The following is a 56641-nucleotide window of genomic DNA, read 5'->3' as shown; positions in this document are numbered from 1 at the left end:
TTGCGCGCCGTCACCGGCCAGATCTCATCCTCATGGACATCCAATTGCCTGAGGTATCCGGGCTCGAGGTCACAAAATGGCTTAAAGAGGATGACGAGCTGCACAGCATCCCCGTCATTGCGGTCACGGCTTTCGCGATGAAGGGGGATGAGGAGCGAATCCGCCAAGGAGGATGCGAGGCTTATATTTCCAAGCCCATCTCTGTGCAGAGCTTCATCGAGACGATAAAATCTTATCTGGGGGACGCGTGATGCACGCCCGGATTTTTTGCAGCGAGAGCAACCGAGCGCTATGACTGCCCGTATATTAGTGGTGGATGATGTTCCGGCCAATCTGCGCCTGCTGGAGGCCCGGCTCCTCGCCGAGTATTACGATGTGGTAACTGCCCGCGCGGGGCCGGATGCCATCGAGATCTGCGAATCCACCAAGATCGACGTCGTGCTGCTCGACGTCATGATGCCCGGCATGGACGGTTTCGAAGTCTGTCGGAGGCTCAAGGCGGATCCGGCCACAACCCATATCCCGGTCATCATGATCACTGCGCTGGACCAGCCATCCGATCGTGTCCGCGGGCTTGAAGCGGGAGCCGACGATTTTCTCACCAAGCCGGTCAGCGATCTGCAGCTTTTGACCCGTGTAAAGAGCCTCACGAGGCTCAAGGCGTTGACGGACGAATTGCGGCTGCGCGCGGCAACGACACGCAATATCGGCATCGAACAGCTTTTGCAGAAGAAGAGCGTCGACGATGAGGAGAAGCCTCCGGTTCTCTTGATCGATGAGGACGAAGCCGCAGGCCGCCAGCTCATCAGGATGCTGCAGGACCATTTCGTGCTCGACGTCGTGGGCGATCCGATGGAGGGCCTGGCACGCGCCGCCGACAATCCCTACGAATGCATAATTGTTTCCAGTAGCTTCGCCGATTACGATCCGTTGCGGCTTTGCTCTCAGCTGCGCGCCATGGACCGTACGCGGCTCGTACCGATCGTCCTTCTTGCGGGCGAGGGGGATGAAGCCTGCATCATCCGCGGATTGGAACTGGCGGTGAACGATTACGTCCTGCGCCCGGTGGAGCGGCAGGAATTGATCGCGCGCTTGCGCACACAGATCCGCCGCAAGCGTTACAATGACAGCCTGCGGTCCAGCGTTGCCCAAACGGTGGAGATGGCGATTACTGATCCGCTGACCGGCCTCCACAACCGGCGCTATCTCGACAGCCATTTGCAAAGCCTTTTCGATCGTGCGGTGGCGCGACGGCGGCCGCTGTCCGTCATGATCGTGGACGTTGATCGCTTCAAATCCATCAATGATACCTACGGGCACGACGGAGGCGATGAGGTGCTGCGCGAAGTAGCCGCCCGGCTTCGCCGGAACCTCCGTGGGATCGATCTTGTCTGTCGGTTCGGCGGCGAGGAATTCGTGGTCGTCATGCCGGATACCGAACTACCGCTGGCCCAGCGAGTCGGCGAGCGCATTCGTCAGCAAATCGCCGAGAAGGAGTTCTTGGTGGCAAATACGGACGAAATGATTTCGGTCACCGTGAGCATAGGGGTCGCCGGCCTTCTCCAGCCTCAGGATACGGTGGAGGCGCTGATGAAGAGGGCGGATAGGGCCCTTTACGAGGCGAAAACAGGTGGCCGCAACCGGGTGGTCGCCCCCGCAGCCTAGATCGGGCGCGATTCCGCCGACGAGCGCCGATTGCTAACCTGCGCGTGGCCGCCTCTGTTCTTTTTGGATCGAATCTCGCTTGATCCCCGGCCTTCTTGGTGCGGGCGGTTATCGCCGTTTACCCTAATTTGAAACAAATCGTGTCAAAGGTTAAGTTACTGTTGATTTTCGTTAAAAGTTGCGCAAGTGTCGCACCCACTGGTGGGCGAACGTGCGGGGGACGCACGGGAGCCGCTCCACAGATACCCCATGATGCTCAGGTCCGCCGCATCTCCTGGGTCCGTGGGGTTCGGCCGGTTGGTGCTGGTTTCGTGGCCTCCTCGTACCGCAGCCAGTTGCCGACCGGCCCCCTACCACTTTCCCGCAGCGATAATGGCAGTCGGATTGGGCTCGCCCGAATAGCGGTCGCGCCACTTCGAACGTGCACAGACGAAAACGGCGCCCGAAGGCGCCGCGTGCATGCAGGATGCGATTAAACCTACTTGATCTTCGCTTCCTTGAACTCGACGTGCTTGCGCGCGATCGGGTCGTATTTGCGCTTGGTCATCTTGTCCGTCATCGTGCGGCTGTTTTTCTTCGTCACATAGAAGAAGCCGGTATCGGCCGTCGACAGGAGCTTGATCTTGATGGTCGTGGCCTTGGCCATGTCACTTTTCCGTTTCTGATGATGAACAGCGGCCTGACGGCAAATCACGGCAGGGCGCTTCTAAAAACTCGCGGCAGACATAACGGCAGCACGCCAAAAGTCAAGTCCGCAGCAGCCGCGGCGGAAGCAAAGCGGGTCGTTTTCGCTAAAGGAGAACCCGCTCCACGCGCTTGCCGCGAACAAAATAGAAGGGAACCGGCTGACCGGGCGCAAGCTCGGGATCGATCTCCAGCCGATGCGCGAGGTCATCGAGAACCGTGCGTGTAACGGTCGGGATATCGAGCTCCATGGCAGAGCGGATCGGCACCCAGGCAATTTCCTCCAACTCGTCCGTAGGGCATTCGGCAAGCTCAACGGCCACCTGGCTGCGCCACACAGCAAAGAAGCGTGTATCAAAACGGCGTACCCGTCCGGGCGGTGTGATGGCGCGAGCGATGAAACGAAGGCTCTGGAGTGACGGGCAGACGCGGTTTGCGACGAAGCCCTGCCAATGGGGACTTCTGGAGGAGAACGGGCCTTCCCGGCCTATAAGAAGCCCAGCTTCTTCATAGGTTTCGCGAATAGCCGAAAGCGCGATTGCCTTGGCACGTGCAGCCGTCAAGCGGGGAGGGAAGCCGACGAGCTTGGACTGCTCATGGGGATGGAGATCGTTGGCCACCGCAATCCGGCTGTCAGCCGGATCGGTGCGTCCGCCGGGGAAGACAAAGCTGCCGGGCATGAATTTATGGCGTCTATGACGCCTGCCCATGAGCACAAGATGCTCGCTGCCGCTCCTGTCGACCAGAATCAAGGTTGCTGCATCGCGCGGGCGGAGGGGCCGGCTCCCAAGAGAGGACGCTCGAGCGTCTACGACGTCGAGATCGGCCCTTGTAAGATCTTCCATCCGCTGCATGCCACCCCCCGTCTAGATCTCCGGATGCGTTTCCAAAACATCCTTTTCGCCGCCGAACCCATGCATTCTAAGTGCCCACTGAAGACCGACAACCGAACCTTTGATTGGACCGATCAACACCAGACATAGCAGGATCGTGGCCGGCACCCAGATCGCGAGGTGAACCCAGGTCGGCCACATGGTCGCTGCCTCGATACCCATGAAGGCGCCGACAACGACATGACCGACGATGGCGATCACCAGATAGGCCGGCAAATCGTCGGCCCTGTGATGCATCATTTCCTCGCCGCATTCCGAGCAGCTTTCCACCGTCTTGAGAAACGAGCGGAAGAGCCGGCCCTTGCCGCAGTGAGGACATTTGCCGAGAAAACCACGGCGCATCGATTCGAAGAGCGGCCGCTGAATGGCCGTCGCACCAGCCGCACCGGTCGCGCCGAAAACCTGTTCTTCCATAATTATCTCCTCCCCCTGACCCCGGGGCGACTTGATCGTTTCTGCTTGCGGGCCAATCCGCGTCTTGACTTGTGGAAAGACTTGGACGAGCCGGGCAGGCGGGTAGGCTCACTCAGGACTTCGAAGCGCATGGCTCCCGCGAGCGGCGCAACTTCTAACAGACGAACATTCACACTGTCGCCGAGCTGAAAGCCGCACCCGCTCCGCTGACCGACAAGCGCGTGCCGCGCCTCATCGAAAATATAATAGTCATCCCCCAGAGATGAAATGGGAACGAAGCCGTCGGCGCCATATTGCGGAAGGAGAACGAACAGCCCAGCCTTGGTGACCCCGGAAATCCGGGCCGAGAATTCCTCGTTGACGCGGGACGCCAGATGCTCGGCGATCAGACGGTCCACCGTCTCCCTTTCCGCTGCCATGGCGCGACGTTCGGTCGCGGAGATAAGCGCCGAAATTTCCTCCAGCCGTTCCTCATCCTGCTGGCGCAGGCCATCCTCGCCGAATTGATGCGCGGTGATCAGCGCGCGGTGCACGATCAGGTCCGCATAGCGGCGGATCGGGGACGTGAAATGTGCATAGCGACGCAGGTTGAGGCCGAAATGGCCGACATTCTCACGCGCATAGATCGCCTGGCTTTGCGAACGCAGAACGACCTCATTGACGAGCTGCTCCTGCTCGGTGCCCGCCACCCGCGCGAGGATGCGGTTGAACTGCGCAGGCCTCAAAGCGGCGCCATGGGCGAGCGAGATTTCGAGGGAAGCAAGAAACTCGCGCAGCGATTCCTGCTTCGCAAGGGATGGGGCGTCATGAATGCGGTAGACCAATGGTTGCCGATTGGCCTCCAGCGCCTCGGCTGCAGCGACATTGGCCTGGATCATGAATTCCTCGATCAGCTTATGCGCATCGAGGCGAGGCGGAACGACGACACGGTCCACCGTTCCGTCGGGCTTCAAGATGATCTTCCGCTCCGGCAGATCCAATTCCAGCGGCTCACGGGCTTCGCGGCCGCGTTTCAGCACGGAATAAGCCTCCCAGAGAGGGCGGAGCACGGTCTCGAGCAGCGGTCCCGACTTGTCATCCGGGCGGCCATCGATCGCCGCCTGGGCCTGCTCATAGGAGAGCCGGGCGGCCGATCGCATCATGACGCGGTGAAAGCTGTGCCCGAGCTTGCGACCTTCCGCCGAAAAACGCATCCGGACGGCAAGGGCCGGTCGGGCTTCGCCCTCGCGTAACGAACAGAGGTCGTTGGAGATGCGTTCAGGCAGCATCGGCACGACCCGGTCCGGGAAATACACGGAATTCCCGCGATTGAGCGCCTCCCGATCGAGCGCTGAATCAGGGCGGACATAATAGGCGACGTCAGCGATGGCGACCGTGACGAGCACACCACCGGGGTTCTTCTCGTCCCGGTCCGGCTCCGCATAGACCGCATCGTCGTGGTCCTTGGCGTCCGGGGGGTCGATGGTGACAAGCGGCAGCTTGCGCCAGTCCTCGCGGCCTGCGAGCGTAGCGGGCTTGGCAGCTTCCGCTTCCCGCAGCACGCTTTCGGGGAAAATGTGGGGAATCTCGTGCGCATGGATGGCAATGAGGGAGACCGCCTTTTCCGTCGCGATCGATCCCACCACGTCCAGAACTTTTGCTCGCGGCAAGCCATAGCGGCCCTGCGACAAGGGCTCGACCTCCACGAGGTCGCCTTCTTTGGCATTATTGCGATACGCCTCTTCCACCACCAGTTCGGGCTGGCGACGCTCGACGGGCTCGATACGGAAAGAGCCGTCGCGGAGTTCGCGGAAGACACCGAGCACGGCCCGCCGGCGCTTCTCGAAGACCTTGACCACGCGGCCCGTATAGGCTGGGCCGGTTTCATCCTTGCTGGGGAAGACGCGGGCGAGCACACGGTCGCCTACGCCCGCCGCTGACATGCGGCGCCCCTTTTGCGTGCGGATCGAGACGAGGGGGACTGGTCCTTCCTCGTCCTCCGCCTCCGCTGGCCGAGCGAGGAGCCCACCTTCAGCGTCCCGCGAGAAGATGTCGAGAACGGCCATCGGGGGAAGGGCCCCGGGGCGGGAGAGCCGGCGGCGCTTCTGCTTCAGGAGGCCTTCGTCCTGCATCTGGCGCAGCATATCTTTCAGCCAGATGCGATCGCCGCCCTTGAGGGAAAACGCCTTGGCGATTTCGCGCTTGCCGGCCTGATCGGGATTTTCGGAAATGAATCGCAGGATATCCTCTCGCGAGGGCAGATGAGGATTTACAACAGCGCCACCGTCACCTGCCGCTCTGCGATCTGATTGCCTGCGCGCCAATCCTCAGTTCCTCGCCTTGCTTCTCGCCGGCTTCTTGCCCGTTTTTCCTGCTTTGGCGGCAAGAAGCTCAAGCGCCTCCTCACGGGTCAAGGTCATCGGATCCTTGCCCTTGGGCAGTGTCGCATTCACCTTGCCGACATTGACATAGGGTCCGAAACGGCCATCCCGCACTGTAATGACGCCGCCGTCCGGATGTTCCCCAAGCTCCTTAAGAGCGGCAGGCTTGGCGCGTGCACCGTTGCCCTTCGATTGCTTCTCCGCGATGAGCGAGACGGCGCGGTTGAGGCCGACCGAAAACACATCCTCCACCGATTCGAGATTGGCGTAGGTTCCGTCATGCAGCAGGAACGGGCCGTAGCGGCCGATGCCGGCGGAGATCATCTTGCCCGTCTCGGGATGCTTGCCAACGTCACGGGGCAGGGAGAGGAGGGCCACTGCCTTTTCATGGTCGATGCTTTCCGGTGTCCAGCCCTTTGGCAGGCCAGCGCGCTTGGCATCTTTCCCTTCGCCGCGCTGGACATAGGGGCCGAACCGGCCAGAACGCAATGTGATCTCTTCGCCGGTGAAGGGATCGTTGCCCAATACCTTGTTGCCGTCCAGGCCGGCTTCGCCCTCGCCATTTTCCGACGGGTTCTCGCCCAGCTGGCGCGTATAGCCGCATTCGGGATAGTTCGAGCAGCCCACGAACGCGCCATAGCGGCCAAGTTTCAGCGAGAGCTTGCCCGTTCCGCATTTGGGGCAGATGCGCGGGTCGCCGCCATCTTCGCGCGGGGGAAAGACGAGCGGTGCGAGCTCCTCATTCAAGGCGTCCAAGACGTCGGTGACGCGCAACTCCTTGATGTCTTCGACAGCGGCCGAAAAGTCCTTCCAGAAGTCGCGGAGGACCTGCTTCCAGGAAAGCTTCCCGTCTGAAATCTCGTCGAGCTTTTCCTCAAGATCCGCCGTGAAGTCATATTCCACATAGCGGCGGAAGAAATTCTCCAGGAATGCCGTGACGATACGGCCCTTGGCCTGAGGGACGAGCTTGCGTCGCTCATTGGTGATATAATCGCGGTCTTCCAGCGTCTTCAGAATGGCCGCATAGGTGGACGGCCGGCCGATGCCGAGTTCCTCGAGCTTCTTGATAAGGGAAGCTTCCGAATAGCGCGGCGGAGGCTCCGTCGTATGCTTGGTCACGTTGATGGCGTTGCGCTTCAACGCTTCGCCATTGTTGATTTCGGGAAGACGGCGGTCGTCCTCGTCCTGGGAGTCCTCCTCCTTGACCTCGGCATAGGCTGCAAGGAAGCCGTCAAAGCGAACGACGGAGCCCACTGCCCGCAGACCGGCCACACGGCCCTGGCCCGCCCCTTCGATCTCCACTGTCGTGCGCTCGATCTCCGCTGCCTCCATCTGACTGGCGATGGCGCGCTTCCAGATCATTTCGTACAGCTTGGCCTGATCGGAATCGAGATATTTGCGCACCTGGTCCGGTGTGCGGGAAAAGTCGGTCGGCCGGATGGCTTCGTGGGCTTCCTGTGCGTTCTTCGCCTTGGTGGAATAGTGACGCGGCTTTTCCGGCAGATATCGGGCGCCGAAGGTTTCCGATACTGCGGCACGGGCGGCCTGGATCGCCTCGGGCGCCATCTGCACGCCATCCGTACGCATATAGGTGATAAGGCCTGTGGTCTCTCCACCGATATCCACGCCCTCATAGAGCCGCTGAGCCACCTGCATTGTGCGCGACGCCGAAAAGCTCAGGCGCGAGGACGCGGCCTGCTGAAGCGTGGACGTGGTGAAGGGCGGGCCGGGATTGCGGCGCGTCGGCTTTGCTTCGACCGAAAGCACGCGATAGGCCGCGCCATCGAGCAAAGCTTTGATCGCGTCGGCCTCTTCCTGGCTCTTGATGTCGAGCTTCTGCAGCTTCTTTCCGTCGAGAGCCGTTAGGCGCGCTTCAAAAGTGTCGCCGCGCGGCGTGTCGAGCAGGGCGGCGATCTGCCAGTAGTCCTCGCGGACGAAGCGCTCGATCTCGGCTTCGCGGTCGCAGACGAGGCGTAGCGCCACGGACTGGACGCGGCCAGCCGAACGGGCGCCGGGCAGCTTGCGCCACAGTACTGGAGAAAGGGTGAAGCCCACGAGATAGTCGAGCGCACGGCGGGCGAGATAAGCGTCTACCAAAGAGGCATCCACGTCGCGCGGCGCTGCCATCGCATCGAGGATCGCTTTCTTCGTGATGGCATTGAAGACGACACGGCGAACCGGCTTATCCTTGAGCGCTTTTTTCTGGCGCAGGACTTCCAGCACATGCCAGGAAATGGCCTCGCCTTCACGATCAGGGTCGGTCGCTAGGATCAGGCCATCGGCTTCCTTCACCGCCTTCGCAATATCGGCGAGCCGCTTGGCCGAGGGACTGTCGACATCCCAGGACATGGCGAAATCTTCGTCGGGACGGACGGAGCCGTCCTTGGCCGGCAGGTCCCGCACATGGCCGAACGAGGCCAGGACTTTATAGTCCTTTCCGAGATACTTATTGATTGTTTTGGCCTTTGCAGGCGATTCGACGACGACCACATCCATTGTGCTGGCAATACCTTGTTCGACGCCGCGGTCTGCGCCGCGGTTGGCTCCGAATACGACGATCCGGCAGCACGTGACATGGCCGCGCTTGCCGCCGCGGTCAAGGCCCCCTCTTCAAATTGGCTCTTCAAGACCGGCTTGCGAACCCCGGTCGGGACTTCTTATGCGAAGCTTTATTTCAACATAACGGCGGCATGTGGTCGCCTTCTGGCGAAGAAGAGAAACAGACAGGATGGGCAGACGATCCCGGGGACCAGAACATGATACCCAGGATCGGACAGGGGAGCGGCAAGCTCATCGCGAGCAAGCGAGAGGGAGCATACCCGCATGGCAGAGCTATATTTTGCGAGACGGACAGAGACGCTCGAATATGTTCAAGGAATATTGGAACAGCTCTGCTCATTGGTGCGGCAGCAGAATTGTGAAATGCTCGGATATCTGATCGAGATGGCCGTTGTGGAAGCGAGCGACCTGCTTCGGGAAGGGCGTGAAGCAGGCTTCAGCTCCGAGGCCTCAGGATCCCAGCGGCAGAAGTGACACGGCTCCGCCAGGGTGCCGCTCAATCCTGCCCGCAAGATCCAGCTCCAGAAGCACGAGGAACACCTGCGCCGGCGCGAGCCCGGTATGATGAATGATTTCGTCAATTCCCACGGGAGCTGAGCCGAGCGCTTCCAATATGAGATCGCGCTCGCTTTCGCCGGGATCCGGTACGGTCGAAAGATCCGGCGGTTCCTCCATCGTTCCGGCCGAAGTCAAAGGCTGGCCGACGAGCGGTGCGACCGCGGCCAGAATGTCCTGGGTTTCGGTGACCAAAATCGCGCCGTCCTTCAGGAGCTTGTTGGTGCCCTCCGCACGAGGATCGAGCGGCGAGCCGGGGATGGCGAATACAAGCCGTCCCATCTCGTTGGCCAGCCGCGCACTGATCAGTGATCCGGAACGATAAGCCGCCTCCACCACGAGCAGTCCGTAGGAAAGGCCGGCCACGATCCGATTTCGACGAGGAAAATCGCGGGCTCTCGGCGTCCAGCCAAATGGCATTTCGGTCAGCACGACGCCGCGCTCTCCAATCGCGTCGAAAAGTGCGTGGTTTTCGGGCGGGTAGGGCCGATCAAGGCCGCCAGCGAGAACCGCCACCGTGCCCGTTTCCAGGCTGCCCCGATGTGCGGCTGCATCAATGCCGCGCGCCAGCCCTGAGGCGACCACATAACCGGCGCGACCAAGCTCTACCGCGAAACGTTGAGCAAGCTTGTTCGCGGCGAGGGAGGCGTTGCGCGCTCCGACGATGGCAACCATCGGCCGACGCAGCAGATCGAGATCCCCTTTCGCCGCGATCAGAGGAGGCGGGTTGTCCACCTGCGCCAGGAGCGGAGGATAATGCATCTCCCCCATCACGATGAACTGCGCACCCATGCGCCGGGCCGCCTCGATCTCCGCTTCAATGTCTTCCTCTGCCGGAATTTGAACCCGCCTGGCGCCCCCTCGGCGCGCAAGATCCGGCAGCGCTTCCAGCGCCGCTTCGGCTGAGCCGAAGCGATTGATCAGCATGCGAAACGTGACGGGTCCCACATTGTCGGTACGGATGAGACGCAGCCAGGCCCTCCGTTGCCGCTCATCCAGTCTGAGACCGGATGTCTGCAGCGTCTCCGCGGTCACCCCCGTGCTCCAATGCGCGATTCATTGCCTTGAAGAAGCCGTACGATATTGGCGCGATGCTTCCAGAAGACGAGGAGGCTCAAAAGGGTAAAAAGCTGTGCCGGGAGTAGCTGGCCGGAGACGAAAAGGGCGATCGGCACGCAGATTGCGGCCACCAGGGCGGCCAGGGACGAATAGCGGGTTATGAAGGCTACGAGCAGCCATGCGACAGCGAAGACAAGCGCAGCGGACCAGGCCAGAGCGATGAGGATCCCAAGATAGGTGGCAACGCCTTTGCCGCCCTTGAAACCGAGCCAGACAGGGAAGAGGTGGCCGAGAAAGGCTCCGAGCCCGGCCGCAACGGCAGCATCGGGACCGTAGGAGCTTGCCAGAAGGACGGCCGCGGTTCCCTTGAGGGCATCAAGGAGCAGCGTGAGGGCGGCAAGGCCCTTGCGGCCGGTGCGCAGCACGTTGGTGGCGCCGATATTGCCCGAACCGATTTTGCGGACGTCACCCAGCCCAGCCGAGCGCGTAATGATGAAACCGAAGGGGATCGAGCCCAGGAGATAGCCGAAGACGAGCGCGGCCAATAGAATTGGCAACGAAGCGGACCAGCTCGTCACGTCCATAAGCCCCTCCGGAATCAAGTTGTAAATACTGTGCGTCCGGCAACCATGGTTTGCAAGACCTGGCCCTGCATGCGCGCACCCTCAAAGGCCGTATTCTTCGATAACGAGAGGATGTTCTCCTCTCGTACGATCCATGGGGCGTCAAGATCGACGAGGATAAGATCCGCAGGCGCTCCCGGCTTCAATGTCCCTCCAGGCAACCCGAACAGCCGGGCAGGCGCAGTAGACAAGACTTCGACGATGCGCAGGAGAGGCACATCTCCGGAATGATAGAGCCGGAGGGCCGCCGCGAGCAGGGTTTCAAGACCGATCGCCCCCACCGCGGCTTCCGAGAAGGGAAGTCGCTTCGTGTCCACGTCCTGCGGGTCGTGGGCGGAATGGACGGTATCGATCGTGCCGTCCTTGACCGCTTCTACCATTGCAAGCCGGTCTTCTTCCGCCCGAAGGGGAGGCGAGAGCCGGAAGAAAGTCCGATATTCGCCAACATCGTTCTCGTTCAGGCAGAGATTGTTGATGCTGATGCCGGCAGTGACCAAACTTCCCTCTTCCTTCGAACGCTTGATCGCCGCAGCCGACATGGCCGCCGAAATCTCCGCCGCGTGATAGCGGCTGCCGGTGAGGGCGGCCAGCATGAGGTCTCGCGAAAGCGGAATTGCCTCCGCCTCGCGCGGAATGCCGGAGAGCCCCAACCAGCTCGCAAGCAGCCCCTCATTCATGACACCGGAGGAGCTCAGATCGGCATCCTGTGTCGAATGGGCGATGACCATGCCCATGTCGCGCGCATAGGTGAGCGCGCGCCGCATGACGCTGGCATTGGCAATGGTGTGGCGGCCTTCGGTGAGCACAACGGCACCCGCATCGCGCAGCAGGCCGAACTCGCTGATTTCGCGTCCCGCCAGGCCCTTGGTTACGGCTGCAGCGGGAAAGATGTTGATGGGAGACGTTTCCTGTGCCGCGCGCAGCACGAATTCTACCAGCGCCACGTCATCGATAACGGGAGAAGTGTCGGGCATCATGATGACGGAGGTAACACCGCCAGCAGCGGCGGCGCGGCCTGCCGAGGCAATGGTCTCCCGATGTTCCGCGCCCGGTTCACCGATAAAGACGCGGGAGTCGACGAGCCCCGGCAGAATGGCTCTGCCGCCGCAATCGACAACCGTTGCGCCTTCGGGATAACCCTGGTTCTGCGCCGCCGCGCCCGCCGCGGCGATCCTGTCGCCGTCCACGATGACCGTACCGGTTTCGTCCAGCCCGCGTGAGGGATCGACGACGCGTGCATTTGTGAAGACGGTGACGCTCATGCGGTCTCTCCGTTGCGACGCGGATCAAGCAGCGCCTCCATCACCGCCATGCGCACGGCAACGCCCATTTCCACCTGTTCCTGGATGACGCTATGCGGGCCGTCGGCGACCTCGGACGCGATCTCCACTCCTCGGTTCATGGGACCCGGATGCATCACCAGCGCATCCTCCTTGGCAGCCTTGAGCTTTTCGGAATCAAGCCCGAAGAAGCGGAAATATTCACGCACTGAGGGGACGAACGTACCTGCCATGCGCTCGCGCTGAAGCCTCAACATCATCACGACGTCCGCCCCGGCAAGGCCTTCGGCCATCGTCGTGAAGGGCTCGACGCTCATCTGGCCGATGCCGGAGGGGAGAAGGGTGGAAGGTGCCACGACCCGAACGCGTGCGCCAAGCGCGTTGAGGAGGAGGATGTTGGAGCGGGCAACGCGCGAATGAAGCACATCTCCGCAAATAGCGACGACGAGGCCGGCGATCCGCCCCTTGGCGCGCCGGATCGTAAGAGCGTCAAGAAGCGCTTGCGTGGGATGCTCATGGGCGCCGTCGCCCGCGTTGACGACCGAACAGCCTACCTTCTGCGCGAGCAAGGCGGCCGCGCCCGCGGCCGCGTGCCGGATGACCAGGATATCCGGCCGCATCGCATTCAGCGTCATGGCCGTATCGAGGAGCGTCTCGCCCTTCTTGGTCGAGGAGCTCGCCACCGACATGTTCATGACATCGGCGCCCAGCCGCTTGCCTGCCAGTTCGAACGAAGACTGCGTTCGAGTGGAGGCTTCGTAGAACAGGTTGATCTGCGTTCGCCCGCGCAACGTCGCGAGTTTTTTGTCCGGCCGCCGCGAGATCGCGACGGCAGCGTCGGCCCGCTCGAGCAGAAGCTCGATGTCGGCGGGCGAAAGGCCCTTGATGCCCAAGAGGTGGCGGTGGGAGAAGAGGGGAAAGCCCGGCGCGTCTGTCATCTTGAGACGCTGCTATAGGCCTGCCGCGGCGCCCTCGCAAGCACCCGAAAACCTTGTGCGCAGTTTCTCGCGCCATTTTTTGAGAGGATAAAAAGAGCTAAGGCGTTTTTTTGCTATGATGCATATATCAGACCTGAAGGATTCTTTCACACGATCCGGGTTCACCGCCTCGGAGGGCGTTTCATGAGGAATGAAGAGGTGTTGAACCAATCGCCGCCGATAAGCGGCACCAATGCGTGGCGTACCGATCCGCTGCTCATGCAGCTGTGCGAGGGCTACTCCGAACCTGTACGGAAGGACCTGGAACAGCTGGGCCGTTTCGTGCGGACGCAAGAGGCGCAGGAACTCGCACGTCTTGCCAACACGGAAACTCCCGTCTTCAAGCCCTATGACCGGTATGGCTATCGCGTCGACCTGGTGGAATATCATCCGGCCTATCATGCGCTGATGCGCCGTTCGGTGGGCGCGGGTCTGCATTCGTCCATATGGGAGGATGGCGAAAGCGAGAAAGGGCAGCGACATCAGTCGCGCGCCGCTCGGTTTTATCTTACGGCCCAGCTGGAATGCGGCCATCTCTGCCCGCTCACCATGACGAATGCGGCTTTGGCCGCGCTGATGTCGAATCCTGCGCTCTTCCGCGCCTGGGCACCGCGCGTGATCACGCGCAAATACGACAGTTCCAGCAAGCCCGCCGCGCAGAAGCAAGGCGTGACGCTCGGCATGGGCATGACGGAGAAACAGGGCGGGACCGACGTCCGGGCGAATACGACCAGGGCTGAGCCCGCCGGGGAGGGACTCTACCGTCTCAATGGCCATAAATGGTTCATGTCTGCGCCGATGAGCGACGGTTTCCTCGTTCTGGCCCAGGCGGCGGAAGGCCTCTCGTGCTTTCTCCTGCCCAGGCTGACAGATGACGGCGCGACGAATGGGCTGCGCTTCCAGAGGCTCAAGGACAAGCTCGGCAACCGCTCGAATGCATCGGCAGAGGTTGAGTTCGACGGCGCGCTCGGCTACCTCGTCGGCGAACCGGGTGCCGGGGTTCGCACCATCATGGATATGGTGACCTTGACGAGGCTCGATTGCGCACTTGCCTCGGCCGGCCTCATGCGGGCCGCGCTCGCAGAAGCCGTACATCATGCGCGGCACCGACGGGTCTTCGGAAAGGTGCTGGTCGAACAGCCATTGATGAACCGGGTGCTTGCCGATCTGGCCCTTGATGTGGCCGCGGCCACCGCGCTTGCCTTCCGGCTCGCCCGCTCCTTCGACGGGGCGGCGAACGACCGCTCCGAAGCCGCCTATGCACGCGTGATGACGCCCGTCACGAAATATTGGGTCTGCAAGATTGCGCCGGCGGTGATCTATGAGGCGATGGAGTGCCTCGGCGGCAACGGCTATGTGGAAGAGGCGCCGCTTGCTCGCTATTACCGCGAGGCGCCAGTGAACGCGATCTGGGAAGGCTCGGGCAATGTCATGGCGCTCGACGTCCTACGCGTTCTCTCACGCAATGCTGGCCTGTTCGACGATGTTCTGAAGGGGATGGCCGAGGATCTCGGCGCCGCAGGGCGCGGTACTGTCGACGTGCTGATGGCAGCGATGCGCGTCTGCGAAAGCGACGAAGGAGCTGGGCGCATCCTCACGGAGCAGCTGGCGCTCGCCGCGGCGGCGGCCGAACTGAAGCGGCTCGGTGCAGGGCAGGTGGCCGACGCCTTCATCGAGACTCGTCTTGCCGGCCAGTGGCGTGGGACCTACGGAATGCTCGATGCGCGCCACGACGCGGCCGCTATCCTGGATATGCTTTATCCCGAAGTGAGCTGAGTGGCAGCAGGGCGGGCGGTGCCCTCGACCCTCACCCGAAAGACGAGCTTGCCGCATTCCGGAGGCCGGTCCAATCTCGAAACGGGAGTTCGGGAGGGAGGAGCCGCAGCAATGCGGTATTTTTTGATCTTGTGGGCGATGCCGCTCGCCTTGTTCTGGGGCTGGTATGCCCTCGCCGTCAACGATCTCCATTTCGGACTGTCGCCGTTGAGCCGGGAGGCGCATGATCTCGTCTTCGGGCTCTACGGTAACGTCTTGGGAATCGAGCCGGCCACCATCCCTGCTCTCGTAGCCAAAGCCTGCGTCATCGACACGCTGATCCTGCTGGGGATCGTTGCCTTCCGTCGGCGGCGCGCGATCGGCGAGCGGATCGGGCGTTACCTTTGGGATTCCGCGCGCAGGGCCTGAAGGCGGTCCAGGGCGCCTTGCAGAATGAAAGCCGCCGCCGCAGAGTCGATGCGTTGGGCGCGTTTTGCTCGCGAGACGTCCATCTCGATGAGAGCCCGCTCGGCTGCCACCGTCGAAAGGCGCTCATCCCAAAAGGCAAAGGGCAATTTCGTCAGCGGCTGGAGATTGCGCACGAACGCACGTGTGGACTGAGCCCGCGGCCCTTCGCTCCCATCCATATTGACGGGCAGACCGACGATCACACCGCCGACATTCTCGCGCGAAAGAAGATGCAGGAGCACCTTCGCGTCCTCCTGAAACTTCTTGCGGGTGATCATGGAGCGAGGGGTGGCAAAGGAGAGGCCAAGATCGGAGACGGCCACGCCGATCGTCTTGGTACCGAGGTCGATTGCGGCCAGCGGCCGGCCGTGGGTGCGAACCTTTTCCAGTTCTTCGATGGAAACGACGCTCACAAGCGCATCCTAGCCTTTGACATGACCTCTCCCCGTTTTATCCTTGGTAGCAGCAATCGAGGAGTCCCAGCATGAAAATAACCTGGTACGGCCATTCGGCTTTTCGGATCGAGACGGCTGACGCGAAAATCCTCATCGATCCCTTCCTGAGCGGCAATCCCTCCTGGAATGGCGGGTGGGAAGGCCCGGTGGAAGGGGTGACCCATGTGCTGCTCACCCATGGGCACGGCGATCACTTGGGCGATTCGCTATCCATCCTCAAGAAGACGGGCGCCATGCTGGTCGCTAATGCCGAGATCTGCAGCTATCTCGGCGCGCAGTTGGGAGCAGGAGCGAAGGTCAATCCCGGCAATCACGGTGGAACGGTCGATTGCGGGGGCTTCACAACGACCTTTGTCAACGCACTCCATTCCTCTTCCGTTTCCCAGGACGGCGACAATATCTATCTGGGCAACCCGAACGGGCTGGTTCTTCATTTTCCGGACGACAAGACGCTTTACCATATGGGCGACACCGACATCTTCGGTGACATGGCACTGATCCAGGAACTCCATCAACCGCAGATCGGCCTAGTACCGATCGGGGACCGTTTCACCATGGGGGGAGCCGTCGCGGCGCTTGCCTGCCAGCGCTACTTCCGTTTCGAAACTGTCATACCCTGCCATTACGCCACTTTTCCGATGATTGATCAGTCGGCGGACAAGTTCATCGAGGGCATGAAGGGAACGCAAGCAAAGGTGCTTACGCCCCAACGCGGCCAACCTGTCGAACTCTAACGACGATGCCGGGAAGCGGTTGCGCACGGCGCCGGGCGCGACTATAGCCCTGTGCTGGCGCATCGCCCCGAAACCGGAAACGGTTCCCGGAAACCACGATGCGTGGATTCGAATGATTTACAGCGTCCTTTATGCGCCCTAAAGGACGCAGGACGCTGTAGGATTTCCGTGCAAGGAAGCAAGGCATGTCCGTCGATATCGACACCGTGAAGCGCGTGGCCCGATTGGCTAGGATCGCCGTGGACGAAGATGATGCGAACCGGATGACCGGCGAGCTCAATGCCATTCTCGGTTTTGTAGAGCAATTGAACGAGGTCGATGTCACCGGCATCGAGCCGATGACGTCCGTTATCCCTATGACGATGAAGATGCGGCAGGACGAAGTGACGGATGGGAGCAAGGCCGAAGACATCGTGGCAAACGCCCCGGAGACCGGCGAGCACTTCTTCCTCGTTCCCAAGGTGGTGGAATAGCTGGAACTCCGACCATCATGGCCGGAGCCTTTTCACACCAATTCAAGATTCTCCGCTGAACCGCGGCTGCCCTGACGGAATAATATGACCGAGCTTACGAAATTCACCATTGCGGAAATCCGGGCCAAGCTGGCCGCCAAGGAATTCACTGCGCTGGAACTTACGGAAGGCTATCTTGCCGCCATCCAGACCGCGAACGAGCGGCTGAACGCCTATATAACCGTAACTGCCGACAAGGCGCGCGAAATGGCCAAGGCATCGGACATACGCCTTGCGCAGGGCGGTGCACGGCCTCTGGAAGGAGTGCCGCTCGGCATCAAGGACCTCTTCGCCACCGAAGGCGTGCACACGCAGGCCTGCAGCCATATCCTCGATGGCTTCAAACCGCGTTACGAATCGACCGTCACCGCCAATCTCTGGGCCGATGGCGCCGTCATGCTCGGCAAGCTCAACATGGACGAGTTTGCCATGGGCTCGTCGAACGAGACCTCCTATTATGGTCCGGTCGTGAACCCTTGGCGCGCGGAAGGCGGCAACAAGGACCTCGTGCCCGGCGGTTCTTCGGGCGGCTCCGCGGCGGCGGTCGCTGCCTGGCTGTGCGCCGGCGCCACCGCTACGGATACGGGCGGCTCCATTCGGCAGCCTGCGGCCTTCACGGCGACAGTGGGCATCAAGCCGACCTATGGGCGCTGCTCGCGCTGGGGTACCGTCGCCTTTGCTTCTTCGCTCGACCAGGCCGGCCCGATCGCGCGTGACGTGCGGGATGCGGCGATCCTTCTGAAATCGATGGCATCGGTCGATCCCAAGGACACGACTTCCGTTGACATTCCCGTTCCCGACTACGAGAAGGCCATCGGCCAGTCGGTGAAGGGACTCAAGATCGGAATTCCCAAGGAATATCGCGTCGACGGCATGCCGTCCGAGATCGAGGCGCTTTGGCAGAAAGGCATCGACTGGATGCGCGACGCCGGTGCCGAGATCGTCGACATCTCGCTGCCACACACAAAATATGCGCTGCCCGCTTATTACATTGTTGCCCCCGCCGAGGCCTCGTCCAATCTGGCGCGCTATGACGGCGTGCGTTATGGGCTGCGGGTGCCCGGCCGCGACATCACGGAGATGTATGAGAACACCCGTGCGGCAGGTTTCGGCCGCGAGGTGAAGCGCCGCATCATGATCGGCACCTATGTGCTCTCTGCCGGCTATTATGATGCCTACTATCTGCGCGCACAGAAGGTGCGCACGCTGATTAAACGCGACTTCGAACAGGCCTTCGATGCAGGCGTGGACGCGATCCTGACGCCTGCGACGCCTTCGGCTGCGTTCGGCATCGCCGATCAGGATATGAGCGCGGACCCGGTGAAGATGTATCTCAACGACATTTTCACCGTGACCGTGAACATGGCGGGTCTACCTGGGATCGCCGTCCCTGCCGGGCTGGACGCCAACGGCCTGCCCCTCGGATTGCAGCTCATCGGCCGTGCCTTCGACGAAGAAACCCTCTTCCGCACCGCTCATGTGATCGAGCAGGCAGCTGGAAAGTTCGAGCCCAAGCGCTGGTGGTAGGCCACCATCAGCGCTGAGGTGCCCGGAAGGCCAGACATGGATAACCTCAGGCAGATTCCGGTGATTCTGTTTGAGGAGTGAAAATGTTTCATCTGGCCTCCGCCATCTTCTGGACGCTGGTGCAGCCATTTAATCTTGTTGGATTGCTTATTGCTGCGGCGATCGTCGGTGCGGCATTTCGCTGGCGGCGTGTATCCATCACCTTCGCCACATTGGCCTTTGTAGTCGTGGCGCTTGCCGGCTGGACCACCTTCGGCGCGCTGCTTCTTCACCCGCTCGAGGATCGGTTCACGCGGCCGGAGCCGGCGCCGCAGCATGTGGACGGAATCATTGTGCTAGGCGGCGGCTTCGAGGGAGCCGTCAATATGGCGCGCGGCGGCTATGAGCTCAATGACAGCGGTGACCGGTTCGTCGAGACGGCAATCCTGGCCCGGCGCTATCCGCAAGCGCGGCTGCTCGTTTCCGGCGGCTCAGGCTCGGTCTTCCTTCCGGGCGAAGGGGATGCAGACACTGCGCCTCGGCTGCTCATCGCCCTCGGCGTTCCGCCCGAGCGCATCGAACTGGAAAACCAGTCGCGGGACACGTTCGAGAATGCAAGGCTTTCCGTATCTCTGGCAAAGCCGCAACCCGGCGAAACCTGGCTGCTGGTAACCTCGGCGTTCCATATGCCGCGCGCCGTTGGTGCATTCCGGCAGGCGGGCTTTCCCGTAGTGCCTTGGCCGGCGGACTACAAAACCACGGGTCAGGAACGACCAGGGCTCACAGACGATAATGTTCTCGATTCGCTGCGCAACACCACCGTCGGCATTCGCGAATGGATCGGGCTGATCGCCTATTGGATGCTGGGACGAAGCGAGAGCATCCTGCCTTCCATCGGGGAATAGGAAACCGCCGCAATCCTGCCGCAAGTGTTGATAATCCGCAAACGCGGTTTGTGGGTTAAGCTTTTGAATATGTTAGAGTTAAGACATGTTAAGCGGCAACGGTGTCCGGCTTGTGCCAACCTCTTGCCGCTTTTGTTATTGCATCGCAGCATCGGCGGGGGTATTGGCTCGGTCGTGGTGGCTAGGGAAGAGGGGCCGCCGCGTTTAACAGGAACACGGAACTCCATGGACGAACACGTTCAGAAATCGTGCTGGGGCGTAACCGCGAAGGCGGTCATCGGTCTAGCCGGCATCATCCTCTTGGCCTGGCTTTTCGTTGGGGGCGACGGTGTCGCCATGATGGCCGCGAGCTAATACCGGCATACGATTTTGAAAACGGGGCGCGGCGTCTGGCCTGCGCCCCGTTTTCTTTTGGACCTTGCGGTGCTGCCGCAGCGAGCGCATATCCGGCCTGTCTGCATGACAGCTGACGAGTCTGGCTGGAGTTGTATATGTTCCTCTCCGTTTTTGATCTGTTCAAGATCGGCATCGGCCCATCGAGTTCCCACACGATGGGGCCGATGGTTGCCGCTGAGCGTTTCCTGCGCGAGGTGGCAGAGGGAGATTGGCCACGCCCGGCAGGCGTTGAGGTGAAGCGGCTTTCAGTCAGCCTTCACGGATCGCTCGCCTTCACCGGAGTGGGGCATGCTACCGATCGTGCCGTCATCTTGGGATTGCAGGGTTTCACGCCTATAACGGTCGACCCGGACCAGGCCGACGCCGTCCTGGAGGGGATCAGGACTGCCAAGCGGCTCTCGCCGCCCGGGCACCTCGGATATGATTTCGATCCCGTTTCCGATCTCATCTTCGACCGGAAGAATCCGCTGCCTGGCCATGCAAACGGAATGTCGTTCAACGCCTTGGACTCGGACGGTCGGCTGCTCTTGCGGCGCATCTATTACTCGGTCGGCGGCGGGTTCGTCGTCTCGGAAGAGGAGTTGCAGACGCTCAAAGCCGAGCAGAAGCCAGCGGTGGACCGCAACGTCCCATACCCCTTCGCCAATGCGCGGGAGATGCTGGAGATGGCGGCGGCGAGCGGGCTCTCGATTGCCGAGATGAAACGCGCAAACGAGCTGACCTACAGGAGTGAAGAGGAACTGAACGCGGGCCTCGACGCCATATGGGAAGCAATGCGCGGCTGCATCGAGCGCGGTCTGGCCAAGGAAGGCATCATGCCGGGCGGATTGAAGGTGCGCCGGCGTGCGCGCGGGCTGCATGAAAAGCTCGAAGAGGAATGGCGGCAGAACAGGCCCAATCCTCTTGCCGCCAATGATTGGCTCTCTGTCTATGCAATGGCCGTGAACGAGGAAAACGCCGCCGGTGGTAAGGTGGTCACCGCGCCCACCAACGGCGCGGCCGGGGTCGTGCCTGCAGTGATGCGCTATTGGCTGCGCTTCCACCCTGATGCCGACACCGCGGGTATCCGTGATTTCCTTTTGACGGCCGCCGCCGTGGGCGGGCTGATCAAACACAACGCGTCCATTTCCGGCGCAGAGGTCGGCTGCCAGGGGGAGGTGGGGTCCGCCTCGGCCATGGCAGCGGCAGGGCTTGCGGCCGTCATGGGCGGAACGCCCGAACAGGTGGAGAACGCGGCCGAGATCGCGCTTGAGCATCATCTCGGTATGACCTGCGACCCGGTTGCCGGCCTGGTGCAGGTGCCATGCATCGAACGCAATGCCTTGGGCGCTGTTAAAGCGGTTACGGCGGCTTCCCTCGCGCTGAAGGGCGACGGCAAGCATTTCGTTTCGCTCGACGCGGCAGTCGAGACCATGCGCCAGACCGGCCTCGACATGAATGAACGTTATAAGGAGACGAGCCTTGGCGGGCTCGCCGTCAACGTGGTGGAATGCTGATCACGCCTGTGGAAAGAACGCGGTTGCGTTGACCTTGCGGGCGATATTCCCGATGGTGCGGCCATGGCGCTTCATCTCATAAAACTGTGCGTGGGCTGCGGAAGCCCTGAAGACCTGGAATATTGGATTGCCGAGCGGCTGGAAGAAAAGAAGCGCCGCGACGAACCCGTCGAGCAATATCATGTCACGCGCATGGTGCCGAAGCGGATCGAAGAGATCACCGGCGGCGGCTCGCTTTACTGGGTCATCCAAGGCATGGTGCAATGCCGGCAGCGAGTTCTCGATATCCGTCCATTCCTCGATGGCGAGGGAATCCAACGCTGCCGTCTGGTGCTGGAGCCGCAGGTGATCCGCACTGAATGGCAGCCACGTCGTCCATTCCAGGGTTGGCGTTATTTGAAGCCGGAGGATGTTCCCGGCGACATTCGTGCCGGTTCCGACACGGGCGATCTGCCAGACCATATGCGGCGTGAACTGACCGAACTCGGATTGCTCTAGCGCATCGGGAGTAACAGGATTGGCCTCCGAAAGGCCATTGCGTCGCTTCCAATTTGTACGTCCTCGCAATAATCCCGAGGGACGGACGACACTATAGGTCTTGTAAGGTCTGACGCGGGAGCACATGTTTTTTCCATGAGCCATGGGAAAACGCCGGCAGAGGCCGGGAAGAAGACGGAGCTTTCGAAAACACGATCGGGCAAGAGCGCGATCGACGCCTTTGTCCGGCAGGCGCGTTCACTCGCTCCAGCAGGGAAGGGGAACGGCCGCCTGATCCTTGCCATCGACGCCACAATGAGCCGTCAACCCACATGGGACCTCGCCTGCGAGATCCAGGCGGAGATGTTCGATGCGGCGGGCGGCGCTGGAACGCTCAGCGTGCAGCTCGTCTATTACCGGGGATTTGGTGAATGTGCAGCTTCACGCTTCGTGACGGAGACGAAAGCGCTCAAGGATCTGATGACGCGGATCCATTGCCGGGGCGGGCGCACCCAAATCGGCAAGGTCCTTTCTCACACCCTGAGGGAGAATGCACGGGCCAGAGTAAACGCGCTCGTCTTCATCGGGGATGCGATGGAGGAAGAGGTTGACCTGCTTGCCGAGCGTGCGGGGGAGCTGGGGCTGAAAGGTGTGCCGGTCTTCCTCTTTCAGGAGGGCCGCGATCCGGTTGCAACCAGCGCCTTCAAGGAAATTGCCAGGTTGTCCAAGGGCGCGTGGTTTCGTTTTGACCGAAATGCTGCGGATGCCCTGGCCAAGCTTTTGGGCGCAGTCGCAGTTTATGCAACCGGCGGCCTGCCTGCTCTCGAGGCGCGCGGACACCCGGAGGACCGCCTTATGATCGCCCATCTGAGCGGCAAGGGATGATTTCTCCGCTCTTTCTCATTGGTCTTCTGTTCGTGTTGGCGCTTGCCGTCTACTCGTTCACGCGCGCCAGCCCGGCCGCATTAGCGTCTGCGTTCAGGCTTGCAGGACCGGCGGTGGTGGGGCTTTGCGGGCTGGTGCTGATATTCGCGGGGAGGGCGGGGATCGGCGGAACGCTGCTCTCGCTGGCAGCCGCCTGGCTGGGATCGGCCCGCCTGAACCGGCGGGTCAAGGAGCGCAGATCCCGCAAGCGGTCGAGCGTGCGGTCAGCTGCTCTGGAGATGGAGCTCGATCACGATACGGGAGCGCTTGAAGGCTTCGTTTTAGCCGGAAAGTTCGAGGGACGCCAGCTCAGCCAGATGCCCCTCGACGATCTCATGGCGCTCCACCGGGAACTTGCCGGAGACGAGGAGAGCCTGCAGCTATTGGAAACGTATCTTGACGGCCGGTTTCCCGTCTGGCGCGAAGGCATGGAGACGAACCAGGACAGGCGGCAGAGAAGCGCGCCAGCTTCTGGCCCCATGACCAAGGAGGAGGCTTACAAGATCCTTGGTCTTGAAATGGGAGCGTCCGCGGCGGAAATCCGAAAGGCTCATCGCCGCCTGATGCAGCGCCTGCATCCCGATCTGGGCGGCTCCGCCTTTCTTGCCGCTCGTATCAACGAAGCTCGAGACGTTCTCCTGTCCGATCATCGCTAAATCCCTCACGCATTTACATAGCGGGAAAACTCAGTTCTGGACAGCGTAACAGTCCACGCTTCTCTTCTTGAGTGTCGCGCACGCGTTCCAAGCCGCCGTCTTGCTTTCAAACCCGCCGAAGCGAGCACGGTAATAGGTCTGCCCCTTGAGCACGAAAGTCTCGGTGAAGGGCTTCGCGGAGGCAAGAACGCCTGAGGCCCGTTCAACCGTTCTTTCCAGAACGCGGCGGGCGTCCTCTTCCGTTTGGGCAGAGGCAACTTGGATAACCCAGCCGGACACGGGGGTTGAGGAAGTCGCCACCGGGTCGACAGGATCCTGCTTTTCCACAACCGCTTCGGCCAAAGCCATCTTGGCACTGGGGATGCGATCCTCGGCATAGGCCGTCACGGCCACTTCGGTCTCAGGGCGTTCAACGGGAAGCGGTGCCTTTTTCGGCAGAGTAGTAGCCGACGCCATGATAGCCGGTGCGTTCGTGATCGTGGGCCTGATGACCGGTCCCTTGGCGATCAGATCCCCGCCGCGTCCCGTGGAAGCCTTGGGTAGATAGCGCTGAATGAGGTCCACCATATGGGCGTCGCGGCTACGCGCCGTATTTCCGCCCATCACGACGGCCACGATCTGCCGCCCCTCGGCCGAGACGGATGAGACGAGATTGAAGCCCGAAGCGCGGGTATAGCCCGTCTTGATACCGTCGGCGCCCTTCACACGGCCAAGAAGATTGTTGTGCCCGTTGATCGTCTTCCCCGAGAAAACGAAACTGCGCGTGGAGAAATAATCGTAGTGGCGCGGAAAGTGCTCACGCAGCGCGATGCCGAGTTTGGCCATGTCGCGCGCGGTCGTCCGCTGCTCGCCGTTGGGAAGCCCGTGCGCATTGCGGAAAGTCGTCGAATTCATACCAAGCTGGCGCGCCTTGGTCGTCATCATGCGGGCGAAATTCTCCTCCGACCCGCCGAGATTTTCGGCGACTGCCGTCGCAACGTCGTTCGCCGACCGGGTGATGAGCGCCAGAATGGCTTGCTCGACCGTTATGCTTTTGCCGGCGCCGACGCCCAGTTTCGTCGGAGGTTCGGCAGCCGCCTTCTTGGAGAAGGTGATGCGGGTGCTCTTGGATATCCGCCCCGAGGACATGGCTTCGAAGACGAGATAAAGCGTCATCATCTTCGTCAGCGAGGCGGGGTAGCGCAAAGCGTCAGCATTGTCCTCATAGAGGACGTTGCCCGTCTTCGCATCCACGACGATGCCTGCATATTTCGGATTGGCCGCAGCCGAGCCGACCGATGCGAGGACAAAGGTCCCCACGGCAAGGGCAACGACTGCGAGATTGGTGATCTGACGTAGTTTTCCCGCGAGCGCCTGTCGCACAATCACACCCATCAAAGCAATTATTCCTTCCGCGGACCGATGCGTCCGAAGACCTTATGGTTGACCCTAGGTAACCCTCGTTACCAATTCGTTATGGTGAGCGATCGCTTGACCGGATTTTTCGCATTCGAAGCGTTTTTGAATCCTGTTTTATGGATTGCCCCTTTCTGGGGCTGTCCCCCGCAGATGGGGCGAGAATTGGGCGAGGCGGCTTTTACGCTTATTTATTTCGCTGCAGCATGTTGCCGCGACGTCAGCTACCGATAGAAAGCCAGTTGTCCCTTTGAAATACCTTGTGGGAAACCTACTTATGTTTTGTGCGGCGTCGGGGCCGGCTCAAAACGTGTGAAAGTTCAGCGACGTCTCCGCCCGCTGTTTTGCGCTCTCGGTTGATCAGTATGGAACCGTCCCGCATGCGAAAAAATTTGAGCAGGGCGGGAGCGCAATGCGTATTGTCAGCACGATAGAAGGGCTTAAAATCATCAGAGAGGTACCTACATGTCACAACTCATGGGGAGCTGTGACGGAACGCATGAAACAACCGGGATCGGCGAGAGAGAAATGCCAGGCGACGCTTTGCGGATGAGCCGTGGGGACGACGAAGGCAACAGCACCGGGCGCGGCACCGCTGTCATTACGCGCACCAGGACGAAGACGAAGAAGCCGAGCCTCTATCGCGTGCTGCTATTGAACGACGATTACACACCCATGGAATTCGTCGTCCATGTTCTGGAGCGATTTTTCCAGAAGGATCGGGAGGCAGCGACAAGGATCATGCTGCATGTTCACAACCATGGGGTGGGCGAATGCGGCATCTACACATTCGAAGTGGCCGAGACCAAGGTGGCTCAGGTCATGGATTTTGCCCGTCAGCATCAGCATCCGCTGCAATGCGTGATGGAGAAGAAATGAGGTTCTGAATGCCGGCTTTCTCGCAAGGCCTGGAACGCGCGCTACATCAAGCGCTGACCTATGCCAATGAGCGTCATCATGAATATGCGACGCTCGAACATCTGCTGCTCGCCCTGATCGACGATAACGACGCGGCCGCCGTCATGCGGGCGTGCAACGTGGACCTGGACGAACTCAGGCGCACCGTTACCGATTATATCGATACCGAGCTCGACAATCTCGTCACGGGCTATGACGAGGATTCCAAGCCGACGGCCGGGTTCCAGCGCGTCATCCAGCGCGCGGTGATTCACGTGCAGTCTTCAGGCAGGGAGGAGGTGTCGGGGGCCAATGTGCTCGTCGCGATTTTCGCGGAACGCGAAAGTCATGCCGCCTATTTCCTGCAGGAACAGCAGATGACCCGCTACGACGCGGTCAACTATATCAGCCACGGGATCGCCAAGCGCCCCGGGGCCAACGAGGCTCGCACTCCGCGCGGGGCGGACGAGGACCAATCCAGCTCGACGGGGGCCGAAACCGAAGAAGGCGCCAAGAAGAAGCAGCAGCAGGACGCTCTGTCGGCTTACTGCGTGAACCTGAACGCCAAGGCACGGGCAGGGCGTATCGACCCCCTTATCGGCCGCGAGTCCGAAATCAACCGCACGATCCAGGTGCTCTGCCGCCGCTCCAAGAACAATCCGCTCTATGTGGGCGATCCCGGCGTCGGCAAGACGGCGATCGCGGAGGGGCTTGCCAAGCGGATCGTTGAGGGTGACGTGCCCGACGTCCTGGCTGATGCCACGATCTTCGCCCTCGATATGGGTACGCTGCTCGCAGGCACACGCTATCGCGGTGACTTCGAGGAGAGGCTGAAGCAGGTCGTGAAGGAGCTGGAGGATTTCCCCGGTGCGATACTCTTCATCGATGAGATCCATACGGTGATCGGCGCTGGCGCCACCTCCGGGGGCGCGATGGATGCATCGAACCTGTTGAAGCCCGCTCTGTCCTCCGGTGCGATCCGCTGCATCGGATCAACGACTTACAAGGAGTTCCGCCAGTTCTTCGAGAAAGACCGCGCGTTGGTGCGCCGCTTCCAGAAGATCGACGTGAACGAGCCGTCGGTGGACGATGCGATCGAGATCATGAAGGGTTTGAAGCCCTATTTCGAAGATTTCCATCGCGTGAAGTACACCAATGAGGCGGTAAAGGCCGCGGTTGAGCTTTCTGCCCGCTATATCAGCGACCGTAAGCTGCCGGACAAGGCGATCGATGTGATCGATGAAACGGGCGCTTCACAGAAGCTTCTGCCGGAAGCCAAGCGGCGCAAGACGATTACCGTGAGGGAGATCGAGACCACGATCGCCACCATGGCTCGCATTCCGCCGAAAACGGTTTCGGCTGACGACGAGAAGGTGCTCGCCGGGCTTGAGGAAGAACTCAAGCGCGTCGTCTACGGCCAGGACAAGGCGATCGAGGCGCTCGCCTCGGCGATCAAGCTGGCCCGCGCGGGTTTGCGGGAACCGGAGAAGCCTATCGGTTCCTACCTGTTCTCCGGTCCGACGGGCGTGGGCAAGACGGAGGTGGCCAAGCAGCTTGCGGCTTCGCTCGGCGTCGAGCTTCTGCGCTTCGACATGTCCGAATACATGGAGCGGCACACGGTCTCTCGCCTGATCGGTGCGCCTCCCGGTTATGTGGGCTTCGACCAGGGCGGTCTCCTGACCGATGGTGTAGATCAGCATCCCCACTGCGTGCTGCTTCTGGACGAGATCGAGAAGGCCCATCCGGATCTCTTCAACATCCTGCTGCAGGTCATGGATCACGGCAAGCTGACGGATCACAATGGCAAGCGCATCGACTTCCGCAACGTCATCCTCATCATGACGACCAATGCGGGCGCCGCCGATCTTGCCAAGCCGGCCATCGGCTTCGGTTCGTCCAAGCGCGAGGGCGACGACATGGAGGCGATCAACCGGCTCTTTACGCCGGAGTTCCGCAACCGGCTCGACGCCATCATACCCTTCGGCTCCCTGCCGATGCCGGTGGTGCATCAGGTGGTGCAGAAGTTCGTCATGCAGCTTGAGGCGCAGCTCGCCGAGCGCAAGGTCACCTTCGATCTTTCAGACGAGGCGATCGCCTGGCTTGCGGACAAGGGCTATGACGAGCGTATGGGGGCCCGCCCGCTCGGCCGCGTAATCCAGGAGCACATCAAAAAGCCGCTGGCTGAGGAGGTGCTTTTCGGCAAGCTCAGGCGTGGCGGCACCGTCAAGGTGACGGTCGAGACGAAGGAGGACGGGGAGACTGGTCTCAAGCTGGAGACCATCCCCGACGATGCTCCGGTTAAGCCGAAGCGCGAGACGCCTCCTGCCCGAAAGGGTGCCGCCAAGCGGGCTGCGCCGAAAAAGGCCAAGCCGAAGGCGGCAAAGCGGCCGCCGGCCTTGCCGGAGCCCCCCAAGCGCAGCCTGGTACCCCAACTGCCACGGAAAAGCTGATCGGGTTCAGGGCAATTCAAAGGCGCGGATCGAGAGGTCCGCGCCTTTTCTTATTTGAGGCTCTCGGTCCCGCATGGATTGGTGCTGGCAGGCCACAATCCCGTTTCAAACGGCGGTCAACATATCGCGCGGCCGGCGCGCCTGTGCTATGCGGCACCTGATGAATGAGCCGAATTCCGAACTGAAAACGCCCTACGCGCATGGCATCTGGTTCGCGCATGGCGTCCGCGCTGCGTTCTCGGTTCCCGGCCTCATCCTTGCCAGCGCCTTCGTGGGCTTCGCGGGACTTGCTCGTGATGCGGGTCTAACACTTGCTCAAACCGTCTTCATGACCGGCATGGTCTGGGCGCTTCCCGGAAAGGTCGTGCTCGTCGGAGCGATCATGACGGGAGCGAGCCTTCCGGCTGCAGCGTTCGCTGTCGCACTCTCATCGGTGAGGCTCGGGCCCATGGTCGTCGCCCTTACGCCCGAAATGCGGACGCCTGCCACCCGCAAATGGGTGCTTTACCTGCTTTCCCATTTCGTCGCTGTCACCTCCTGGGTGCTTGCGATGGACAGGCTCAAGCACGTGCCGCGGCCCATGCGCACCACCTATTATGGGGGGCTCGGATCCACGCTCGTGCTTTTCAATATGGGCGTGGTCGCCGTCGTGTATCTGATCGCGGCCCAGCTTCCGCCCGCATTGTCCGCTGCGCTCTTCTTCCTCACTCCGCTCTATTTCGTGACGTCTCTCTGGGGGTCGGCACGGGAAAAGGCCGGGCAGCTCGCGATGGTTTTCGGTCTCCTTCTTGGACCTGTTTTCCACCTGTTGACGCCCGGCTTCGATCTTCTTGCAACGGGTCTGGTCGCAGGCGGCGCAGCCTTCGGCATCCACATCCTTGCCCAACGGAGGCAAGCCGCGTGACATTCACGGCTTACGCGGACTGGTGGTGGCCTTATCTCTTCATCCTGCTCGGCGGCTGGGTTGCGACTGACTTCTGGCGTTTTCTCGGTGTCTATCTCGGTGAAAGGCTGTCGGAGCAATCCCAGCTCCTTGTCCTCGTGCGATGCATCGCCACAGGACTCGTGGCGGCTGTGATCGCGAACCTGATCGTTTTTCCCAGCGGAGAGCTCGCCTCGACGCCTATGGCGCTGCGAATAGGCGCAGCCGGGCTGGGTTTCCTGGCTTATCTCGTATCAGGGAAAAAAGTTGTGGTTGGAACAGCCATTGGTGAATTGGTGCTCTGTCTGGTCCTGTTGTGGCGAGGCGCACTGTGATATCGACGCGAACCCTTTCCGCCCCCTGGAAAAATTTGGTTGGAACAGCATCTATCTTTCCAATTTTAGGCTTGTTTCTTCGCCGCCATTGATCGGAGACAATATCTTTGCATTGCAATCAACGCGATAGCCAGACCTCGATGCGTCTAGCCAAAGAGCTTCCTGCCTGCGTTGTCGTCCTGATCTTCATTTCAGCCATTTGGTTCGAATCGGATGCTTACAGATATGTCGCCGTAGGAACGTTGCTTCCCACTGCGGTATATTACTTCTACCGTGATTTTCCCTCCCGGACGAAAGTATTGATCGGGTATATGGGGCTTCTCTGCATCGGTTGGAGTTTGTACGTCGGAGCGAGATTTGCTTACAGCTATCTTTCCCATGCGGAGCTGGGTATTGGCTCTTCCGAAGGAATTTACCTCTTCCCACTCCTCTATCCGCTTTCCGGTTATGCCCTTTTTCTTGCTATCCGCAGACCACTCATCGCCGTCTGCGGATTCATTCTGATCAGCTTTCTCGTGGCGGTATTCTCGATCGATATTCCAGCCCTTCTGGAGGGGCACAGGGCGGAAACGCTTCTGCACAACAACCCCATTCACGCCGCAATCGCGCAGGGCATCATCATCCTGTGCGCGGTGCCTTTTGCAAATTATCTCCTGCGCGGCAATGTCATGTCGCGCGGTCTGCGTACCGGTTTCTTCGCCGTTTCGCTGGCTACGGTTTTGATCTGCTTCATCAATATCTACACCCTTCAGTCGAAAGGTGTCTGGTTGGCACTGGCCATCGCGCTACCGTTTCAACTTATCTTGATGGCCGGATTGCAAGGTCTCGGGCGGCGTTTCGCGGTGCTGGCGGGAGTGATTTTCCTCATGGCCGCCATTTCCGTCACGATGGCGTGGGATGGGATCATGGCTGTGGCGGACGATACCGCACACGCCAGTGCCGCGCTCCTTTCGGACATCTTCACGGGCCGAGGCGTGATCCAGAGCATGGACAACGCCATCCATGACAATTCAGCGCCCGCCAGTTTCCGCGAACGCCTGATGCTCTGGGCAAGTGCGATCCTCATCTGGATGAAGGACCCGCTTTTTGGCCATGGGGTGACATGGATGCATGAATGGCAGACGCGCGCCTATCCGGCTGCCGAGTACAACCTCATCCACAATGGCTATCTTGAGATTGCGGTTCGCTACGGGGCGGCTGGGTTGATCTTTTATGCGCTGCTCTTTTCCTGGGCGGCTCGCCAGGTTTGGAAGGCAAGCCGAGAGCAGGTCATCGATCCTGCCGCCTTTCAGGCCTATATGGCGGTTCTGGTATTCTTCTGCATCACGGTTTTCAGCAATTCGAACATTCGGCTTGCCATTGGCGAATCTTACATGTGGTTCGCCGCGGCCTTCGGATTCTACTGTTATTACAAGAGGCAGAGCAGAAACACTGTAAAAGTAACAACGTGGATCTAGGAGGCGTATTCAGCTCCGGATGGCATAATTGGTCCGGCGCAGATAATCCAGCCCCCGGAATAGCGCAGTTGGGATGCGCATATAGAATGGGAACTTGGTTTTCCGGTAACCAGCCGGCGAGATCGTCGAACCCGACTTCGCAGGCCTGAGGAGCGGATCCTTCGTCGTCATGACCGACAGTCCGTTTGCCCAGCCACGCTCCAGAGCGATGTCATAGGGCAGGTAAAACGGCAGCAGGGCCTGGTGCAACTTTCGGGCGGCCGAGCTGGAAATAAGATATCCCATGGCGGAGCCCATCGGGCCATGGACGCAACAGCCAACGGTATCGCCCGCTTCCGTTTGCGCTTTGGCGATGAAACCCTTGGTCCTGTGATTGTAAAGCTTCACGATGTCTGGGACCTGGGCGAGGCGCGTCAGCGCTTCGATACGGGGGACGAAATCCGGCACGAAATCCGCGTCATCCTCCAATATGACCGCATAGGGCCAGTCAGCCTCCGCCACACGCTGGAGGGCGCGGATATGGCTCATGTAGCATCCATACTCCCCGCCCATCGGTCTCCGCCCATGCCAAAGCTGGAATTTGCGGAGCTGCAGTTCCCTGCGCTGCTCAGGCTCGACCGCGTTTCCGTCCACCGCGGGCACGCGCTCCGGAAAGATGTCCAGCGCCGCTGCGCGGGCCACCAGCCCCTCCCATCGGTCCTTCGAACGGTCGAGATTGATGACCAGAACGGGAATATCCACGCTCAGCGTTCCGCTTCGGCGGCCTGCAACGCCTCGCGTATCTTGCGAGCGTTTTCGGCCAGGACTTCAGGTTTTTCCATTTCCCCGGTGTGCGGCCGTAGAGCGACACCTTCGAAACGGGGCAAAATGTGAAAATGGAGATGGAAGACGACTTGTCCGCCGGCCGACTCGTTGAATTGCTGGATGGTGAGCCCGTCGGCGTCAAAGGCCGCCACTGCCGCGCGACCGACCTTCTGCACGGCGCTGATGACTGCAGCCAGGCTGGCAGCATCGACGTCGAGCAAATTCCGGGAAGGCCGTTTGGGAATAACGAGACAATGACCCGTGCCGCGCGGCATGATGTCCATGAAGGCAAAGGTCTCCGCGTCCTCGTAGATTTTGTGGGCCGGCAACTCTCCGCGCAGGATTTTCGCGAAGGGATTGTTGTTGTCATAGGCCATGATGCTCGACTCGCTCTTATCTCGTGAACACCCGCGATGTTTGGGAGGAGGCCGCTTCACGGTCAAGCCAGACTTTGTGATCCAGGCTTACCCTTTCTTATACGGCGAATGTTGGGCCAGAAATTCGCCTATGGCCTCGACTTCCCGCCGTTCGCCCGAAAGGTAATCGGCCACAGCGCGGCGTAACCCGGGATGCGCAATGTAATGAGCGGAATGCGTCGTCACGGGCACATAGCCTCGAGCCAGCTTATGTTCTCCTTGAGCTCCTGCCTCCACCCGATTGATCTTGTTTGCAATCGCAAATTCAATCGCCTGATGATAGCAGACCTCGAAATGCAGGAAAGGATGATGCTCGACGGCACCCCAGTTCCGGCCATAAAGGGCATCGCCGCCAATGAAATTAATTGCGCCGGCGACGGAGCGACCCGCGCGCTTGGCCATCACCAGCAGGATGTCGTCCGCCATCCTTTCGCCCAGGAGCGAAAAGAAGAGCCTGTTGAGATAGGGCCGACCCCATTTGCGGCTGCCGGTATCCATATAGAACGCGAAGAAATCATCCCACACCGCCTCGGTGAGATCGGACCCCGTGAGCCATTCCAGCTCTATGCCTGCCTCGAGAGCGGCGCGGCGTTCCTTTTTCAGCGCTTTGCGCTTGCGTGACGTGAGTGTCTCCAGGAAGTCGTCGTAGCACGCATAGCCTTTGTTGAAGAAATGGAACTGTTGGTCGGTACGTGTCAGGAAGCCTGCACGCTGCAGCACGCCGATTTCCTGTTCCGGTGCAAAGGTGACATGAAGGGACGATAGGCCGAGCTGGTTCGCCAGCGTCACCAGCCCTTCGGCCAATGCGCGGTGGACATGAGCTTCTTCCGCGTCAGAGTGGGTGAGAAGGCGCGGGCCGGTGACCGGGGTAAAGGGCACCGACACTTGGAGCTTGGGGTAATAGCGTCCGCCCGCGCGCTCCAGCGCATCGGCCCAGCCATAATCGAAGACATACTCGCCCTGGCTGTGCGATTTCAGATAGCACGGCACGGCCCCCAGAAGCGCGCCGTCGCTTGCCTCGAGCCGCAGATGCTGGCCAAGCCAGCCTGTGCGGCGCGTTGCACAGCCACTTTCTTCAAGTGCCCAAAGGAAGTCATAGGAAATAAACGGGTTATAGGCTCCATCGCTTCGCATCGCGCCTCTGAGACCCGCCCATTCTTCGGGCGTGAACGCGTCTAGGCTCGTCGCGACTGTCAAACGAGCAGCCGTATCCCCGCCATCCCTGTTCTGTCGCATCTCCATCGGGTCAGAACATAGGTCCTGATGGCGGCACTTTCATCATGCTCAAGGTGCGAAACCTTCGAATGTGATCTGGTCCGCATAGCGGAACGATTTTTCCATGTCCGCCTGGTTCCGCACGGTCCAGGTGATCACCGGCATTGCAAGGCGCTGGCGCACGAAGGATATGAACGGGTTCGGCAGATGCGCCACTGCGTAGGAAACGAAGGAGATCCTGTGGCCGAGCATCGAAAAATGGGCTTCAAGCGCGCTGTCGGATTCGCCTTCAGCCGTAAGGCCGATCGGAAAATTTTCGGCCTTGCGGGCAAGCTCGCGGACGATCCAATGGTCGAAGGACATCAGCGCCACCTCGCCGGAATAGTTGCGCAGGCATTTGAGTACGCCCTCTACGAGGCCGGTGTCATGGCCTGGAATGCCCTTGAGCTCAATGACGACCGGGACCGAACCGTTGATCCGGTTCAGCATTTCCGCCAGCGTGGGAACGTGTTCACGCGTCCTGCCCACCTGAAGGGCGCAGAGCTCGGCGGCGGTGCGCTGCCAGACCTGGCCTTCTGAACCCGTGAGCCGCCTCAGGTCGTCATCGTGGAAGACAACGGGAACGCCGTCGCTCGTCACATGCACATCGCATTCGATGGCGTAACCGTGCTCGACTGCGGCTCGGAACGCGGCGAGCGTGTTTTCCCATCGCTCCTTGTTCATGTCGTGGAAGCCGCGATGCGCGATCGGACGCGCCGTCAGCCAAGATAGATCGTTCATGTGTGATCACCTTATCTTGCCGCTTCAATAATAGCCTCGATCTCGACCGGCGCATTGAGGGGGAGGCAGGCCAGCCCCACGGCGGCGCGAGCATGAATGCCGCGTTCGCCCAGGGCCGCAGCAAGGAAATCCGAAGCTCCATTCGCGACCACGTGCTGCTCGACAAAATCCGGGGTGGAAGCGACAAACACGGTGAGCTTGACGATCCGCTGCACTCGTTCCAGATCGCCCAGCGCGGCCTGCGCCTGGGCCAGCACATTGACCGCGCACCATTTGGCCGCCAGCTTGCCGGCCTCCGTGCCGAGTTCGCGGCCCAAAAGCCCCATTGCCATCAGTTTGCCGTCCTTGATCGGCAATTGGCCGGAAATGAACAGAAGGTTGCCGGTCTGTATGAAAGGAACATAGTTGGCAGCCGGCGCCGCGGGATTTGGCAATTCGACGCCCAGTTCCAGGAGCCTTTTGTCAATCGCTTCGCTCATTTTGCTTCCTCGCTACTCACTCTTGCGACATCGCCCATCTTTCGTCACGACAGAGGGCCACCGTATCTGTTAAGCCCGAGATGAAACCGTTCCATGACGGAGATCCCAATGCGCCCGTTGCGCCTCATCCTCCTTTTTGTTCCGACGCTTTTGGGCCTGGCTGTGGTCCATGGCGCATCAGCTCAGACGCTCATGCCGCATCGGGCTGTCTATGACCTGGCGCTCCTCGAGACGAGCGACGATTCGGACATCGACGGGCTCACTGGCCGTTGGGTCTTCGAATTCTCCGGTTCCGCATGCGAAGGCTACACCTTGAAGTCGCGCATTGTCATGCGCTTTGAAACGGCCGACGGCCCAAATCTGGTCGATCAGCAAGTGACGAGCTTCGAGTCCAGCGACAGCAAGACCTTGCGCTTCACGACGAAATCCTTCGTGGAGGAGCAACTCGAAAGCGAAGTCGAGGGTACGGCCAAGCTGGAGGACGGCAATACCGTCGTAGGATATGAACAGCCGGAGAAGGTCGAGAAAACGTTCGCGGCCACGCTGTTCCCAACCGCCCAACTGCGCGAGCTTCTTGAAAAGGCGAACGCCGGTCAGCGCTTCTACGAGACGGCGATCTTCGACGGTACGGAGTTCACCGACAAGGCGATACAGGTTTCCGTCGTTGTGGGCGACCCGAAGCCGGTCGAAAATGACGATCCCGAGAAGAAGGCGCTGGGGGCGCTGGCCAAAGATACGTTCCGTCCGGTGACGGCTGCCTATTTCAACGGTCGGGAGGACGAAAAAGAGCAGGGCGAGGAGACCAGCGACTACAATGTGAGCTTCAAGCTGCACGAGGGCGGCCTCCAGCGCGACATGGTCATCCGTTATGCAGACTATTCCATGACGGCAAAGCTCGTGGATCTTTCCGTGTTCGAGCCCGAATCCTGCGAGCCGGAAAAGAAGAACTGACGGGGCTTGGACTTGCATTGGCGAGCATATGCATCTATATGCGCGGCCATTCCACACGCGGATCATAGGTTTCTGTCCGGGAAAAATCCGGCAGACGCCCCCGGTGGCGGCGATGCCGCCTGACGATCCGCGGAGGCCAACCGGAAAGGAAAAGAAAAATGGCTCTGCCTGATTTCAGCATGCGCCAGCTGCTTGAGGCTGGTGTTCACTTCGGTCACCAGACCCACCGCTGGAACCCGAAAATGGCTCCGTACATCTTCGGCGCCCGCAACAATATCCACGTCATCGACCTCAGCCAGACCGTGCCGCTCCTACACCAGGCACTGAAAGTCGTTTCCGACACTGTCGGACGCGGCGGGCGGCTGCTTTTCGTCGGCACCAAGCGTCAGGCTTCCGATATCGTGGCCGATGCGGCACGCCGGTCTGCTCAGTACTACGTCAATTCCCGCTGGCTCGGTGGCATGCTGACGAACTGGAAGACCATCTCCAATTCGATCCAGCGTCTGCGTCGGCTTGACGAGATGCTTGCAAGCGAGAATCTGCGCCTGACCAAGAAGGAGCGCCTCAACCTCGAGCGCGAGCGCGACAAGCTGGAGCGCGCCCTGGGCGGCATTCGTGACATGGGCTCTACGCCGGACATGATGTTCGTCATCGACACGAACAAGGAAGCGATCGCGGTGCAGGAAGCCCGTCGGCTGGGCATTCCGGTTATCGCTGTCATTGATTCCAACTGTGATCCGGATGTTGTCGACTATCCCATCCCGGGCAACGACGATGCTGCTCGCGCCATCGCCCTTTATTGCGACCTGATCGCCAAAGCTGCGATCGACGGCATTGAGCGGCAGCAGGGCGCGTTGGGGATCGATCTCGGTGAGTCCGCTGAGACCCCGTCCGAGCCCGCGATGGAGACGGCTGCGGCCGAAGCTCCGGCGGAAGCCGAGCAGGGCAGCGAAGCATAAGAAGGTTCCTACACCTTCACCTTCTTTCCAGGTCGCCCTTGAGGGCGACCTACAAGAATTAAAGAGAGGCGACGATGAGCATTTCAGCAGCACTGGTCAAGCAACTGCGCGAGATGACGGGCGCGGGCATGATGGATTGCAAGGCCGCGCTTGCTGAGACTGGCGGCGATCTTGAGGCCGCGGTCGACTGGCTGCGCAAGAAGGGCATTTCCAAGGCTGACAAGAAGGCCGGCCGCACGGCGGCAGAAGGCCTGATCGGGCTCGCCACGGATGGTCTTAATGCGGTGGCCGTCGAGGTCAATTCCGAGACGGATTTCGTGGCGCGCAACGAAGCGTTCCAGGAACTCGTCCGCAATATCGCGCAAGTGGCGCTGACGACCGACGGCGATGTAGAGGCCGTCTCAGCGGCAGCATATCCGGGCACCGGGAAGTCCGTGACGGATTCTGTTCGCGATGCGATCGCCACCATTGGCGAGAACATGACGCTGCGCCGCTCAACGAAGCTTTCGGTCGAGAAGGGCGCCGTTGCGACCTATGTGCACAATGCCGTCGCGGAAGGCCTCGGCAAGATCGGTGTGCTTGTCGCGATCGAAACAGAAGGCGACGCGGAAGCGGCACGCAATTTCGGGCGCCAGGTCGCGATGCATGTCGCAGCCACGAACCCGCTGGCCCTCTCGGAAACAGAGGTGGATCCGGCAGCGGTTGCGCGCGAGAAGGAAATCTTCTCCGATCAGGCCCGTCAGTCCGGCAAGCCCGAAAACATCATCGAGAAGATGGTCGAGGGGCGCCTGCGCAAGTTCTACGAGGAAGTGGTCCTCGTGAAGCAGGCTTTCGTGATCAATCCCGACCTGACGGTCGAGAATGCGCTCAAGGAAGCCGAGAAGGAAATCGGCGCCCCTGCCAAAATCGCCGGCTTTGTTCGTTATGCCCTCGGCGAAGGCATCGAGCGTGAAAGCTCGGACTTCGCGGCGGAAGTCGCGGCTGCTGCGAAGAAGTAACCGTTACATTCGGCAATGATCGAAGGGCACCGCGTGACAACGCGGTGCCCTTCGTGTAGGCCCAGATATCGGAGCCGCGTGGCGCCGGTACCCTCATGTAGCTCGCGAACAAGAGGAGACGTTTGCTTGACCCCACGATATCGTCGCGTCGTGTTGAAGGCCTCCGGGGAGGCTCTGATGGGGAAGCAGGGTTTCGGCATCGATGTCTCGGTGGTCGACCAGATCGCCACCGACATAGCCGATGCCTGTTCGCTCGGAGTCGAAGTGGGCGTGGTGATCGGCGGCGGCAATATCTTTCGCGGCGTGGCGGTCGCCTCCAAGGGCGGAGACAGGGTGACGGGCGACCACATGGGCATGCTCGCGACGGTGATCAACTCGCTGGCACTGCGGACATCCCTTGCCAAGCTCGGGGTGGACGCGGTTGTTCTGTCCGCGATCGCAATGCCGGAACTCTGCGAGAGCTTTTCCCAACGCCAAGCCATGGCCTATATGGACGCCGGCAAGGTCGTCATCTTCGCCGGCGGAACGGGCAATCCGTTCTTCACCACGGATTCCGCAGCCGCATTGCGGGCTGCCGAGATCGGGGCCGACGCGTTGTTCAAGGGCACACAGGTGGACGGTGTCTATTCCGCCGATCCCCGGAAGGACAAAGGCGCGGTGCGCTATGAGCACATTACCCACGATCAGGTCATCCGCGACGGCTTGGCCATCATGGACACCGCCGCAATTGCCCTTGCGCGGGAGAATAACATTCCGATAATCGTCTTCTCGATTCATGAAGCGGGCGGATTTGGGGCCATATTACGAGGTGGAGGGCACTGCACCATCGTTGACGATGATCCGGCTGCCCAACAACAGGTAAGTGCGTAAGGAGGCTAAAATGCCGGATGGCATTGATTTCAAGGATCTGCACCGGCGCTTCGACGGGGCGGTCGCCGCATTCAAGCACGACATCGCTTCGCTCAGGACGGGCCGAGCCTCGGCCAACCTGCTCGATCCGATCCACGTGGATGCCTATGGCTCCTCGATGCCGGTCAACCAGGTTGCCACCGTTTCAGTCCCCGAACCGCGGATGATTTCGGTTTCCGTTTGGGACCAGAGCCTTGTGGGCGCGGTTGACCGTGCAATCCGCGAGGCCAATCTGGGCTTCAATCCGATCGTCGAGGGATCCACGCTGCGCATCCCGCTGCCCGAGCTCAATGAGGAGCGGCGCAAGGAACTGGTCAAGATCGCCCATCAATATGCCGAACAGGCCCGAGTGGCCGCGCGCCATGTGCGCCGAGACGGCATGGAGCATCTCAAAAAGGCCGAAAAAGACGGCGAGATCAGCCAGGACGAGTCGCGCGTGCAATCCGATCGCGTGCAGAAGATGACGGACGAGACCATCGCGACGATCGACAAGCTCCTTGCGGAGAAGGAAGCGGAGATCATGCAGGTCTGATGACCGCGCCTCGCGGGCATCACCACCATAAGGGGGATAAGCGGTGAAACCCGCGCATATCGCGATCATCATGGATGGAAATGGCCGCTGGGCGCGTGCCCGCGGGCTGCCACGAAGCGCCGGACACCGCGCTGGCGTCGAGGCTCTGCGCCGAACCGTCAGGGCCGCGGGCGAGACGGGCATCCGGTGGCTCACCATCTATGCTTTTTCTTCGGAGAACTGGTCACGGCCGAAATCCGAGGTGAGTGACCTCATGGGGCTTCTGAGGCTCTTCATCCGTCGTGATCTTGCGGAGCTGCACCAGAATGGGGTGCGGGTCCGCATCGTGGGCAGCCGTGAGGGCCTCGAGCCGGACATCGCAGCCCTCCTGGTCGAGGCCGAAAGTCTGACCGCCGGCAATACCAACATGAATCTCGTGGTGGCGTTCAATTACGGCTCACGCGACGAAATCCTGCGAGCCGCCCGCGCCGTCGCCATGGAGGCGAAGGCCGGGCGACTTGACCCCGAGAAGATGACCATGGAGGATTTCGCGGCACGACTGGACACAGTCGGCATGCCCGATCCCGACCTTATCATTCGTACGAGCGGGGAGCAGAGGCTGTCGAATTTCCTGCTCTGGCAGGCAGCCTATGCCGAATTTGTGTTCCTTCCCTGCCATTGGCCCGAGTTCGGACCAAGCGAGCTTGCCGCAGCAATCCGCCTGTTCGAGGAAAGGGACCGGCGGTTCGGCAGCATCGCGCAAGAAGCCGTGTCATGAATGCAGATGCTTTGCCTCCCGGCCAGCCGGGCGGCCCGAGCAATCTTACGCTTCGTGTCGTCTCTGCCATTGTCCTCGCCCTGCTGGCGCTGGGACTTACCTTTCTAGGTGGCTTGCCATTTCGCCTCTTCGCTGCCGTTTTGGCCGCGCTCGTCTTCTACGAATGGACGGCCATGCAGCCGGCCGAGAGCCGGATTCACGAAATCGTCTCATGGGCAGTGCTCGCGGTTTTCCTGCTTGCTCTTCTTGCGGGAGTTTCGGCACCTGCTGCACTGGCGATTCTGATCGTCTGTTGCCTGATAACGATCGTCCATAGCGGTTTCTCCGGCGACAGCCATTGGAGCGCATATGGTATCGCCTATGCCGGCATACCCGCAGTCGCGCTTGCTCATCTGCGTGGAGACGACAGCGCCGGCCTGATCGCGATCCTGTTCCTTTATGCCGTTGTCTGGGCCACCGACATTCTCGCCTATTTCGTCGGAAGAGCCTTTGGCGGGCCAAAGCTTGCGCCGGCGATTTCACCGGGTAAAACCTGGAGCGGGGCACTGGGTGGCGCGCTTGGTGGCGTCGTGGCGGGTATCGTCACCGCCTATTCAGCGGGAGCTGCGATGTCCTTGGCGGGCGTTACAGCGCTCGCTCTTCTCTTGTCGATCGTGTCCCAGGCGGGAGACCTTTTCGAATCAGCGGTTAAAAGGCGCAGGGGTGTAAAGGATTCCGGCGCTCTCATTCCCGGACATGGCGGCATTATGGATCGGGTGGATGGACTTGTCGCGGCGGCAGTCCTCCTTTATCTGATTGGTGTCGTGTTTTCGGAGCTTGGCGCGCCTGCGGGGCTTTTCTCTGGGTAATGCCGAGAGCTGCCATGGATTTGCCGCCTTTCGCCAGAGAACTTGACGGAGCGGAATTCAGGCACCGATTCTAGGAACTTATTTTGGGCGAGGTAACGGGCACACTTTTCGGCTTCGGCAGCTTCCTTTTGGGAACGATCGTGCCGTTCCTCTTCGTGCTGACTATCGTCGTCTTCGTTCATGAGATGGGCCATTATCTTGTCGGCCGCTGGTGCGGGATCGGCGTCAAGGCTTTCTCGATAGGTTTCGGGCCCGAACTAGCCGGCTTTACCGATCGCCGTGGAACGCGCTGGAAGCTCTCTGCTATTCCACTCGGCGGTTATGTGAAATTTGTCGGCGATGTCGGCGCCACGAGTTCGCCCGATGCGGATGCCATCGAGAAGCTCAGTCCGGAAGAGCGGCGGGTAGCCTTTCACCTGCAACCGGTCTGGAAGCGTGCGGCGACCGTATTTGCCGGCCCATTTTTCAACTTCATTCTGACGGCCGTCGTCTTCTCCGTGATGTTCGCGCTGTTTGGGCGTTACGTGGCTGATCCCGTCGTTGCGGAAGTGCAGCCCGGAAGTCCTGCGGCGGTGGCGGGCATACACCCCGGGGACCGATTTGTTTCCATCAATGGAATTTCTGTGGAAACCTTCGGCGACGTGCAGCGGATCGTTTCGGGCCGTGCCGGCGACCCGCTCACCTTTGTCCTGGAGCGCGACGGGCGCCAAGTGTCGGTGACGGCGACACCAAAACTCACCGAACAGAAAGACGCGCTCGACAATCCGGTGAAGATCGGGGTCATCGGGGTTATCAACAACCAGGAGCTGGGCCAGCCCAGGGTCGTCGAATATGGCCCAGTGGAGGCGGTCGGCGCGGGTATTGAAGAGACGATGAGCGCGATCGCTCGAACGGGGCAGTTCTTGAAGCGCTTTGTTGAAGGCAGGGAGGACCGGTGCCAGCTCGGAGGCCCGGTGAAGATTGCCGATATGGCGGGAAAGGCCGCGAGCCGGGGCTTTGAGTGGCTAATCCAGCTTGCCGCCCTGCTTTCTGTGGGAATCGGCATTCTTAACCTTTTGCCAATCCCGCCGCTTGATGGCGGACATCTCCTGTTCTACGGAATAGAAGCAGTGCTTCGCCGACCCGTTTCGGAACAGGTTGCCGAGGCAGTTTACCGCGCAGGAATGCTTATGGTGCTGATCTTTATGGGATTTGTCTTTTGGAACGACCTGTTTGGGTGTTAAAACGCTGACGAATCCGCAAAGCGGGGGATGTAATCGGTCAGATTGTTGAGACGGTGTTTACCAATCGGAAGAATTGGCGTGACCGGAATGCCACGCCCGCCCTTTCGGTAAATACAAATTAACCAGAAGCCTTGCGTGTAGGGAAATTCCAGCTATTAGGGTGAAAAAGATTTTGCCCGCATGTCTGGATTTCTCGCGGTGGGGACAACGAGAATAGAAGGTTTTAAGGCCCAATGAAGGCAGTTTCCAGATTGAAGAGCGCCGTTTCGGCGGTGGCGCTGTCGGCCGGTTTCGTTGTGAGCGGAGCGATGGTCGCTGAGATGACTGCGACCGTTTCGGCCTACGCCGCGACTGTCAGCAGGATAGAGGTGCGGGGCAACCGCCGCGTGGATGCGGACACGATTCGCAACCAGGTCGGCATCCGGCCGGGCCAGAATTTCAGCACGGCGGACGTGAACGAGGCCGTGAAGCGGCTTTTCGGCACGGGGCTGTTCGCTGACGTTTCGATCACCCAGCAGGGCGGTGCGCTGGTCGTATCGGTCGACGAATATGCAATCGTGAACCAGGTGCTTTTCCAGGGCAATAGAAAGATCAAGGACCAGAATCTTTCTGAGGCGATCCAGCTGAAGCCGCGCTCGGCCTTCTCCAATCAGCTCGTGGAAAGCGATGCGGAAGCGATCCGCGAAGCCTACCGCCGGATCGGCCGCGACGAGGCGACCGTGACCAGCGAAGTCCAGGACCTGGGCGAGGGCAGGGTCAATGTGATCTTCCATGTCCAGGAAGGCGACCGGACGAAGATCACCGAGATCAATTTCGAGGGCAATACGGCGTTCAGCGACCGGCGCTTGAGGGACGTCATTTCGACCAAGCGGTCGAACCTTTTCTCGTTCATGATGCGCAATGACGTCTATGACGAGGCGCGCCTGCAGGCGGACGAGGAACTGCTCCGGCGTTTCTACTACAACCGCGGCTATGCGGATTTCCAGGTCGTCTCCTCAGACGCCCAATTGGTGGACAACAAATACGTCATCACCATCGCGGTCAACGAAGGCCAGCGTTACACTTTTGGCGATGTGAGCATTGAATCGACCATCCCAGGTGTCGATGTCGGCTCGCTTCAGTCTTCGCTGAAGACCCGCCAGGGGGCGGTCTATAGCGCTGAGGATGTGGAGCAGTCGATTATCGGGCTCACCGAGGAGGTCGCAGGCCATGGATACGCCTTTGCCCAGGTGACGCCACGCGGCAATCGTGACTTCCAGAATCGCACGATTTCTGTGGTCTATTCGATTGACGAGGGTCCGCGCGCCTATATCGAGCGCATTGAGATCCGCGGCAACAATCGCACCCGTGACTATGTCATTCGCCGCGAATTCGACGTCAGCGAAGGCGATGCCTTCAATCAGGTCCTCATCCAGAGGGCAAAGCGGCGTCTGGATCGCCTGAACTTCTTCCAGACGGTGAACATCACCACCGTTCCTGGCTCTCAGCCGGACCAGGTCGTGCTGGTGGTCGATGTCGTAGAGAAGTCCACAGGTGAATTCTCGATCGGCGCCGGTTACACCACCAGCGCTTCTTCGGGCAGCAGCGGTGGCTTCTCGCTCGAAGGATCCGTGACGGAGCGTAACTTCCTTGGCCGCGGCCAGTTCATCCGCTTCGCCGCTGCGGGCGGCGAGGATTCCCGTGACTACACGTTCTCCTTCACCGAGCCTTATTTCCTTGGTCGCCGCATTGCGGCTGGTTTTGATATCTTCCGCAACACGCGTACGTTCGAGAACTCGAGCGGCGAGGATATCTATGACCGTGAGGTGACGGGCGGTACCGTTCGCTTCGGCTTGCCGATCACGGAATCGCTGACGACGCAGCTTGCGTATAACCTGACGCAGGAAGAGTATGATCGCGGTGACTTCACGACGCGCGTTTCAAGCGGCATCCAGCAGGCCTTGGAGCAGGGCAAGTGGGTCAAGTCGTCGGTCAGCGCCTCGCTGATCTACAACACCATCGACAATATGCAGAACCCGCACGACGGCATCTATGCCAATGTGACTGCGGAGGTTGCAGGCCTTGGCGGTGACGCTCAATGGGCAAAACTCACGGCGCGCGCCAACTACTACCGTACGCTTTCCGATGAGCTCGATCTCGTCGGCTTGCTCACGGTGGGTGGCGGGCATATCGTTGCCTTTGGCGACGAGCCGCTGCGCATCTTTGACCAGTTCAACAGCAGCGATCGCATCATCCGCGGCTTTGAGTACAACGGCATCGGCCCGTTTGAGAACTATGTCGACGACGATGGCGACATCGAGCGTGACTTCTTGGGTGGCACGACCTACTTCCATGCCACGGCGGAAGCGCAGTTCCCGTTGCCGATCGTACCGGAGAGCTTCGGCCTGCGCGGCGCTGTCTTCGCCGATGCGGCCACGCTCTACGGAAGCGATTACCGAAGCCCGAATGTAGGCGGCACGGATATGGCTTGGCGCGCTTCTGTGGGCGCGAGCCTGATCTGGGCGTCGCCCTTCGGTCCGCTCCGCGTCGATTACGCCGAACCGGTCGTCAAGGAAGACACCGATCGTATCCGCCACTGGAATTTCGGCATCTCCACCCGGTTCTAGGGTTTCACGGTATATTGTCCGGGCGGCCAAGTGGTGCGCCCGGACGAGAAGGCATTCATGACAGAACCGGCTTTTTTTGTTCCCGCGCGCCATTTCGAGGTGGGCGAGATTGCCGCCTTGACAGGTTCGCGCCTGGTGGATGCCTCGCAAGAAAAGGTGACGATCAGCAGGCTCGCTCCCGCATCCGAGGGCGGCGAGGAGACGCTGGTTTTCATTGATGGCAAACGCAATGCCTCGCGCATCAATTCCGTGCGGGCGGCAGCCCTCCTATGCTCTGAAGAAGTGGCTGAAAGCGCACCTGACGGTATAGCGGTTCTCGTCAGCCCCAAACCGCAGCATGCTTTTGCTATGGTGGCCCGTCTTCTTTTCCCGGAGGCGAGCAGGCCTCAACCGGTGACGGGAGAGACCGGCATTTCGCCCAAGGCGATGATTTCAGAAGGCGCCATCATCGAGGATGGCGCGATCATCGAGGCGGGGGCTGTCATCGGTGTGGGCGCTTCGATAGGCCGAGGAACGATCATTGGGCCAAACGCGGTGGTCGGAGCGGGCTGCAGCATCGGGCGGGATGGTTATGTGGGGCCGAATGCCTCGCTGCAATACGCTATTGTGGGCGACCGCGTCATCATTCATCCGGGTGCGCAGATTGGCCAAGACGGCTTCGGTTTCCTGCTGGGACCAAAAGGGTTTGAAAAGAACCCGCAAATCGGCCGTGTCATTATCCAGGATGATGTCGAGATCGGTGCGAACACCTCGGTCGATAGGGGTGCGCTCTCCGACACCATTATCGGTGAAGGCACCAAGATCGATAATCTAGTACAGATTGGCCACAACGTGCATATCGGCCGTCGCTGTGTAATTGCCGGCCATTGCGGGCTCTCCGGCTCGGTCACACTCGGCGAATATGTGATGCTCGGAGGTCAGGTGGGCATCGCCGACCATATAAAGGTCGGCGATCGCGCTCAACTCGCTGCTTCAAGCGGGGTTATGGATGATGTTCCTGCAGGCGAACGTTGGGCCGGCTCGCCAGCCAAGCCCATGCGGCAGGCGTTTCGCGAAATCGCCGCGCTGCGGAGCCTTGTGGACGGAATGCGGAAGGGGAGTAAAGGATGATGGCCGACGGAACGTCGCCAGCAATGGAAAGTTTGGATATTTTGAGCGTGCTGCAGCTCCTGCCGCATCGCTACCCATTTCTGTTGGTAGACCGGATTGTCGATATTGATGGAGATAATTCGGCCATTGGCATTAAAAACGTCACGGTGAATGAACCCCACTTCCAGGGCCATTTCCCGGACCGGCCCGTTATGCCCGGCGTTCTGATCATCGAGGCGATGGCGCAGACGGCGGGTGCCATCTGTATTCGCCACACGAAGCAGACGAAGCCGTCCGTCGTCTATTTTTTGACCATCGAGAACGCCAAGTTCCGCAAACCCGTGGTGCCCGGCGATCGGATGGAGATACATGTGAAGAAAATCAAGCAGCGCGGAATGATCTGGAAATTCGCCTGCGAGGCGGTGGTTGACGGTGGAAAGGTTGCGGAAGCTGTGATCTCTGCCTTGCTGTCAGCCGAAGAGTCGGAATGACCTGACGATGGCGGAGACTTTCATTCACCCGACCGCGATTGTGGAGCAAGGAGCCAAGCTCGGCGAGGGCGTGAAGATCGGTCCGTTCTGTTACGTCTCCGCTGAGACCGTTCTTGGCGACGGCGTCGAATTGATCGGCCATGTGACCATCCAGGGAGCCACCAGCATAGGCGCCGGGACCCAGGTCCATCCCACGGCCGTCGTCGGCGGCACTCCCCAGAATTACCGGCATAAGGGCGGCCCGACCACGCTCAGCATTGGGCAAAACTGCGTTATCCGCGAGGGCGTGACGCTGCATCGGGGAACGGACACAAGTCGCGGCAAGACGACAATCGGCGACAACTGCATGTTCATGGCCTATACCCACGTGGCGCATGACTGCGACGTGGGCAGCAATGTGACCATGGCCAATTACGCTTGTCTTGCAGGCCATGTGACGGTTGGCGACGGTGCGATCATTTCCGGCTATGCAGCTGTGCATCAATTCGTGCGCATCGGTCACCATGCTTTCCTGGCGGGGTTTGCGGCGGTGATCGGAGACGTCATCCCCTATGGCATGGCTGTCGGCGATCGGGCAAAGCTGCGGGGCCTCAATGTGATCGGCATGAAGCGCAGCGGCATGCAGCGCGCCGATCTGATGCAAATCAGGCAAGCATATCGCATTCTCTTTTCCGAGGATCAGCCGCTGGCCGAGAACATTGAGCGCGTGCGCCAGGAATTTGCGTCCTCCGCAGCGATCATGGACATTCTGGACTTCATCGGCGGGCGCGAGCGGAGATATCTTACTCTGCCCGCTCGCGGAAGCTCCCCGGATGAGGACGATGAATCCGACGAGTGAACCGCGCCCCTTTGCCTTGGGGAAAGGGGATCGGATCGCCGTCATTGCTGGCAGCGGGCAACTGCCGAAAGAGGTGGCGGAGGGCCTTATACGCGCTGGCTATCGTCCATTGGTGGTTGCCATCGAGGGGGAAGCAGGCCTGGGAGAAGATCCCCGTTATGACTTCCTGCGCGTCACACATGAAGAACTGGGCAAGGTCCTTTCGATTCTCAAGCGCGAGGGCGTCACCCATTTGATACTCGCGGGCGGTGTCGAGCGGCGGCCGCCGCTTTCCACCCTGCGGTACAGCCCAAAGATCCTGATGCATCTGCCGCGCTTGGTGGCCGGCTATGCCAGAGGGGACGATGGGTTGCTGCGCGCAATCATCGGCTTCATCAATTCCTATGGTATTCGGCTTATCGGTGCGCATGAGGTGGTGCCTGAACTCCTGGCGCCCAACGCCCTGCTCACCAAGCAAGCTCCCAAGGCATCCGATCAGAAGGATATTTCGGCGGCTCTCGCTGCGGCTCGAGCCATTGGCCGGCTGGATATCGGCCAAGCAGCCGTCGCAGTCGGAGGTCGCGCCATAGCATTGGAAGGGATCGAGGGAACCGACGGGCTTTTGCAGCGCGCGATAGATTTGCGGTCCCATGGGCGGATCGCGGGCAAGACGCGCGGCGTTCTGGTGAAATGTGCGAAGCCGGGACAGGAATTGCGCGTAGACCTGCCGTCCATCGGCCCGCAAACCGTAAGAGATGCTCATGCAGCGGGACTTGCCGGCATTGCGGTTGAAGCGGAGCGGAGCCTGATTCTTCAATGCAGCGAGACAGTTGGCCTCGCTGATGAGCACGGCCTTTTCCTTCTTGGTTTTGAGCGGGGGCGTGAGGAGTGATGACGGAGCGTCCGCTTCGGATTGCCGTGATAGCCGGCGAGGAATCGGGAGATCTTCTCGGGGCTGACCTGGTCGAAGCCATCAAGCGGCAGTCCGGACGGAAGGTCGAGCTTCTCGGGGTAGGAGGACGCAATCTTAAAGCGCTTGGGCTGCGCTCGCTGTTTACTGCGGACGACATTGCGATCATGGGCATATCCGCGGTTCTGCGGGATTTGCCGCGCCTTCTGAAGCGGATCGGGCAGGCTGCATCAGCGATAGCGGCGGCAAAACCGGATTGCCTGGTGACGATAGACAGCCCTGACTTCGGTCTGCGCGTGGCACGGAAGGTGAGGGCGGCGGAGCCCTCCATCCCGATCATACATTATGTCTGTCCCAGCGTATGGGCGTGGCGTCCCGGCCGAGCCGCCGCTATGCGCCCCTATGTGGACCACGTGCTGTGTCTTTTGCCTTTCGAACCTGACGAACTCAAAAGGCTCGGAGGTCCGCCCGGCACATTCGTCGGCCACAGGCTCACCACTGATCCGAACATAGCTACGGCGGCGCAGAGGCAACTCGCCAACCAGGAACCGCGGGAAAGAAAGACGCTTCTCCTGCTGCCAGGCTCTCGGCGGGGGGAGGTTACACGTCTTATCGGCCTCTTCGGAGAGACGGTAGATGGGCTCAAGAGGGAGGGGCATCAGTTCGATCTTCTTCTGCCCACCGTTCCCCATGTCGCAGATCTTGTACGGAAGGCCGTCCAGACGTGGTCCGTGCAACCCGAAATCATCCTCAGCGAGCGTGAAAAGTGGCGAGCCTTTTCCGAGGCCGATGCCGCGCTCGCCTGCTCCGGGACTGTTGCGTTGGAGCTGGCACTTGCGCGCGTGCCCTTCATCAGCGTCTACAAGACGGACACGATTGGTTCCGTGATCGGGCCTCTTCTGGTGAAAGTTTGGTCGGCTTCGCTGCCGAATCTGATCGCCGGTTGGCCTGTGGTACCGGAATTCTTCAACGAATATGCACGGCCTGCCTATCTTGCCCGCCTGCTGACACGACTTTGGGCCGATACGCCGACGCGGCATGCGCAGTTGGAAGGATTTGCCGACGTGGCGAGATCGCTCGTTGCGCCAAAACCATCAGGCGAGATGGCCGCAGAAATTGTTCTGAGCGCGGTCAATCGGGAAAGTTAGCGCATTACGCGCTGCTGCCCCAGAAGTCGGTGGCATTGTAGGCGGGAGGGCAGAGCATTGGCCCCACGTTTCTGCCCAAACTAACTGCTGAACTATACGAGCTCCATGAACGCACGGGCCGCATGCGGGGCGCGGACCTTCCCCTCGTGGATGAAGTAAACGAAGACGTCGCGAGGCTTCTTCTCGATTTTCACGGTCTCGTCGGCCAGGGGCAAATCGCCGGGCATGCCTCCCGAGGCCCAGGTCTTTGCTCGCTCGGCCCAGGCATTCAGATCCGCCAAGGTATAGGCGGTGGGGATTGAATCTTCTCCCCTTTGCAGCCGCGCATAGACGAAATCAGCCGTCACATCCGCCAACTCCGGATAGGTGAAATGGTGCGCGTAACAGATCGCCGCGCCATATTTGCGGGAGAGCGCCGCAAATTCCGGCACGACAAAGGTTGGATTGCGCACTTCCAGGACATGGCGAAGCCGCACTCCATCGCGTTCTTCCGGCAGGAGCTTCAGAAAACCTTCGAAATCCTCCGGATCGAATTTTTTGCTCGGGGCGAATTGCCAGAGAATCGGGCCGAGATGATCGCCGAGCTCGGTAATCCCGGAATCCAGGAATTTCTCGAGCGATTCGCCCGCTTCCGAGAGAACACGGCGATTGGTGACGAAGCGATTGCCCTTGAGCGAGAACACGAACCCGTCCGGCACCTCTGAAGCCCATTTTGCAAATACCGCGGGCTTCTGGTTGCCGTAATAGGTGCCATTGATCTCGATCGTGGGCATTTGCCGGCTGGCATATTCGAGTTGCCGCTTCTTCGGCAGGTCATCGGGATAGAAGGTCCCCTCCCAAGGCTCGAAGTTCCAACCGCCGATCCCGGCGCGGATGGTGCTGGATTTCTCCATCGTCTACTCCGCCGCTTGCCGCCGCGCCGGCCTCCGTTCCAGCAGCTCCTTCAGGAACTTGCCGGTATAGGAGCGCGGTTCGGTCATGACATCATCGATGGAGCCGGCCGCCACCAACTCGCCGCCGCCATCACCACCTTCAGGTCCCAGATCGAGAACCCAGTCCGCTGTCTTGATGACCTCCAGATTGTGTTCGATGACCACGACAGTGTTGCCCTGGTCGACCAATTCGTGCAGCACCTCCAGCAGTTTGGCCACGTCGTGGAAATGCAATCCGGTCGTCGGCTCATCAAGAATATAGAGCGTCTTGCCCGTCGCCTTCTTCGACAGCTCCTTCGCAAGCTTGATGCGCTGCGCTTCGCCGCCTGAAAGCGTTGTTGCCTGCTGACCTATGTGGATATAGCCGAGGCCCACCCGCGAAAGCGTCTGGAGCTTGTCGCGAACCGCCGGCACCGCAGAGAAGAACTCGACGCCTTCGTCGACCGTCATCTCCAGCACGTCAGCAATGGACTTGCCCTTGAAGAGGACCTCGAGCGTTTCGCGGTTGTACCGCTTGCCATGGCAGACGTCGCAAGTCACATAGACGTCCGGCAGGAAGTGCATTTCGATCTTGATGACGCCATCGCCCTGGCATGCCTCGCAGCGCCCGCCCTTTACATTGAAGGAGAAGCGGCCCGGCTGGTAGCCGCGCGCCTTGGCTTCCGGCAAACCTGCGAACCAGTCGCGAATGGGTGAGAAGGCGCCCGTGTAAGTGGCAGGATTGGAACGTGGGGTCCGGCCGATCGGCGACTGGTCGATATCGATGACCTTGTCGAGGAACTCGAGACCTTCGATACGGTCGTGCTCCGCCGGGTGCTCCCGCGAACCCATGATGCGCCGCGAGGCGGCCTTGTAGAGCGTTTCGATCAGGAAAGTCGACTTGCCGCCGCCCGACACTCCGGTGACGCAGGCGAAGGTGCCGAGGGGGATATCGGCGGTCACATTCTTGAGATTGTTGCCGCGTGCGCCGACCACCCGGATCCGCCGCTTCTTGGAGATTTCGCGGCGTTGCCCAGGCATCGGGATTGAAAGATCGCCGGTGAGATATTTCCCCGTGATCGAGTTCGGGTTCGCCATGATCTCATGGGGCGTGCCTTCGGCGATCACGCGCCCCCCATGGACGCCGGCTGCCGGCCCGATATCCACCACGTAATCGGCGGTCAGGATCGCATCCTCATCATGTTCGACGACGATAACCGTGTTGCCCAGGTCGCGCAGATGCCGCAGCGTCGCAAGCAGCCGGTCATTGTCGCGCTGGTGCAAGCCGATGGACGGCTCGTCCAACACATAAAGGACGCCGGTAAGCCCGGAACCGATCTGTGAGGCGAGCCTGATGCGCTGGCTCTCGCCTCCGGAGAGGGAGCCGGAATTGCGCGAAAGTGTCAGATAATCGAGGCCGACATCGTTCAAGAAGCGAAGGCGTTCGCGGATTTCCTTCAAGATGCGGGCGGCGATTTCATTCTGCTTCTCGTTGAGCTGTTCCGGAAGCGCCTCGAACCATCCGCCGGCCCTGCGGATCGACATCTCCGTGACTTCACCGATATGCAGACCGGCGATCTTGACCGCCAAAGCTTCGGGTTTCAGGCGATAGCCGTTGCAGGCCGGGCAGGGATGAGCCGACATGAAACGCTCGATCTCCTCGCGCATCCAGGCGGATTCCGTCTCCTTCCAACGGCGTTGAAGATTGCTTACCACGCCTTCGAACGGCTTCGTCGTGCGATAACTGCGCAGGCCGTCATTATACTCAAAAGTGATCTTCCGCTCGCCGGTGCCATGGAGGATCGCCTGCTTTGCCTCTTGCGACAGGTCCTTCCAGCGATTGCTGGCCTTGAACCCATATTCCTTGCCCAGGGCTTCCAGGGTCTGGAGATAATAAGGCGACGTGGACTTGGCCCACGGGGCAATGGCTCCCTCCCGCAACACCACATTCTCATCCGGCACGACGAGATCGGGATCGATCGCCCGCTCGCTGCCCAGTCCGTCGCAGGCGGGGCAAGCACCAGCCGGGTTGTTGAAGGAGAACAGCCGGGGCTCGATCTCCGGTATTGTGAAGCCCGACACGGGGCAGGCGAATTTCTCCGAAAAGATCAGCCGTTCATGTGTGTCGTTCTTGGACTTGTTCGCACCTTCTTTCGCCTCGTCGGGGAGGGGCTTGTCTGCGAACTCGGCCACGGCCAAGCCGTCCGAAAGACGAAGGCAGGTCTCGAGCGAGTCCGCAAGCCGGGTTGCCATGTCCAGCCTCACGACGACGCGGTCCACCACCACGTCGATGTCGTGCTTGTATTTCTTGTCGAGGGCCGGCACATCGGCAATCTCGTAGAATTCGCCATCTACCTTGACGCGCTGAAAGCCCCTCTTTTGAAGGTCTGACAGCTCCTTGCGGTACTCTCCCTTGCGTCCGCGCACGATGGGCGCAAGGATATAAAGGCGGGTGCCTTCCTCCAGCGCCAGCACACGGTCGACCATCTGGCTCACCGTCTGGCTTTCGATAGGAAGACCGGTCGCGGGTGAGTAGGGCACGCCCACGCGTGCAAAAAGCAGGCGCATATAGTCATAGATCTCGGTGACCGTACCTACGGTCGAGCGCGGGTTGCGCGAGGTGGTCTTCTGCTCGATGGAGATGGCCGGAGACAGCCCGTCGATCTGATCGACATCCGGCTTCTGCATCATCTCCAGGAACTGGCGCGCATAGGCCGAGAGGCTCTCCACATACCGGCGCTGGCCTTCGGCATAGATCGTGTCGAAGGCAAGTGAGGACTTGCCGGATCCCGACAGGCCGGTCATCACGATCAGCTTCTCGCGAGGCAGATCGAGGTCGACATTCTTGAGATTGTGCTCGCGCGCGCCGCGAATAGAAATAAGCTTATGATCGGGCATGCCCCGTCGATGCCTTCCGATTGTCCAGAACAGCCGGGCTCCGCCGGCGATGCTAATATAGGAGATGCAGACCCGATATCGATGGCGCGGCCGCAACTCGCCGGATGTGGATCCTGTTCACCTTTTCCAGTTTTTTGCGATCAGAGCAAGCAGAAAGGAACAAAGAACGAACAGTCTCCTGACATAATGCTGTCGGGAGCGAGTTGCAAGGACAACGGGATGCGGCTTCGCTTAAGGGTTGACGCAACGATGGGAAGGGAGCAAAATCACGACACGTCAGAAACATCCAGGCAGTCGGCTTGGTAGAGGTTTCGTGACGTTGGAGCAACGGAACAGGAGGGAGGCATGACTCCACCGGACTGTTCTTACGGCTCCACCAGGATGTGGAGCCACAGTCGATACTGGGCTGACTGATCCACCAGCAGGTCCCCTAAAGGCTTGGGCCGTGGGAAACATGGAGGCTGAGGCCGTCCAGGTGGGTTCTCACGCAGATCGGCTGCCGACAATCAGAGAAATGCGCGGATAGCTCCTATGAGCTGCCCGAAGAAAGTGCCGGTAACATACTCCCGGCAACTGTAAAATCCAGATCGGCCCCTGCGCGCCCTAGAACCAAGCGGCGGCGGGGCCTTTCGTATGAGGTTTGGAGCCGCCGAATGCGGCTTGCTTGTTGAACGCATAGATGCTAGAACAAAAAAGGAACAAATGACCTGTGGACGGGCGGGCGCGACGCTGATTGGAAGGAGCGCGGGACGGGTCGATCGGGTAAGATGGCGGCTTGGTGGAAGCCCTGCTTTTCGATGACTCCGGAAGACGGCCTTCCAGGATGTGAAATTTAGGACGAGTGGAGTAACGTCATGGCGGGTAGCGTCAACAAGGTGATCCTGGTCGGCAATCTGGGGGCGGACCCAGAGATCCGGCGGCTCAATTCCGGAGATCCGGTCGTTAATCTTAGGATCGCCACGTCGGAGAATTGGCGTGACCGCAATACGGGCGAGCGCCGCGACCGGACGGAATGGCACAACGTCGTTATCTTCAACGACAACCTCGCCAAGGTTGCCGAGCAGTATCTGAAGAAAGGCATGAAAGTCTATATCGAGGGGCAGTTGCAGACCAGGAAGTGGACCGACCAGTCTGGTCAGGACCGTTATACGACGGAAGTGGTTCTTCAGAAATTCCGAGGCGAATTGCAGATGCTGGATTCGCGGGGGCAGGGTGGTGAAGGCCAGGTGAGCTATGGCGGGGGTGGCCGTGGTTCCGATTTCGGTCAGTCAAGCCCAGCCGAGAGCGGAGGCGGATATTCGCGCGATCTCGACGACGAAATTCCATTCTGACAGTTTTTGAGCGTTCCGCTGCGAGCGGAACGCTTTCCATGCAGGCCAGGATTGGTGAACAGGGTCAATCCGGCACAGCGGTCGCGCGGAACGGGTTTGAGGTGTTGAACGAATGAAGGCTCGAGGCTTTTCAATCCTTCTTTCGGCAATCCGTTTTCTCTGCGTGACCCTCGGTCTTTTGGCGATCTTTACACCGGCGCAAGCGGCCGAATTACTGGATGGGAAGTCACGGATCGCCATCGTGTCGGCCTTTGCTCCGGAATGGGTTTCGCTCCAGGATGAATTGACCGAGCGTCAGGAATACGAGATCAATGGCAACACATACCTGACCGGAAAGCTCGCGGGCAGGGACGTCGTCATGTATCTCAGCGGCGTCAGCATGGTGAACGCTGCCATGACCACGCAGTCGGCACTCGACCGGTTTGTCGTCACTGCCGTCATCTTTTCAGGCATCGCAGGCGGCGTCGATCCGGCACTCCATATCGGCGACGTGGTCATAGCCGGTCAGTGGGGCCAATATCTGGAAGCGATCTTCGCACGGGAAACCGAGGACGGTTTTACGATCCCGCCCTTTTTCAAGCAGGAATTCCCCGGTTTCGGCATGATCGTACCAAAGTCGGTGACCCTGCATCGAAAGGGGAGTGGCGAGGAAGAAGCACGTTTCTGGTTTCCGGTTGATGAGGATCTCCTAGAGATCGCCGGAACGGTGGCTTCGAAACTCGAACTGGAGGACTGCGTCGAGGCGAACAAGTGCCTGTCCAAACGTCCCCGTATAGTGGTCGGCGGGAATGGCGTATCCGGCCCGGTTTTCGTCGATAATGCCGCTTTCCGCGAATATGTCATGAAGACCTTCCAAGCCAGGGTGCTGGACATGGAGAGTGCTGCCGTCGCCCATGTCGCCTACAGCAATGGCGTGCCATTTCTGGCGGTGCGGAGTCTTTCCGATCTCGCCGGCGGTGGAGAAGGCACCAATGAGATGAGTACATTCATGGCGCTTGCTGCGACGAACTCTGCCGCAGTGGTTAAGGCACTTTTGGCAGAAATACCCTGAGACTTTCCGCAAACCTATCGCTTCTGCCGCATGTTCCAAAGCAGAGCGGGGCGATATTCTTCCGAAATCTCAATGGCAACCCCCCGCAGGTCAGGATTTCTTACCCGCGTTAAGCGGAAATGAAGTCGGAAAGTACCTAGGGGATTCTCAATCGCCACATTCGCTTTTCATCCTTATTCCTGCCCGCAAGCGAACAATGCGGGCAGTGTTGCGGGCTGAGGACTTGCTCACCCGTTGGACGAAAAATCCAAGGAAGGATCAGAACGTGACTTTCAAGAACGGTTCTCGAAACCTGCTCGTGGCAGCCTGCCTGTCCGCCGGTGTGGCCATTTCTTCTCCTGTGCTGGCGCAGGCACCGGCCCAACCCTCGGCACCTGCGGCAAACGAGCCGTCGCAACCGGCCGCCCAGGCGCCGGACGTCAGTGACGAGAAGCTGCAATCCTTCGCGGTCGCGCTGGCCGAGGTCGAGAAGATCAAGCAGGAATACTCGCAGCGGCTACAGACTGCCGGCTCCCAAGAGGAGCAGCAGCAGATCCAGAACGAGGCGGGTCAGAAGATGCTGCAGGCCGTCGAAGGCAAGGGGATCTCGGTCGACGAATACAACCAGATAATCCAGTCGGCACAAAGTGATCCCGCCTTCGCACAGCGGCTTACCAAAGCCATGGGACAGACAGAACAGTAATGGCCGCGCCTGCGGAAGCAGGCGCCGGCGTCTTAATCGCGTCCCAACCAATAGTCCCCCGCCGGAAATCCGGATGGGGGACTGGCCTTTACATAGTGGCACGCTGCGCCGCGACCGCGTCCGCAGAGGACAGTGTAGGATGCGTGTAGGACGGTATACAGGCTTTCATAGAATCGAGAGCCGCCCAATCACTCAAGCTTCGGTAGGGTTCAACGCGCGCCATCAACCTGCGTTGACAAGAGCCCTGGCTCCATCGGCGACGAACTGGACGGCGAGTGCCGCGAGGAGCAAGCCGAGGAGACGAGTTAGGATGGAGCGCCCAGTCTCCCCCAAAATCCTGTCGATCCGGTGAGCGAGCACGAACACCACATATGTGATCAAGATCGTCGCGGCCAAAATGGCCACCAGGACCAATCTTCCCTCGGTGGTCGCAAAACTGCCGGATAGGAGGACCGTTGCCGAAATGGCGCCGGGCCCTGCAATGAGCGGCATAGCCAGGGGAAAGGCTGCGATGTTGTCGATCAGGTCGCGCGTGATGGCGCGTTCCGCACTTCTTTCGTGCCGCTCCTGGCGGTGCTCGAAAATCATCTCGAACGCTATGACGAAGAGAAGGAGCCCGCCAGCCACTCGGAAAGCCGGCAAGGTTATGCCGAGGGCCGTGAGAATCGTGCTTCCCGCCAAGGCAAACAACATGAAGATGCCGAACGAAATGAGGCTTGCCCGGATGGCGACTTGGTTGCGCTCCTGCTTGTTCATTCCGGCAGTCAGTACGAGGAACAGCGGCACCAGACCTGGAGGATCCACGGTTACCAGCAGGGTGATGAAAGCGCTCAGGATCGCTTCATGGGGCGGCATGAACACCTCCGAATCTCACGCTTGAGGATAAGCCTCCGCTGCGGGCCAAAATGCAACTGTCGGTAAATGATGTCGTCTGGGAAGAGGCTGTCGGGGCTACCGTCCCATTTTTTGGCCACACTTTTGCTGCGACTGCGAAATCCACATCTTATCCTTTTGAAAAATATGCACA

General features: G+C 60.4%; 54 protein-coding genes (1 of these 54 running past the window's edge). 35 read left to right on the top strand and 19 right to left on the bottom strand.

Going from position 1 to position 56641, the window contains the following annotated elements; all coding sequences use genetic code 11:
• A protein-coding gene (locus tag CHEJ32_RS0117900) for a response regulator (protein ID WP_011580686.1) crosses the window boundary here: on the top strand, nucleotides 1–251 show its 3' portion. 121 nt of this gene lie to the left of the window's left edge; 251 of the gene's 372 nt are visible here — the last part of the coding sequence; its start codon lies off the left edge, out of view; the stop codon is at nucleotides 249–251.
• A gap of 40 nt (nucleotides 252–291) precedes the next feature.
• A complete protein-coding gene (locus tag CHEJ32_RS0117895; protein WP_028035017.1) occupies nucleotides 292–1665 on the top strand; it encodes a PleD family two-component system response regulator in 1374 nt (457 codons plus the stop codon).
• 478 nt (nucleotides 1666–2143) lie between these two features.
• On the opposite strand, the gene rpmG is transcribed toward CHEJ32_RS0117895, so the two are convergent.
• From rpmG to CHEJ32_RS0117835, 9 genes are all read right to left on the bottom strand, one after another.
• The gene (rpmG, locus tag CHEJ32_RS0117885; RefSeq protein WP_028035016.1) at nucleotides 2144–2311 is read right to left on the bottom strand and encodes a 50S ribosomal protein L33; all 168 of its coding nucleotides are present in this window, start codon (nucleotides 2309–2311) and stop codon (nucleotides 2144–2146) included.
• Nucleotides 2312–2456: 145 nt separating this feature from the next.
• Nucleotides 2457–3194, bottom strand: coding sequence for an NUDIX domain-containing protein (locus tag CHEJ32_RS0117880; RefSeq protein WP_028035015.1), 738 nt, complete (start codon nucleotides 3192–3194; stop codon nucleotides 2457–2459).
• A 21-nt stretch (nucleotides 3195–3215) separates the two neighbouring features.
• Nucleotides 3216–3656 (bottom strand): DUF983 domain-containing protein, encoded by a 441-nt coding sequence (locus tag CHEJ32_RS0117875; protein WP_028035014.1) that lies wholly within the window; start codon nucleotides 3654–3656, stop codon nucleotides 3216–3218.
• Nucleotides 3657–3658: 2 nt separating this feature from the next.
• Nucleotides 3659–5959, bottom strand: coding sequence for a ribonuclease R (gene rnr, locus CHEJ32_RS0117870; RefSeq protein WP_028035013.1), 2301 nt, complete (start codon nucleotides 5957–5959; stop codon nucleotides 3659–3661).
• A gap of 3 nt (nucleotides 5960–5962) precedes the next feature.
• Complete coding sequence (gene topA, locus CHEJ32_RS0117865; RefSeq protein ID WP_028035012.1) at nucleotides 5963–8512, bottom strand: type I DNA topoisomerase; 2550 nt, start codon at nucleotides 8510–8512, stop codon at nucleotides 5963–5965.
• Between the two features lie 513 nt (nucleotides 8513–9025).
• Nucleotides 9026–10165 (bottom strand): DNA-processing protein DprA, encoded by a 1140-nt coding sequence (gene dprA, locus CHEJ32_RS0117850; RefSeq protein WP_034658706.1) that lies wholly within the window; start codon nucleotides 10163–10165, stop codon nucleotides 9026–9028.
• The gene (plsY, locus tag CHEJ32_RS0117845; protein WP_034658704.1) at nucleotides 10162–10773 is read right to left on the bottom strand and encodes a glycerol-3-phosphate 1-O-acyltransferase PlsY; all 612 of its coding nucleotides are present in this window, start codon (nucleotides 10771–10773) and stop codon (nucleotides 10162–10164) included. The genes dprA and plsY overlap by 4 nt, the downstream gene beginning before the upstream one ends.
• Before the next feature lie 14 nt (nucleotides 10774–10787).
• The gene (locus tag CHEJ32_RS0117840) at nucleotides 10788–12074 is read right to left on the bottom strand and encodes a dihydroorotase (RefSeq protein WP_028035008.1); all 1287 of its coding nucleotides are present in this window, start codon (nucleotides 12072–12074) and stop codon (nucleotides 10788–10790) included.
• Nucleotides 12071–13030, bottom strand: a complete 960-nt coding sequence (locus CHEJ32_RS0117835; RefSeq protein WP_028035007.1) for an aspartate carbamoyltransferase catalytic subunit — start codon at nucleotides 13028–13030, stop codon at nucleotides 12071–12073. Before CHEJ32_RS0117835 ends, CHEJ32_RS0117840 begins: the two co-directional genes overlap by 4 nt.
• A 183-nt stretch (nucleotides 13031–13213) precedes the next feature.
• Here CHEJ32_RS0117835 and CHEJ32_RS0117830 point away from each other — a divergent pair, with 183 nt between their 5' ends.
• Complete coding sequence (locus CHEJ32_RS0117830; RefSeq protein ID WP_028035006.1) at nucleotides 13214–14845, top strand: acyl-CoA dehydrogenase family protein; 1632 nt, start codon at nucleotides 13214–13216, stop codon at nucleotides 14843–14845.
• A gap of 111 nt (nucleotides 14846–14956) precedes the next feature.
• Nucleotides 14957–15253 (top strand): DUF6105 family protein, encoded by a 297-nt coding sequence (locus CHEJ32_RS25210; RefSeq protein ID WP_051469735.1) that lies wholly within the window; start codon nucleotides 14957–14959, stop codon nucleotides 15251–15253.
• Here the strand turns inward: CHEJ32_RS25210 and ruvX are convergent.
• Nucleotides 15223–15705, bottom strand: a complete 483-nt coding sequence (gene ruvX, locus CHEJ32_RS0117820) for a Holliday junction resolvase RuvX (protein WP_028035005.1) — start codon at nucleotides 15703–15705, stop codon at nucleotides 15223–15225. The genes CHEJ32_RS25210 and ruvX overlap by 31 nt on opposite strands.
• A gap of 71 nt (nucleotides 15706–15776) precedes the next feature.
• Between ruvX and CHEJ32_RS0117815 the strand changes: the two genes are divergently transcribed.
• The 9 genes from CHEJ32_RS0117815 (at nucleotide 15777) to CHEJ32_RS0117775 (ending at nucleotide 23353) form a co-directional block, all read left to right on the top strand.
• Nucleotides 15777–16481, top strand: a complete 705-nt coding sequence (locus CHEJ32_RS0117815; RefSeq protein WP_028035004.1) for a metal-dependent hydrolase — start codon at nucleotides 15777–15779, stop codon at nucleotides 16479–16481.
• 185 nt (nucleotides 16482–16666) lie between these two features.
• On the top strand, nucleotides 16667–16954 hold the full coding sequence (gene gatC / locus CHEJ32_RS0117810; protein WP_028035003.1) for an Asp-tRNA(Asn)/Glu-tRNA(Gln) amidotransferase subunit GatC: 288 nt from the start codon (nucleotides 16667–16669) through the stop codon (nucleotides 16952–16954).
• Between the two features lie 84 nt (nucleotides 16955–17038).
• Nucleotides 17039–18520 (top strand): Asp-tRNA(Asn)/Glu-tRNA(Gln) amidotransferase subunit GatA, encoded by a 1482-nt coding sequence (gene gatA / locus CHEJ32_RS0117805; RefSeq protein ID WP_028035002.1) that lies wholly within the window; start codon nucleotides 17039–17041, stop codon nucleotides 18518–18520.
• An 83-nt stretch (nucleotides 18521–18603) separates the two neighbouring features.
• Entirely contained in the window at nucleotides 18604–19404 is an 801-nt protein-coding gene (locus CHEJ32_RS0117800; protein ID WP_028035001.1) for a YdcF family protein, read from the top strand.
• A gap of 225 nt (nucleotides 19405–19629) precedes the next feature.
• Nucleotides 19630–19758, top strand: a complete 129-nt coding sequence (locus CHEJ32_RS27930) for a hypothetical protein (protein WP_256375692.1) — start codon at nucleotides 19630–19632, stop codon at nucleotides 19756–19758.
• Nucleotides 19759–19895: 137 nt separating this feature from the next.
• Complete coding sequence (locus CHEJ32_RS0117790; RefSeq protein ID WP_028035000.1) at nucleotides 19896–21296, top strand: L-serine ammonia-lyase; 1401 nt, start codon at nucleotides 19896–19898, stop codon at nucleotides 21294–21296.
• Between the two features lie 63 nt (nucleotides 21297–21359).
• Complete coding sequence (locus CHEJ32_RS26830) at nucleotides 21360–21794, top strand: DUF1489 family protein (protein ID WP_084032847.1); 435 nt, start codon at nucleotides 21360–21362, stop codon at nucleotides 21792–21794.
• Between the two features lie 135 nt (nucleotides 21795–21929).
• On the top strand, nucleotides 21930–22658 hold the full coding sequence (locus CHEJ32_RS0117780) for a hypothetical protein (protein ID WP_028034998.1): 729 nt from the start codon (nucleotides 21930–21932) through the stop codon (nucleotides 22656–22658).
• A complete protein-coding gene (locus CHEJ32_RS0117775) occupies nucleotides 22655–23353 on the top strand; it encodes a DnaJ domain-containing protein (protein ID WP_028034997.1) in 699 nt (232 codons plus the stop codon). Before CHEJ32_RS0117780 ends, CHEJ32_RS0117775 begins: the two co-directional genes overlap by 4 nt.
• A gap of 30 nt (nucleotides 23354–23383) precedes the next feature.
• On the opposite strand, the gene CHEJ32_RS0117770 is transcribed toward CHEJ32_RS0117775, so the two are convergent.
• Entirely contained in the window at nucleotides 23384–24727 is a 1344-nt protein-coding gene (locus CHEJ32_RS0117770) for a D-alanyl-D-alanine carboxypeptidase family protein (RefSeq protein ID WP_051469734.1), read from the bottom strand.
• Nucleotides 24728–25297: 570 nt separating this feature from the next.
• Here CHEJ32_RS0117770 and clpS point away from each other — a divergent pair.
• From clpS to CHEJ32_RS25205, 5 genes are all read left to right on the top strand, one after another.
• A complete protein-coding gene (gene clpS / locus CHEJ32_RS0117765; RefSeq protein ID WP_028034995.1) occupies nucleotides 25298–25627 on the top strand; it encodes an ATP-dependent Clp protease adapter ClpS in 330 nt (109 codons plus the stop codon).
• A gap of 8 nt (nucleotides 25628–25635) precedes the next feature.
• A complete protein-coding gene (gene clpA / locus CHEJ32_RS0117760) occupies nucleotides 25636–28095 on the top strand; it encodes an ATP-dependent Clp protease ATP-binding subunit ClpA (protein ID WP_028034994.1) in 2460 nt (819 codons plus the stop codon).
• Nucleotides 28096–28255: 160 nt separating this feature from the next.
• Complete coding sequence (locus tag CHEJ32_RS0117755; RefSeq protein WP_028034993.1) at nucleotides 28256–28999, top strand: AzlC family ABC transporter permease; 744 nt, start codon at nucleotides 28256–28258, stop codon at nucleotides 28997–28999.
• A complete protein-coding gene (locus CHEJ32_RS0117750; RefSeq protein WP_028034992.1) occupies nucleotides 28996–29352 on the top strand; it encodes an AzlD domain-containing protein in 357 nt (118 codons plus the stop codon). Before CHEJ32_RS0117755 ends, CHEJ32_RS0117750 begins: the two co-directional genes overlap by 4 nt.
• A 140-nt stretch (nucleotides 29353–29492) precedes the next feature.
• Nucleotides 29493–30809 carry an O-antigen ligase gene (locus CHEJ32_RS25205; protein ID WP_156936736.1) on the top strand — a complete coding sequence of 439 codons (1317 nt, stop codon included), beginning with the start codon at nucleotides 29493–29495 and terminating at the stop codon, nucleotides 30807–30809.
• A 9-nt stretch (nucleotides 30810–30818) separates the two neighbouring features.
• Here CHEJ32_RS25205 and CHEJ32_RS0117740 read toward each other — a convergent pair whose 3' ends face one another.
• The 5 genes from CHEJ32_RS0117740 to CHEJ32_RS0117720 form a co-directional block, all read right to left on the bottom strand.
• Nucleotides 30819–31550 carry a glycosyltransferase family 25 protein gene (locus CHEJ32_RS0117740; protein ID WP_034658701.1) on the bottom strand — a complete coding sequence of 244 codons (732 nt, stop codon included), beginning with the start codon at nucleotides 31548–31550 and terminating at the stop codon, nucleotides 30819–30821.
• A gap of 2 nt (nucleotides 31551–31552) precedes the next feature.
• Entirely contained in the window at nucleotides 31553–31990 is a 438-nt protein-coding gene (locus CHEJ32_RS0117735) for an HIT family protein (protein ID WP_028034990.1), read from the bottom strand.
• 87 nt (nucleotides 31991–32077) lie between these two features.
• The gene (locus CHEJ32_RS0117730) at nucleotides 32078–33265 is read right to left on the bottom strand and encodes a GNAT family N-acetyltransferase (RefSeq protein ID WP_028034989.1); all 1188 of its coding nucleotides are present in this window, start codon (nucleotides 33263–33265) and stop codon (nucleotides 32078–32080) included.
• Nucleotides 33266–33313: 48 nt separating this feature from the next.
• Nucleotides 33314–34024 (bottom strand): glycerophosphodiester phosphodiesterase, encoded by a 711-nt coding sequence (locus tag CHEJ32_RS0117725; protein ID WP_028034988.1) that lies wholly within the window; start codon nucleotides 34022–34024, stop codon nucleotides 33314–33316.
• Between the two features lie 11 nt (nucleotides 34025–34035).
• Nucleotides 34036–34503 carry a RidA family protein gene (locus tag CHEJ32_RS0117720; protein WP_028034987.1) on the bottom strand — a complete coding sequence of 156 codons (468 nt, stop codon included), beginning with the start codon at nucleotides 34501–34503 and terminating at the stop codon, nucleotides 34036–34038.
• A gap of 93 nt (nucleotides 34504–34596) precedes the next feature.
• Here CHEJ32_RS0117720 and CHEJ32_RS0117715 point away from each other — a divergent pair, with 93 nt between their 5' ends.
• From CHEJ32_RS0117715 to lpxB, 14 genes are all read left to right on the top strand, one after another.
• Nucleotides 34597–35454, top strand: a complete 858-nt coding sequence (locus CHEJ32_RS0117715) for a cell envelope integrity EipB family protein (protein ID WP_245261161.1) — start codon at nucleotides 34597–34599, stop codon at nucleotides 35452–35454.
• Nucleotides 35455–35612: 158 nt separating this feature from the next.
• Nucleotides 35613–36413: a 30S ribosomal protein S2 gene (gene rpsB, locus CHEJ32_RS0117710; protein WP_028034985.1), complete on the top strand. Its 801-nt coding sequence runs from the start codon at nucleotides 35613–35615 to the stop codon at nucleotides 36411–36413.
• A 74-nt stretch (nucleotides 36414–36487) separates the two neighbouring features.
• On the top strand, nucleotides 36488–37411 hold the full coding sequence (gene tsf, locus CHEJ32_RS0117705; RefSeq protein WP_028034984.1) for a translation elongation factor Ts: 924 nt from the start codon (nucleotides 36488–36490) through the stop codon (nucleotides 37409–37411).
• A gap of 126 nt (nucleotides 37412–37537) precedes the next feature.
• Nucleotides 37538–38281, top strand: a complete 744-nt coding sequence (gene pyrH / locus CHEJ32_RS0117700; RefSeq protein WP_028034983.1) for a UMP kinase — start codon at nucleotides 37538–37540, stop codon at nucleotides 38279–38281.
• 10 nt (nucleotides 38282–38291) lie between these two features.
• A complete protein-coding gene (frr, locus tag CHEJ32_RS0117695) occupies nucleotides 38292–38852 on the top strand; it encodes a ribosome recycling factor (RefSeq protein ID WP_028034982.1) in 561 nt (186 codons plus the stop codon).
• A gap of 43 nt (nucleotides 38853–38895) precedes the next feature.
• Nucleotides 38896–39609: an isoprenyl transferase gene (locus CHEJ32_RS0117690; RefSeq protein ID WP_028034981.1), complete on the top strand. Its 714-nt coding sequence runs from the start codon at nucleotides 38896–38898 to the stop codon at nucleotides 39607–39609.
• Nucleotides 39606–40457, top strand: a complete 852-nt coding sequence (locus tag CHEJ32_RS0117685) for a phosphatidate cytidylyltransferase (RefSeq protein ID WP_051469731.1) — start codon at nucleotides 39606–39608, stop codon at nucleotides 40455–40457. The genes CHEJ32_RS0117690 and CHEJ32_RS0117685 overlap by 4 nt, the downstream gene beginning before the upstream one ends.
• A gap of 83 nt (nucleotides 40458–40540) precedes the next feature.
• Nucleotides 40541–41680 carry an RIP metalloprotease RseP gene (gene rseP / locus CHEJ32_RS0117680; RefSeq protein ID WP_028034979.1) on the top strand — a complete coding sequence of 380 codons (1140 nt, stop codon included), beginning with the start codon at nucleotides 40541–40543 and terminating at the stop codon, nucleotides 41678–41680.
• Between the two features lie 233 nt (nucleotides 41681–41913).
• Entirely contained in the window at nucleotides 41914–44286 is a 2373-nt protein-coding gene (gene bamA, locus CHEJ32_RS0117675) for an outer membrane protein assembly factor BamA (RefSeq protein WP_028034978.1), read from the top strand.
• 57 nt (nucleotides 44287–44343) lie between these two features.
• The gene (gene lpxD, locus CHEJ32_RS0117670; protein WP_028034977.1) at nucleotides 44344–45396 is read left to right on the top strand and encodes a UDP-3-O-(3-hydroxymyristoyl)glucosamine N-acyltransferase; all 1053 of its coding nucleotides are present in this window, start codon (nucleotides 44344–44346) and stop codon (nucleotides 45394–45396) included.
• Complete coding sequence (fabZ, locus tag CHEJ32_RS0117665; protein ID WP_028034976.1) at nucleotides 45396–45866, top strand: 3-hydroxyacyl-ACP dehydratase FabZ; 471 nt, start codon at nucleotides 45396–45398, stop codon at nucleotides 45864–45866. Before lpxD ends, fabZ begins: the two co-directional genes overlap by 1 nt.
• Nucleotides 45867–45873: 7 nt before the next feature.
• Nucleotides 45874–46704, top strand: a complete 831-nt coding sequence (gene lpxA / locus CHEJ32_RS0117660) for an acyl-ACP--UDP-N-acetylglucosamine O-acyltransferase (protein WP_028034975.1) — start codon at nucleotides 45874–45876, stop codon at nucleotides 46702–46704.
• The gene (locus tag CHEJ32_RS0117655; protein ID WP_028034974.1) at nucleotides 46688–47575 is read left to right on the top strand and encodes an LpxI family protein; all 888 of its coding nucleotides are present in this window, start codon (nucleotides 46688–46690) and stop codon (nucleotides 47573–47575) included. The genes lpxA and CHEJ32_RS0117655 overlap by 17 nt, the downstream gene beginning before the upstream one ends.
• Nucleotides 47575–48741: a lipid-A-disaccharide synthase gene (gene lpxB, locus CHEJ32_RS0117650; RefSeq protein ID WP_028034973.1), complete on the top strand. Its 1167-nt coding sequence runs from the start codon at nucleotides 47575–47577 to the stop codon at nucleotides 48739–48741. Before CHEJ32_RS0117655 ends, lpxB begins: the two co-directional genes overlap by 1 nt.
• Before the next feature lie 92 nt (nucleotides 48742–48833).
• Here the strand turns inward: lpxB and CHEJ32_RS0117645 are convergent, their stop codons facing one another.
• Together CHEJ32_RS0117645 and uvrA are read right to left on the bottom strand one after the other, a co-directional pair.
• A complete protein-coding gene (locus CHEJ32_RS0117645; RefSeq protein WP_028034972.1) occupies nucleotides 48834–49634 on the bottom strand; it encodes a DUF72 domain-containing protein in 801 nt (266 codons plus the stop codon).
• Nucleotides 49635–49637: 3 nt separating this feature from the next.
• Nucleotides 49638–52550, bottom strand: coding sequence for an excinuclease ABC subunit UvrA (gene uvrA / locus CHEJ32_RS0117640; RefSeq protein ID WP_028034971.1), 2913 nt, complete (start codon nucleotides 52548–52550; stop codon nucleotides 49638–49640).
• 854 nt (nucleotides 52551–53404) lie between these two features.
• On the opposite strand from uvrA, the gene ssb reads away from it, so the two are divergent.
• The 3 genes from ssb to CHEJ32_RS0117625 all read left to right on the top strand — a co-directional run bounded on the left by ssb (nucleotide 53405) and on the right by CHEJ32_RS0117625 (nucleotide 55614).
• Complete coding sequence (gene ssb / locus CHEJ32_RS0117635; RefSeq protein ID WP_028034970.1) at nucleotides 53405–53881, top strand: single-stranded DNA-binding protein; 477 nt, start codon at nucleotides 53405–53407, stop codon at nucleotides 53879–53881.
• Nucleotides 53882–53993: 112 nt separating this feature from the next.
• Entirely contained in the window at nucleotides 53994–54932 is a 939-nt protein-coding gene (locus tag CHEJ32_RS0117630) for a 5'-methylthioadenosine/S-adenosylhomocysteine nucleosidase (protein WP_084032846.1), read from the top strand.
• A gap of 265 nt (nucleotides 54933–55197) precedes the next feature.
• Nucleotides 55198–55614, top strand: a complete 417-nt coding sequence (locus CHEJ32_RS0117625) for a DUF4168 domain-containing protein (RefSeq protein WP_028034968.1) — start codon at nucleotides 55198–55200, stop codon at nucleotides 55612–55614.
• Between the two features lie 222 nt (nucleotides 55615–55836).
• On the opposite strand, the gene CHEJ32_RS0117620 is transcribed toward CHEJ32_RS0117625, so the two are convergent.
• Entirely contained in the window at nucleotides 55837–56469 is a 633-nt protein-coding gene (locus tag CHEJ32_RS0117620) for a MarC family protein (RefSeq protein ID WP_028034967.1), read from the bottom strand.
• Nucleotides 56470–56641: the final 172 nt, after the last annotated feature.

The sequence above is a fragment of the Chelativorans sp. J32 genome, assembly GCF_000518985.1.
Taxonomy (GTDB): domain Bacteria; phylum Pseudomonadota; class Alphaproteobacteria; order Rhizobiales; family Rhizobiaceae; genus Chelativorans.
This window is presented reverse-complemented; position numbering and strand designations above follow the sequence as displayed.

What these genes read in the sequence shown, in the direction of transcription:
- tsf (WP_028034984.1), top strand. Translation starts at nt 36,488, where the DNA reads ATGAGCATTTCAGCAGCACTGGTCAAGCAACTGCGCGAGATGACGGGC.
- bamA (WP_028034978.1), top strand. Translation starts at nt 41,914, where the DNA reads ATGAAGGCAGTTTCCAGATTGAAGAGCGCCGTTTCGGCGGTGGCGCTG.
- rpmG (WP_028035016.1), bottom strand. Translation starts at nt 2,311, where the DNA reads ATGGCCAAGGCCACGACCATCAAGATCAAGCTCCTGTCGACGGCCGAT.
- gatA (WP_028035002.1), top strand. Translation starts at nt 17,039, where the DNA reads ATGACCGAGCTTACGAAATTCACCATTGCGGAAATCCGGGCCAAGCTG.
- CHEJ32_RS25210 (WP_051469735.1), top strand. Translation starts at nt 14,957, where the DNA reads ATGCGGTATTTTTTGATCTTGTGGGCGATGCCGCTCGCCTTGTTCTGG.
- uvrA (WP_028034971.1), bottom strand. Translation starts at nt 52,550, where the DNA reads ATGCCCGATCATAAGCTTATTTCTATTCGCGGCGCGCGCGAGCACAAT.
- CHEJ32_RS0117620 (WP_028034967.1), bottom strand. Translation starts at nt 56,469, where the DNA reads ATGCCGCCCCATGAAGCGATCCTGAGCGCTTTCATCACCCTGCTGGTA.
- CHEJ32_RS0117815 (WP_028035004.1), top strand. Translation starts at nt 15,777, where the DNA reads ATGAAAATAACCTGGTACGGCCATTCGGCTTTTCGGATCGAGACGGCT.
- CHEJ32_RS0117780 (WP_028034998.1), top strand. Translation starts at nt 21,930, where the DNA reads ATGAGCCATGGGAAAACGCCGGCAGAGGCCGGGAAGAAGACGGAGCTT.
- CHEJ32_RS0117755 (WP_028034993.1), top strand. Translation starts at nt 28,256, where the DNA reads ATGAATGAGCCGAATTCCGAACTGAAAACGCCCTACGCGCATGGCATC.
- ssb (WP_028034970.1), top strand. Translation starts at nt 53,405, where the DNA reads ATGGCGGGTAGCGTCAACAAGGTGATCCTGGTCGGCAATCTGGGGGCG.
- CHEJ32_RS0117875 (WP_028035014.1), bottom strand. Translation starts at nt 3,656, where the DNA reads ATGGAAGAACAGGTTTTCGGCGCGACCGGTGCGGCTGGTGCGACGGCC.
- CHEJ32_RS0117730 (WP_028034989.1), bottom strand. Translation starts at nt 33,265, where the DNA reads ATGCGACAGAACAGGGATGGCGGGGATACGGCTGCTCGTTTGACAGTC.
- CHEJ32_RS0117790 (WP_028035000.1), top strand. Translation starts at nt 19,896, where the DNA reads ATGTTCCTCTCCGTTTTTGATCTGTTCAAGATCGGCATCGGCCCATCG.
- CHEJ32_RS0117655 (WP_028034974.1), top strand. Translation starts at nt 46,688, where the DNA reads ATGAATCCGACGAGTGAACCGCGCCCCTTTGCCTTGGGGAAAGGGGAT.
- CHEJ32_RS0117645 (WP_028034972.1), bottom strand. Translation starts at nt 49,634, where the DNA reads ATGGAGAAATCCAGCACCATCCGCGCCGGGATCGGCGGTTGGAACTTC.
- topA (WP_028035012.1), bottom strand. Translation starts at nt 8,512, where the DNA reads ATGGATGTGGTCGTCGTCGAATCGCCTGCAAAGGCCAAAACAATCAAT.
- clpS (WP_028034995.1), top strand. Translation starts at nt 25,298, where the DNA reads ATGAGCCGTGGGGACGACGAAGGCAACAGCACCGGGCGCGGCACCGCT.
- lpxB (WP_028034973.1), top strand. Translation starts at nt 47,575, where the DNA reads ATGACGGAGCGTCCGCTTCGGATTGCCGTGATAGCCGGCGAGGAATCG.
- CHEJ32_RS0117735 (WP_028034990.1), bottom strand. Translation starts at nt 31,990, where the DNA reads ATGGCCTATGACAACAACAATCCCTTCGCGAAAATCCTGCGCGGAGAG.
- CHEJ32_RS27930 (WP_256375692.1), top strand. Translation starts at nt 19,630, where the DNA reads ATGGACGAACACGTTCAGAAATCGTGCTGGGGCGTAACCGCGAAGGCG.
- CHEJ32_RS0117800 (WP_028035001.1), top strand. Translation starts at nt 18,604, where the DNA reads ATGTTTCATCTGGCCTCCGCCATCTTCTGGACGCTGGTGCAGCCATTT.
- CHEJ32_RS26830 (WP_084032847.1), top strand. Translation starts at nt 21,360, where the DNA reads ATGGCGCTTCATCTCATAAAACTGTGCGTGGGCTGCGGAAGCCCTGAA.
- fabZ (WP_028034976.1), top strand. Translation starts at nt 45,396, where the DNA reads ATGGCCGACGGAACGTCGCCAGCAATGGAAAGTTTGGATATTTTGAGC.
- CHEJ32_RS0117775 (WP_028034997.1), top strand. Translation starts at nt 22,655, where the DNA reads ATGATTTCTCCGCTCTTTCTCATTGGTCTTCTGTTCGTGTTGGCGCTT.
- CHEJ32_RS0117630 (WP_084032846.1), top strand. Translation starts at nt 53,994, where the DNA reads ATGAAGGCTCGAGGCTTTTCAATCCTTCTTTCGGCAATCCGTTTTCTC.
- lpxA (WP_028034975.1), top strand. Translation starts at nt 45,874, where the DNA reads ATGGCGGAGACTTTCATTCACCCGACCGCGATTGTGGAGCAAGGAGCC.
- clpA (WP_028034994.1), top strand. Translation starts at nt 25,636, where the DNA reads ATGCCGGCTTTCTCGCAAGGCCTGGAACGCGCGCTACATCAAGCGCTG.
- plsY (WP_034658704.1), bottom strand. Translation starts at nt 10,773, where the DNA reads ATGGACGTGACGAGCTGGTCCGCTTCGTTGCCAATTCTATTGGCCGCG.
- CHEJ32_RS0117895 (WP_028035017.1), top strand. Translation starts at nt 292, where the DNA reads ATGACTGCCCGTATATTAGTGGTGGATGATGTTCCGGCCAATCTGCGC.
- rpsB (WP_028034985.1), top strand. Translation starts at nt 35,613, where the DNA reads ATGGCTCTGCCTGATTTCAGCATGCGCCAGCTGCTTGAGGCTGGTGTT.
- lpxD (WP_028034977.1), top strand. Translation starts at nt 44,344, where the DNA reads ATGACAGAACCGGCTTTTTTTGTTCCCGCGCGCCATTTCGAGGTGGGC.
- CHEJ32_RS0117835 (WP_028035007.1), bottom strand. Translation starts at nt 13,030, where the DNA reads ATGACAGACGCGCCGGGCTTTCCCCTCTTCTCCCACCGCCACCTCTTG.
- CHEJ32_RS0117720 (WP_028034987.1), bottom strand. Translation starts at nt 34,503, where the DNA reads ATGAGCGAAGCGATTGACAAAAGGCTCCTGGAACTGGGCGTCGAATTG.
- CHEJ32_RS0117880 (WP_028035015.1), bottom strand. Translation starts at nt 3,194, where the DNA reads ATGGAAGATCTTACAAGGGCCGATCTCGACGTCGTAGACGCTCGAGCG.
- CHEJ32_RS25205 (WP_156936736.1), top strand. Translation starts at nt 29,493, where the DNA reads ATGCGTCTAGCCAAAGAGCTTCCTGCCTGCGTTGTCGTCCTGATCTTC.
- CHEJ32_RS0117725 (WP_028034988.1), bottom strand. Translation starts at nt 34,024, where the DNA reads ATGAACGATCTATCTTGGCTGACGGCGCGTCCGATCGCGCATCGCGGC.
- gatC (WP_028035003.1), top strand. Translation starts at nt 16,667, where the DNA reads ATGTCCGTCGATATCGACACCGTGAAGCGCGTGGCCCGATTGGCTAGG.
- CHEJ32_RS0117685 (WP_051469731.1), top strand. Translation starts at nt 39,606, where the DNA reads ATGAATGCAGATGCTTTGCCTCCCGGCCAGCCGGGCGGCCCGAGCAAT.
- frr (WP_028034982.1), top strand. Translation starts at nt 38,292, where the DNA reads ATGCCGGATGGCATTGATTTCAAGGATCTGCACCGGCGCTTCGACGGG.
- CHEJ32_RS0117770 (WP_051469734.1), bottom strand. Translation starts at nt 24,727, where the DNA reads ATGGGTGTGATTGTGCGACAGGCGCTCGCGGGAAAACTACGTCAGATC.
- CHEJ32_RS0117840 (WP_028035008.1), bottom strand. Translation starts at nt 12,074, where the DNA reads ATGAGCGTCACCGTCTTCACAAATGCACGCGTCGTCGATCCCTCACGC.
- CHEJ32_RS0117830 (WP_028035006.1), top strand. Translation starts at nt 13,214, where the DNA reads ATGAGGAATGAAGAGGTGTTGAACCAATCGCCGCCGATAAGCGGCACC.
- CHEJ32_RS0117715 (WP_245261161.1), top strand. Translation starts at nt 34,597, where the DNA reads ATGACGGAGATCCCAATGCGCCCGTTGCGCCTCATCCTCCTTTTTGTT.